Origin of the sequence: Absicoccus porci (assembly GCF_003725415.1) — a bacterium.
GTDB classification, from domain to species: Bacteria; Bacillota_I; Bacilli_A; order Erysipelotrichales; family Erysipelotrichaceae; genus Absicoccus; species Absicoccus porci.
The window spans coordinates 840,116-897,786 of sequence record NZ_RJQC01000001.1; the positions used below are offsets into that span (position 1 = coordinate 840,116).

Sequence of the window (57,671 nt, forward strand, 5' to 3'; positions counted from 1 at the left end):
TTTAAATAAACCTATTACTTTACCTTCACATGTATATTGATCATAACCAATGAATGTGCTTGGTTTTGTGAATGCCATCAAAGCTTCATGTTGTTCACCAAAGGATTCCTTAGTGTTACGAGCATTACGTGCACGTTCTTTTTGTTTATTCATTTCTACGTCGAATTCTTCACGATCGACGGAAACATTGGATTCTTGCGCAATTTCTTGCGTCAATTCAAATGGGAATCCATAAGTATCATAGAGTTTAAATACGACTGTACCTGGTAAATGGCCATCACATTTTTGGATTTCTGCATCCAATAATGCTTGTCCGTTTTTCAACGTTTTCTTAAATGTCTTTTCCTCTACTTCAATCAATTTTTGATTGTAGGCTACATGTTCTTGTAGATAAGGATAGAAATCTTGCATGGTATCTGCAACGACAGGTACTAATTTATATAAGAATGGTTCGTCCAATCCTAATTTCAAACCATAACGAACGGCTCTTCGAAGAACACGGCGCAATACATATCCACGACCAGAATTAGAGAAATTAGCTCCATCGCTCATCGCAAAAGTAATGGTACGAATATGGTCGGCAATGACACGATAGGCCATTTTATATTCGCCTTCATATGGATATTTTGCTAATTTTTCAGTGGCATGAATAATTGGCAGGAACAAGTCAGTATCAAAGTTGGTTTCACCATCTTGAATCAATGCAACCAATCGTTCCAGTCCCATACCGGTATCAATATTCTTTTGTGGTAATTCTTTATAGTCTTTACGATCAATGGATGGATCACAATCAAATTGAGAGAATACAATATTCCAAACTTCTACATAGCGATCATTTTCCATCTCATCGAAGAACAATTTTTCACCCAATCCTTCTGGATCGTATTTTTCACCACGATCAAAGAAGATTTCGCTATCGGGTCCACCAGGTCCTTTACCAATTTCCCAGAAATTGTCCATGGTTCGTAACATATGACTTGGATCAACACCACATTCTTTGGTCCAAACGTTATAAGCATCATCATCGTACGTATATACAGTAATATATAAACGATCTTTATCAATGCCCATCCATTCTTCACTTGTTAGAAATTCCCATGCGAAATGAATGGCTTCGGTTTTAAAATAGTCACCAATGGAAAAATTTCCCAACATTTCAAAGAAAGTATGATGGCGAGCTGTTTTACCTACATTTTCAATATCATTGGTACGAATACTCTTCTGGGCATTTGCAATGCGGTTTGAAGCTGGTTTTTCACTTCCATCAAAGTATTTCTTTAAAGCAGCAACACCGGCATTGATCCATAATAGGGTTGGATCGTTGACTGGAATCAAACTTGCGCCGGGTTCGATCATATGACCATGTTGTTTAAAATAATCCAAAAACATTTGTCTAACTTGGTTGCCTGTTAATTGTTTCATCTTTTCCTCCATTAAAAAACGTTCCTATTTCTAGGAACGTAAATTACGCGGTACCATCCTAGTTCATCTATGTTTGATAGATGCCCTTGATTATTCGTTAACGCCGAAATACGTTTATCTCCAAAATAGCTTCCAATCAAATCCTGTGTAAGGTTTGCACCAACCACCTTATCTCTTATTCCATAAATACGATTGTACTTGTTTTTATCACCGATAAATCAAATGAATAGTATCACGAACGAATCAAAAATTCAATAGACTATTGGATTGGATCCAACGCTAAAATACGTTTCAGCCATTCTGCTACTTTTTGAATATTTGTATGTGCAAATTGCTCATTAAAATCTTTTTCAGCCCATTCCAATGTGAAACCAATCATGGTATCTGTTAAGGCTGTTAAAAAGAAAATGCGATCATCTTGAGGTACATTCATTTCATCAAAAATAGGGGTAAAATAGTTTTCAAACGATACCCAATAGATTTCATGCATATAACGATATAAATCATGTGTACTTAATGAATTAAAAATATGGCGTCCTGCTAATTTCCATTTTTCCACTTGTTGGAGGATATCTTCTAACATCTCCTGCCAATTGTTCAGATTGATGTTTTGTAGATTGGTTTGATCAATCAAATATTGAAAGGTTTGACCCAAAAGATCATAGATATCTTCAAAATGATAATAGAAAGTATTGCGATTGATTCCACATCGAGTCACAATATCTTTCACGGTAATTTTCGTAAACTCTTTTTCCTCTAACAATTCAATTAATGAATGCATGATCGCAATTTTAGTGAAATCTGACATACGCGCTTCCCTCTGTCCATTATTTTAAATGATTCATTCTTAATATTCAAATGTTTACTTTTTCTGAATATATAAGTCAATATCAACCGATCCGGAGATGCCATCTACGGATCCTTTCTGTGTATACTGCCACATTGTGAATGCTTTTTTATACTTGAGCGTATCACTATAAGATGCTAACCATATATCGGAATTGATCTTCTTCACTTGAATGTCATTGGATAACCACGAAGTATTTCCGTATACCAATGTCTGATATCCTTTCTTTTTCAGTCGTGATATAAATGCATTCGCAATATTGGTTTTTTCACTCTTCGTTAGATTATCAATTCGACTGCTTTGACCTTCTAATCGTTCCATATCAAAGGCAACGGGCATATCGAGATCATAATCTGAAATCAAAGAAAGAACATAATCAGCCTCTTCTTTGGCTTCTGAAACAGTAATCGCACTGGAAAACCAGTAAACGCCTACTTTTAAACCCGCAGCTTTGGCTGCTTTGATATTAGAAACAAACGCACTGTCTTCATATAAAGCACCTTCACTTGCACCTCGATATCCACATCGAATCATCGCAAAAGAAATGTCACTTGTTTTCACAGCATCCCAATCAATGGAGCCTTGATGGCTGGAAACATCGATTCCTGTTTGTGTGGAATAATTGGAATCATTAAATGTCATCAAACCGTTTTTATAACCAAACGCATCTAAATCATAATAGGAATCACTTGTTTTCTTCGTTGTTGTAGACATGGAAAGAATAGCTAAAATCAATCCGATGACACATACGAAAATCATCATTAGAAGCATGAGCTGTCTTCGTTGTTTTTGTTGTCTCATGCATTTATTTTAACATGTTTTAGGAATTTGGTTCTATCGAATGTATAAACATGCATCGCATAGCATTCAAAACGGCAAGGATCATAACGCCTACATCCGCAAAAATAGCTAACCACATATTGGCAAGACCAAACGCACTTAGAATTAGGCATAGTACTTTAACACCAATCGCAAACCAAATATTTTCCTTTACAAGACGTAAACATTTTCGGGAAATATGAATAGCCGTCGCTAATTTTAATGGATCATCATCCATCAATACGACATCAGCCGCTTCAATAGCTGCATCACTTCCCATGGCACCCATAGCGACACCAATATCCGCACGAGATAAGACGGGTGCATCATTGATACCATCGCCTACAAAAGCCAAACGATCATTTTCTTTTGCTTTGTTTTGTAGTAAATTTTCTACTTTTTTGACTTTATCTTGTGGTAATAATTCACTATAGACATTCTGAATGCCTATTTCTTCTGCAACGCGTTGGGCCACTTTTTGTGAGTCACCCGTCAGCATCACAACATCGGTAATGCCATTTTTTCGTAATTCCGAAATTGCTTGTTTTGTATGCGGTTTGATCACATCGGAAATATGGATATGACCAGCATATACTCCATCAATTGCGATATGAATAATGGTTCCTGCATCTTTACAATCTTGCCAACAAATACCCATTGCATCCATCATTTTAGCGTTTCCAACACAAACAAGTTTGCCATTGACCATGGCTTGCATGCCTTGTCCAGCTATTTCCTTTGCATCCGAAATTACACAATCATCATCCTCATTTGGATAGGCTTTCTTTAAAGAATTCGCAATAGGATGAGTCGAATACCGTTCCACATGGGCAGCCATATGAAGCAATTCATCCGCAGAAATTTTTTCTGGATGGATATTTGTGACTTCAAATACACCTTTGGTCAATGTACCTGTTTTATCAAATACGACCGTCTTAATTTCTGATAAGATCTCTAAATAATTAGACCCTTTGACCAAAATGCCTTCATGACTAGCTGCACCGATTCCGGCAAAGAAACTCAATGGAATACTGATAACTAAAGCACATGGACAACTTATAACTAAAAAGGTCAAGGCACGATACAAGAAGGTTCCCCATTGGGCTTGTGTATGCATCAAACATTGAATAAGCGGCGGAATAAATGCTAATGCGATCGCGGAATATACAACAATTGGTGTATAAACACGAGCAAATTTTGTAATAAAATTTTCCGAATGTGATTTATGGGAACTCGCGTCTTCAATCAATTCCAGCACTTTCGCAACGGTTGAATCTTCAAATGCTTTCGTCGTGCAAATTTTTAAAACCCCATCCATATTGATACAACCACTAATGACTTCATCGCCTTGGTGTACCGAACGAGGTAAAGATTCACCTGTCAATGCAGCTGTATCCAAAGATGCTTTTCCATCCAAAACAACTCCATCAATGGGAATCTTTTCGCCTGTTTTCACAACTATGGTTGATCCAATTTCGACATCATCCGGATCCACTTGTTCTAAATGTCCATCTTGTTCTATATTGGCGTATTCGGGTGCAATATCCATTAGATCCGTAATATTTTTACGACTTTTGCCAACGGCATAGGATTGAAACCACTCTCCTATTTGATAAAACAACATAACCGCAATGGCTTCGGTATAGTCACCATTTTCACTAATGGCTAGAGCCATAGCACCTACGGTTGCGATTGCCATCAAAAGACACTCATCAAACGGTTGTCGATGGATAATCCCTTTGATAGCTTTCCATAAAATATCATATCCAATGAGCAGATAAGGAATCATGTACAGGACAAAACGTATCCATCCAGAAGCAGGTACAAAGTGCAGAAAAATCATCAATCCGGCGGAAACCAGGATACGAATTAAATTTTTCTTTTGTTTTTTGTTCATAGGAAGATCTCGCAATCGTCTTCCACACGTTTACAATTCTTTCGCACTTGTTCCATCACTGTTTTTGGTTCTACACCATCTTCAAATTCAACTTTCATTTTTAACATCATAAAGTTAACAGTCGCATCTTTTACACCTTCAGTAGCTTTGGCGGCTTGTTCCATTTTATTGGCACAATTGGCACAATCAACATCAATTTTGTAGCTTTTTTTCATAGTAATCATCCTTTCAACGATTTAACAATTGTTTAATTGTACTTTTATAATAGCACACCCTAGAATGAAGTCAACCATGATTAAACATTTATTTAATCTTTTTCTTGACGAAAATGATAAAATACAAACAAGGAGATTTTTATGACGAAAACATTGCCTCATCATCATCAGGAAAACGAACAAGAAATTATTGAACATATTCCAAGTCCAGAAACAATTAATACAGTTGCTGCTGCCATGAAACAATTAGGTGATCCCACGCGACTACGTATCTTTTGGTTTCTTTGTCATGCACAGGAATGTGTGATTAATATTGCCGCCGCTGTTGATATGTCCAGTCCAGCGGTTTCCCATCATTTACGTTTATTAAAAGATGCCGGTTTGATCACAAGTGAAAGGCATGGTAAAGAAATGTATTATAAAGCAGCCGATTCTGAACTTGTAGATACCTTACATCATGTCATCGAAAAAGTCGCAAAAGTATCTTGTCCATCCAATGGAGAAAAAAACCGGTAACGAGAATCGTGAATCTGCTCATTAAAAGGTTCGATGATTTTGAACGATTGTTCATTGCCATCGGCCTTTTTGGAATAATTTTGTTGTGAACAAATTTTTTATCAAGTTCTGGTGTATCCAGGAAATTTGCTACTTCAGAAGATGCAATCTTACTGTCGTCTAGATAATAACTTTTCAGGCTTTTTTCTTCAAATTGTCATTTGATTTCTGCCTTCACCCTTCCTTACAGAGGAAATTTCAACTTGATCATTTGGTGGAACAAACTCCATCACATCTCCTTTTCATGAAGTTGCTTTTTTCTTTGTTTTTTCATGTATAATGATATCAAATAGGACATACCAGTACGATATGTATTGATCCTAGTATCAATCCACAAAAAAAAGATTCATATGGCAAATGTTCCTTTCTAACATCTCAGAAAGTCGTGACAGTCTAATCGTCCATGTACCTATCGTCAGAAGAAACTGTTCCTTTCAATGAGCTGCAGCAAAGAAAGCCGAAAGAAATGACGCACATGCCTTCATCCAGACAATTGAAATACTGGAAGACAAAGGGTTAATTGTGAGCAGAGTAGATCAAAAGATTCCGTCCAAAGTCGAATACAGTCTCAGCAAAAAATTTAGGATTGTATGATCTTCACTGGAAATATAGGAAATGAGTACCTTCTCTTTAACTAGAAAATACAGAAACCTGCCTGCAGCAGAAGGTTAAGGTACGATAACAACAGACGAGTGTAGTAACTGGAAAACACGATTCGCTAATTTGTATACGTGAACATCTCAATCGTACTGAAGAAAGAGGCAAGTATGACAAAACACCTTTCACCGGATATCCGGGTACCAATCGATCCGGACAATCCCTCAATTGAACGACATGAAGATCTCTGTATCCGCTGTGGCAAATGCCGTGACGTGTGCAGAGATGAGATTTCAGTCCTGACCTATTATGATCTATCCAAGACCAACGATGTGCCAATCTGTGTCCATTGTGGACAATGCGCAAATGTCTGCCCTGTGAATTCAATTACCGAGAAGAGCGAAGTTGATACTCTGAAAGCGGCGATTGCTGATTCAGAAAAGCTTGTGATTGTCTCTACCTCACCATCTGTCCGTGTTTCCATCGGTGAGGGGTTCGGGGAGGATCCAGGCACATTTTCCGAAGGAAAGATGGTTGCCTTGCTTCGAGCCCTTGGCTTCGACATTGTACTGGACACAGACTTTGCAGCGGATATGACCATTGTCGAAGAAGCTTCGGAGCTGCTCTCACGTGTGACGAAGAAGAGTGCACCACTACCACAGTTCACATCGTGCTGCCCGGCCTGGGTAAAGTTTGTAGAAACCTACTATCCAGATCTTCTGCCAAACATTTCTTCAGCAAAGAGTCCGATTGGTATGCAAGGACCGACCATCAAGTCCTGGTATGCAAAGAAACAGGGTATCGATCCGAAAACAATCATGAACGTATGTCTGACCCCTTGCACAGCAAAGAAGTTTGAGATTCGCCGCGAGGAAATGAATAGTTCCGCTACTTATTGGAATGAACCCTCTCTCCGTGATATGGATCTCTGTATCACTACCAGAGAGCTCATTGCCTGGGCAAAGGATGCAGGTATTGATTATAAAGAACTGCCAGAATCGGATTTCGATTCCCTGATGTCTGAGAAGAGCGGTGCCGGTGTAATCTTCGGTGCAACTGGTGGAGTCATGGAAGCTGCTCTCAGGGCAGCGTATGAATACCTCAATAATAAACCAGCATCGAAGAACCTTCTCCAACTTTCTGCGGTCCGAGGATATGAGGGAATCCGTACAACTTCCGTGCAACTTACAGACTCGCTTGCTGTTCGTGTTGCGGTAATCTACGGAACAGCGAATGTACGGCTTTTCCTTGAAGAACAGAAACTTAGCGACTTTGATTTCATTGAAGTCATGACGTGCCCAGGTGGCTGCATCGGCGGTGGCGGTCAGCCGAAACACCTTGAAACGGCAGATGATGCGAGAAAAGAACGCATTCAGGGACTGTATGCAAAAGATGCAGCAATGGATGAGAAGGTAAGTACGAGAAACCAGGAACTGAAAGACTTGTACGAAACTTTCTATGGGAAGCCTCTTTCGAATCTTGCAGAAAAGCTCCTGCACACGTCCTATCACAACAGAGAAAATGACCTCGGAGAGAGTGCAGAGAAATACCGGAGGTTGAATGAACAGAAGAACTCGGAGAGCGACTATGTGGAAATCACGAAGCCGGGAGAAAAGAAGAGAAAATGGAAGTGCCGAATCTGCGGTTATGTCTATGAAGGAGAAGAACCACCGAAGGAGTGCCCAGTTTGCCATCAGGGCGCAGAAGTCTTTGATGAGGTGAAGACCTGGAAATGTAAGGTTTGCGGTTATGTCTGTGAAGGTGTGACACCGCCGGAAGAATGCCCGGTATGCCATCAGGGTTCTGAAGTCTTTGAGGAAATCTGAAACAATCTGATAGAAACTCCTTTAGAGAGTGTAAGCTAAACTGTGTAAGTTAGTTAGATGCATACGACTGACTAATGAACACAGTTTTTATTATACACTTATGACATGGCTAAAATAAAAAAGAAACTCTGCCGATATGCAGGATGCTCGCAAAGAAATCTTTGGTCCATTGTTTGAAAGTATGCTTCAGGGAGAAATGGATAATCATCTTGGTTATAAATCCAATTCAAAAGAACCCAAATCTACAAAAAACAGAAGAAACGGATCCAATCCTAAAACCTTGAAAACTTCGATAGGCGAAGTAAAGATCAATACCCCTAGAGATCGGGATGGTTCTTTTGAACCGGTAGTCATTCCGAAAAGAACGAAAGATGTCTCCGAGATTGAAGGAAAGGTATTGGCCATGTATGCACGCGGCATGTCACAGCGTGACATTTCTGCTACGATCGAAGACATCTACGGATTCAAGATATCCCATGAAATGATTTCAGATATAACGGATGCGGTCCTTCCTGAAGTAGAAGAATGGCGAAACAGGCCTCTTAAAAAGTGCTATCCATTCATATTCGTCGATTGTATGTATGTTTCCGTAAGAAATGAATATGAAGCCAAGGAAGAAGCTGTTTATACGATATTGGGCTATGATCTGGAAGGACATAAAAAAATCCTTGGTTTATGGATGGATGTCACAGAATCTAAGAACTATTGGATGCAGGTATTTGACGAAATCAAATCCCGAGGCGTTGAAGATATCTTCTTTATTTCCATGGATGGTGTATCCGGACTTGAATCCGGTGCCAAGGCCATCTTTCCAGTAGTCGTGGTACAGCGGTGCATCGTCCATCTGATTCGCAATTCCATCAGATACGTACCATCAAAGGATTATAAAAAATTCAGGGCCGATCTGAAGAAAGTTTATGGTGCTGTATCACTGAAAGCAGCACGAACAGCGTTTGAAAACTTCTGTGATAACTGGAACCAGTATCCCGGTGCCGTTGAAGTTTGGAAAAGAAACTTTGTCCATGTAGAACAGCTGTTTGATTATGAATCAGCAGTCAGAAAGGTGATGTATACGACAAATGCGATTGAATCCGTTAATTCATCATTTCGAAAAGTAACGAAAAAAGGATCGTTTCCAAATCATGAATTTGTATTCAAGCTTCTATATTTACGAGTTTACGAGCAAAGGAACTTCAAAAGAAATGGGATAAAGGCCATCTGAATAATTGGTCGATGGTATTGAATCAATTGTTGGTCAACGATCAGTTTAAACATCGTATCGAAAAGTACATTCAATACGAGAGTGTAATCTAAACTGTGTAAGTTAGTTAGATGCGTACGGCTAACTAATGAACACAGTTTTTATTATGCCTATCTCATGATATGGTTGAAGGAGAAAAAGGAAAATGAATGAAATGAGTAAAATTAAAAGAAATCCCGCCGCTGTCAAGATTGCCAATGAAATCCTTAAAGAATATGACTGTGATTCATTAACCGATATGCAGGATGCTCTCAAAGAAATCTTTGGTCCATTGTTTGAAGGCATGCTTCAGGGGGAAATGGACAATCATCTTGGTTATAAATCCAATTCAAAAGAGCCAAAATCTACAAAGAACAGAAGAAATGGTTCCAATCCCAAAACTTTAAAAACCACAATGGGAGAAGTAGAAATCAATGCGCCAAGAGACAGGAATGGATCCTTCGAACCAGTCATTGTTCCCAAACGATCAAAGGATGTTTCCGATATCGAAGGAAAGGTATTATCCATGTATGCACGTGGAATGTCACAACGTGATATCTCATCAACGATCGAGGATATTTATGGTTTTAAAGTATCACACGATATGATCTCGGATATAACCAATGCTATCCTTCCGGAAGTGGAAGAATGGCAGAACAGACCGCTCAAAAAATGTTACCCATTTGTTTTTGTCGACTGTATGTATGTTTCTGTCAGAAACGATTATGAAGCCAAAGAAGAAGCCGTTTATGTGATTCTTGGGTATGACCTGCAGGGACAAAAGGAAATTCTTGGTTTGTGGATGGATTCCACGGAATCAAAGAACTACTGGATGCAGGTATTTGATGAGATCAAGGCACGAGGAGTCGAAGATATCTTTTTCATTTCTATGGATGGCGTATCCGGTCTTGAATCGGGTGCCAAAGCTATTTTCCCCGGAGTTGTCGTACAAAGATGTATCGTTCATCTGATTCGGAACTCCATCCGATATGTACCAACCAAGGACTACAAAAAATTCACTGCCGATCTTAAAAAAGTATATGGAGCCTCTTCACTAAAAGCAGCTAAGACTGCGTTCGACACATTCTGCGACAACTGGAAACAATATCCTGGAGCGATCGAAGTATGGAAAAGGAATTTCCTTCATGTAGAACAGCTGTTTGATTATGGATCTGCTGTTCGAAAAGTCATGTATACGACAAATGCGATCGAATCGGTAAATTCCTCCTTTCGAAAAGTGACGAAAAAAGGGTCATTTCCAAATCATGAAGCTGTATTCAAGCTGCTCTATTTACGGGTGAAGGAACTACAGAAAAAATGGGACAAAGGACATTTGAATAATTGGTCGATGGTATTGAATCAATTGTTGGTCAACGATCAGTTTAAGGATCGTATCGAAAAGTACATTCAATACTGAATCTTGAAATGATATTTATTCCAATTTCCTTGTTTACAATGAGACTCCGCCCCTAAGAACCCGAAAAAACGGCCAGTCAAAAAAATCAATTTTCAGCTGGCCGTTTTAAGCATACCTTAGGGTCGATCATTATAAACAAGTTTTCTCGGCATAAAACATCATTTTAAAAACAAGATCGAGAACTTATCAAAATCGACTATAAAATATTAAATACACACTTTTCTTGACAAACCCTTCAATACTGAATCTTGAAATGATATTTATTCCAATTTCCTTGTTTACAATGAGCCTCCGCCCCTAAGAACCTGAAAAAACGGCCAGTCAAAAAAATCAATTTTCAGCTGGCCGTTTTAAGCGTACATTAGGGTCGCTCATTATAAACAAGTTTTCTCGGCATAAAACATCATTTCAAAACAAGATTTAGAACTTATTAAAATCGATCATAAAATATTAAATACACACTTTTCTTGACAACCCCCCCTCTCACACATCTAACTAACTTATATAGTTAAATTCCACTCTCATTTTCCTTTTATAAAATTGAAAAAGATTTATTGGATTTTCTGGCAGATGTCTTTTCCCTATTGATTGTCATGTTGATTAAAATTCTGTGGACAAACCATCAGTGGTTCCATAATGAGGTACATACTCTATAGTATATCCACTATAATCTGTTTCATCATTATCAAAATAAACGTCAAGTGTTACCTGTTTGCCTGGAGAAAGGTTATTCGATGAATAATCGCTATCTCCAGTGTCAATGATATTCCCGTTCTCATCTTTCACATTTACATCAAAGTTAAGCGACTTAAACGTTTTCTGTGTCTTATTAGTAAAAGTAATAAAATAACTATAATATGGGAATTCTGCATCGCCCTCATTCTTTGCAGTAAACTGAATAGATTTGATAGATTTCTCCAAGTCAGAATTAAGTTGATCTTCATCAGCTTGAGCACTCTGAGTTGTTTTCGCATCATCTAAAATGTCATCCAAATCATCTTGATATTTATCATCGACTTTTAATCCATAATCATCTACAAAAGATTTAATCAACACAGTACGTTTATTATATGCGTTTTCCCATTGTGTAGTGTATGTATAATAATCACTATTATAATAGGCAAGTGATTTTTTACTATCATTTAAAGCTTCTATATATTGTTTTGCTGCATCCTGTAGTTTTGAATCGTCGAAAGTTTTGTTTTTGAAGGAACCAATGCTATCTAGTTCTGCATCAATCCATTCTTTAGCAGCATCATCATCGTCAAGCTCTTCATTTTCATCACTATCGGTAATACTCCAACGTTTCTGAAGCCCTTTCTTCAATGCGCGCATAAATTGTCCATCTACAGAAAGTTCATATTTACATTTATCCAAATAGTCCTTGGAATCTTTATAATCTCCTAAAGATTTAAATGTACTTTCAGCCTCTTTAAATTCTTCGTTGTTATATTCTCTGACTGCTTTGTTATATGCTCTAAGATCTGTGGTTGCAAACAATGCAATAACAATGACAATACAAGCAGCAACTAAAACAATGATAATATTTCGTGTTAACTTTTTCTTGTTTTTCGGTTTCTCTGCTTTTTCAGACTGCTCTGGTAAAGGTGGTGTCACATTCTGTTCCTGTTCAGAAACGGAAGTTTCTGGATCACTTGTTTCTGATTTAATTTGTTCTGTATTCTTTTCTACGTCACTCATTTTAAATTCCCTCCCAGTAAAAAAATACTTTATATATATTAATTATAACTATATTTTAACAAATGACCAAATTGGACTATAAAGTTGCAGAACATTCCATATCAGTGATAATACATAATATCTTTTGAGTTGTTCTCATATTCATCCCTCTGTTATAAGGTATTTTGTACGCATAAAAGATGTTTATAATAGATAATATTGCATGAATAAATCAGAAAATTAATTGTTACCAAAGGAAGATGTGATTGAGAAAGATTGACTAAGGTAGGATAAAATATTTTCATTAGCTTTACGTATGATAAAATATATTAAATAAACCAAGTTATAATAATTAGGAGATTAACTATTAAAAATCAAGCAAAAAGACAAGAATTATAAAAAGACATGACAAAAAGACCTAACAAAAGGTCAATTTTAAAAAATGGTCTAATGGTCTATAAGAAAATGGCTACCTCATTTTCTTAGGGTCATAATCAGTATCGTTTTTTTCTAAAAAGAAAATGATACGAATCAGTTTTCTGGCCACATGGGTAAGAGCAACCCGATGATGTTTGCCTTCTTCCCGTTTTTTTACGATAGTACTCGTAAAAAATAGAATCATGGATAATGAGAGAGGGGGTGCGGACAAATTCTTGGACCGACGATGACAGGGAGAAAGAAAAATGTCGTTTACGGAGGAAGAGAAAAAGAAAGCACTTCAATTGTATGATGAAACTGGATCGATAGCTAAGGTAATTCATAAACTCGGATATCCAAGCAGACAAAATATGTATACTTGGATCAAGAATCGAGATATCGAAAAGAAACGCAAGAAATATGATGCTACAGATTCACCAGGGCACAGGCGTCATCCATCATTAGAAATAAAACTTGAAATACTTCACCGTTGCTTTGAAGAAGGAGAAGACATAAAATCAATATCAGAAGAATACGGATATTCAAGGACGAGTATTTATAGTTGGAGAAAGCTGTATTTATCTGGAGGTGCAGCGGCTATAATGAATAAAAAGAAAGATTTGCCAAGAGGAACTTTGATCGTTAATGAAGATGCTGATAAGGGTTCCGATAATAATATTGAACTGGCAGCTAAGATAAGAGATCTGGAGCTAGAAAACGATATATTAAAACAGACAATAGAAATATTAAAAAAAGATCAGGGCATCGATCTGTTAAGACTGAAAAACACAGAGAAGACAATGATAATCGATGCCCTAAGGAATAAATATGCATTGTCACTGCTTCTTGCAAAACTTCAGATATCCAAGAGCAGTTACTTTTATCAGCACAAGATACAACAATCACCTTATAAATATGAGGCAATAAAGATAAAAATTATTGAATTATTCAAAGAAAACAAGGGAAGATATGGTTATAGAAGGATTCATGCACTACTGAGAAAAGATAATATCATTGTATCTGAAAAAATAGTAAGACAAATCATGAAAGATAATAATCTAGTAGTAAAAGCCAGAAAACATAAGAAGTGAGAGTGTAATCTAAACTGTGTAAGTTAGTTAGATGCGTACGGCTAACTAATGAACACAGTTTTTATTATGCCTATCTCATGATATGGTTGAAGGAGAAAAAGGAAAATGAATGAAATGAGTAAAATTAAAAGAAATCCCGCCGCTGTCAAGATTGCCAATGAAATCCTTAAAGAATATGACTGTGATTCATTAGCCGATATGCAGGATGCTCTCAAAGAAATCTTTGGTCCATTGTTTGAAGGCATGCTTCAGGGGGAAATGGACAATCATCTTGGTTATAAATCCAATTCAAAAGAGCCAAAATCTACAAAGAACAGAAGAAATGGTTCCAATCCCAAAACTTTAAAAACCACAATGGGAGAAGTAGAAATCAATGCGCCAAGAGACAGGAATGGATCCTTCGAACCAGTCATTGTTCCCAAACGATCAAAGGATGTTTCCGATATCGAAGGAAAGGTATTATCCATGTATGCACGTGGAATGTCACAACGTGATATCTCATCAACGATCGAGGATATTTATGGTTTTAAAGTATCACACGATATGATCTCGGATATAACCAATGCTATCCTTCCCGAAGTGGAAGAATGGCAGAACAGACCGCTCAAAAAATGTTACCCATTTGTTTTTGTCGACTGTATGTATGTTTCTGTCAGAAACGATTATGAAGCCAAAGAAGAAGCTGTTTATGTGATTCTTGGGTATGACCTGCAGGGACAAAAGGAAATTCTTGGTTTGTGGATGGATTCCACGGAATCAAAGAACTACTGGATGCAGGTATTTGATGAGATCAAGGCACGAGGAGTCGAAGATATCTTTTTCATTTCTATGGATGGCGTATCCGGTCTTGAATCGGGTGCCAAAGCTATTTTCCCCGGAGTTGTCGTACAAAGATGTATCGTTCATCTGATTCGGAACTCCATCCGATATGTACCAACTAAGGACTACAAAAAATTCACATCCGATCTTAAAAAAGTATATGGAGCCTCTTCACTAAAAGCAGCTAAGACTGCGTTCGACACATTCTGCGACAACTGGAAACAATATCCTGGAGCGATCGAAGTATGGAAAAGGAATTTCCTTCATGTAGAACAGCTGTTTGATTATGGATCTGCTGTTCGAAAAGTTATGTATACGACAAATGCGATCGAATCGGTAAATTCCTCCTTTCGAAAAGTGACGAAAAAAGGGTCATTTCCAAATCATGAAGCCGTATTCAAGCTGCTCTATTTACGGGTGAAAGAACTACAGAAAAAATGGGAGAAAGGACATCTGAATAATTGGTCGATGGTATTGAATCAATTGTTGGTCAACGATCAGTTTAAGGATCGTATCGAAAAGTACATTCAATACTGAATCTTGAAATGATATATATTCCAATTTCCTTGTTTACAATGAGCCTCCGCCCCTAAGAACCTGAAAAAACGGCCAGTCAAAAAAATCAATTTTCAGCTGGCCGTTTTAAGCGTACATTAGGGTCGCTCATTATAAACAAGTTTTCTCGGCATAAAACATCATTTCAAAACAAGATTTAGAACTTATTAAAATCGATCATAAAATATTAAATACACACTTTTCTTGACAAACCCTAAGAAGTATGTATTTGTCAACTGAAAACTGACCAACTTCGCAATTGAAAACTGATCAACTACTCACTCTCGAATCGAAGATATTTCATCATATTTCAGGATGAATATCTTCGATTTTTTCTGAATACTTTAATAGCTATTGATTGGTGGTTGAACCATTTTTTGTATTCCAATTCTTTGTTGCCAGAGTTCTATAACTATCTCCAGACATGTCAATCAGGTAAGACATGTATGCCAGTCTGTCAATGATTGCTCCCGTTAATACCTGGTCTTTAAAAACTTCATTCCACCGATCAAATGTCAGATTGGATGTGATGATCATGGCTCCTTTTTCATTTCGGCTGGATAACAGATTGAACAATATCTCTCCTCGTTCTTGGTCGAATGTGCAGTACCCCAGCTCGTCCAGTATGACCAGGTCATAGCTTTCAAATTTTCTTTTGTACATCGTTATTTGATTTTGATTCATCGCTTCTTTCAGTTCTATCAATAGGGTCGGTATGCTTACAAACAATACTTTCTTGCCCTGCTGACATGCTTCTGTTCCCAATGCGATGCTCAGTGCTGTTTTGCCTGTTCCCGGATTGCCAATCAATATGATATTCTGCTTATTGTCGATGAATTCAAGCGTCTCCAGTTCGTGAATTTTTTGTCGGATCTCTATGCTGAGATGTTCTCTTTGATAATCCTGCAAGATCATCTGATAGGGAAACTTTGCCCGTCTTATCCTCGTTTTTATGCTGTTTCTGGTTCGGAGCTCCACTTCATTTTTTAACAGTTCTTCCAAAAAATCTTCAAAGCTCATGTCTTTTAATCGTGCCTCTTTGGCACATTCTTCATAATTGTTACGAATGAATGGAAGACGTAGTATATATGCTGATTCTTTAATGGACATATTGATTTCCTCCAATGAACATTTCACATAATTCGTTGATCTGTTCCATCGTCTTATCATCGACAGCCTGCTGTATCTTTGCCTCCTGTTGTCTGGGTTCAAGTGCTTCGAGCAATGTTTTCAGATCACTGTCGGAATATCTTCTAAGTATTTCTATAAATACTTTGGGTTTTTCTTTATAATATTTATTGAACATATTTTTTAGTTCAGGTTCGCTCTTCAATGCCAGAGAATTCGAGAGCGAACCAGGTTTTCGGGAAAACGTGTGTAGATAGTGCCGAATGTCTATGCGCGTTTTTCCTTTCCCGGCAATACGGGCATGCCGTGCAACGATCTCCTGCTTATACATGATGATCAGATCATTTGGATACAGCTTTGCGATCACCCATTTTTGACACAGATCCTCCGGAACGGAATAACAGTTATTGTCGATATGAACAAATGAATATTTATCCACTCTGTTTTTTGTGATACGGGCCGTCTCATATCTTGGCCGGTATGGTTTAAGATGTTTCTTTTCTTCTTCGATATTCGAATTCTTATTGATCTCAACCAGTTTTTCCTGCAGATAGTCACATGCATTCTCAAATGTATCAAACGCATATTTATAAGCGAATACTTTATTTCGTATCCATTTGACAGCACTTTCAACGGTCCCTTTTTCATTGCCGCTGAAACAGTTGGTCACATTGATGGTGAAATCATAATAGAGTGCCAGCTTTATAAGCTGTTCATTCAGTTGCTTTTCATTTTTTCCAATAAAACGGGCGACCACATTCTTCATATTGTCATAGACACCTTCCTTGAATGATCCACCAAGCATCTCGAAGAAACGTACATGTGAATCCAGGAAGACATCCATCTTCGAATTGCGATACAGATAGGCCCAGCGAAATCCGGATGCAGGACAGACCAGGACGGCCAGGTATCCTTTTATATTCCTGCCATCGATAATCAGTCTTACTTCGCCAAAATCGTATTCAAATCGGTCACAGTAATCATATTTCTGTTTAATAAAAGCTTCTTTTTTTTCATCTCTAATGACTCGCAGCCGTTTTCGTATCGTTGTTTCACCAATATCAAATCCCTGATTGATCAACAGCTGGTAGATCTGTCTGTCATTCAAGGCCTGTTTATGACCCGGTCCCAGTAGTCTGGTCTTGTTTTCTTCATCGGCAAGAATCTTGCGCAATTGAATATCCATTTCTTCAGAATACTTTCTAGCAGTCCGTTTTGATGAATCATAGGAAGGATCATCAATTAAAGTTTCAATAACTTTCCGTGTATCCACATTTGGATCCAGTTTCAGCAATTCATCCAAATTACTGCAATAGGATTTCCAGTACTTTCGAATCGTATTTCTGGAAACACCAAATGTTTTGGATATCCGGTTATCGCTCCACCCCTCTTTCTTTAACCGAATAATTTCATACTTTTGCATAATGGTTTTCATCTCCTTTTTTTGCCTCCTTTTGATTATAAAAACCATAAAGAAGCATAATAAAAAAACTGGTCAATTTTGAATTGCGATTTGTCCAAAAATTGATCAGTTTTAAATTACAATATACAAAGTATAGCTCCTATCAAGGAGAAATAAGTGAAGCGGCAGAGAATATTATCAATAGAGATTTTCATTCAGAAAAACCCAATGAAAGGGTGCTGACAGATATCACAGAATTCTCAATACCTGCAGGAAAAGTATATCTTTCACCAATAGTAGACTGTTTTGATGGAATGATACCAAGTTGGACCGTAAGTACCAACCCTAATGCAGATTTGGTCAATAGCATGTTGGATGATTATCATTCTAAGCTAAAAGAAGATGAGAAACCAATAGTTCATAGCGATCGGGGGTGTCATTACCGATGGCCTGGATGGATTAATAGAATGAATAAGTATGGATATACCAGAAGCATGTCTAAGAAAGGTTGCTCACCGGATAATTCGGCATGTGAAGGATTCTTTGGCAGGATGAAGAATGAGATGTTTTATGGCCGAAATTTTGTTGGTGTAACAATTGAAACGTTTGTAGAGATTATCAATGATTATATCATATGGTACAATACCAAAAGAATAAAGGCATCGTTGGGCTATTTGAGCCCTATGGAGTACAGGCAAAGTCTGGGACTAATTTGAAATAACAAGGTCCAAGAATTTGTCCGCACCCCCAACCCAAAAAGGCCGATGGCGATGAACAACAGTTCAAAACCATCGGTCCTTTTTTTGATGAGCTGATTAACGATTACTCGTTACAGCTCCTTTTTTAGTCTATGGTGCGGGTGACAGGACTCGAACCTGCACGCGTGAGCAATAGATCCTAAGTCTATCGTGTCTGCCAGTTTCACCACACCCGCATGCTTAGTTAGTATATACTATACAATTATAAAAATCAAGTAAGAAATAGGTCAATTGACCTATTTCTTATAAATCTTTGCAATCTTCAATACGACGTTTTACACCATTTAAAATCACATAACCTTGTTCTGGCTCATCATGTACAATATAACGATCCGGTTGTTCCTTATGATCATGTCCATATTCTTTTTCACAAGTAACATCTTGTTTTGGTTTATGTGGATGCTTGATTTGTTGTTTTACAATAATACAAATAATAACAATAAGGACAATGATTCCAGCAATCATGATTGTGTTCCCTCTTTCACGCCTTCAATCAAACCAACAAGATTTTGAATATCCGATGGAATAATGATTTTCGTTGCTTGTCCATCAGACATTTTCGCTAAGGTATCTAAACTTTTCAATTTAATGACTGCTTCATCTGCACCGGCTTCTCTAATTTTTTTGATGGATTCAGCCGTAGCTTCTTGCACTTTACGAATAGCTTCTGCTCGACCTTCTGCCTCTTTGATTTCTTTTTCTTTCTCCGCTTCAGCCCGTAAAATCATAGCTTGTTTTTCGGCTTCTGCATTTAATAATGCCGATTGATTATGACCTTCCGCTTCCAAGATCATGGATTGTTTTTCACCTTCAGCTGTTAAGATGGCTGCACGTTTTTCACGTTCGGCTTTCATTTGTTTTTCCATGGCTTCACGAATGGCTGTTGGTGGCTGGATGTTTTTTAATTCAACACGCGTTACTTTGATTCCCCAGGGATCAGTGGCTAAATCAATAATCTGCAACATCTGGGAATTGATAGCTTCGCGACTAGTCAATGTCGCATCCAATTCCATATCACCTATGATATTTCGCAATGTGGTTGCTGTTAAATTTTCCATAGCCATGATGGGATTTTCTACCCCATATGCATACAATTGAGGATTTGTGATTTTAAAATAAACAACACTATCGATTTGCATCGTCACATTATCTTTTGTGATTACTGGTTGTGGAGCAAAATCAGCTACTTGTTCTTTCAAAAGTACTTTTCGAGCCACTTGATCAATCAATGGAACTTTGATATGTGGTCCAGAATCCCATGTTGTATAGTAACGGCCCAATCGTTGCACAACATAAGAACTTCCTTGTGGTACGACTCGAATCATAAGCGTCATTAGGATAATCAAAATCACTAAAAGTGTAATAAATAACATATAATTCTCCTTTAAGTTCTACTTATATGATACCAAGATATTTGTAAAATGAATATCAAATGATGCTTTATTACTTATTAAAAAAACGCAGATTGCTCTGCGTTTAAAATCTTAGATTTAATGTAAAACAGAAGGCTTATGGAAAGATTCCAATTCATCTTGGATATATTGTTCCAATTTCTCTAAAAATTCATCAGTGATCTCAAAACCATCAATTTCAGTAGGTAATTGCAAATGATTTCGTACAAAATGAACCTGAGGAACCTCTGACATATTTTGGTCTCCCATTTCTTTATCGACTTCTTTTAATTTCTCAATAATTGGCCCAGCCAATTCTTTCATCAATTCATCCTCTGTCATACTCATATTATAATTTCTATCTCCTTTTCATGCAAGCTATACACATTAGGCCAATTGATAATCTTGTCTTTCTATAAATTCTTGTCTTTTCGATTCATTCCAATATTGTATGGGCTGATAATATCCGGCCATACGTGCCCAAACTTCCACTTTTTCATTACATACAGGACAAACCGAATTCGAACCAGGAATATACCCATCCTTGTTACAAATAGAATAAGTAGGTGAAATCGTAAAATAAGGAACCAGATAGTGATCAATCATTTGATGAACTAAATGCATGCAATCTTGCCAATGAACAATTCGTTCAGGAATATAAACATGAAAAGCTGCACCACCTGTAAATAACGGTAAGAATCGTTGTTGAATCGTTAAAGCCTCAAATACATCATCGGTATAATTCACTGGTAAATTAGCTGAATTTGTATAGTAACTCTTTGCGTTATCGGGCAACCATTCACGATCTTTCTGTACCAATTCATACGATACTCTTTCTCCTGGAGTTGCTTCCAAATTAAAAAAGGAATGGTATTTTTCTTGGTAAAGATATAATCGATTTTTCATATGGGTCAATACCTTTACTACAAAATCTTGTGCCTGTTCATTTCCTAAATCGGATTGAATCCAGTTTGCCATTTCACAAGCTTCATTCATACCAATAACACCAAAAGTACCAAAACAAGTATCAAAAGAGTTCAAATAATGTCGTGTATATGGATATAAACCTGCTTGTAAGAATTGATTGAGAATTTGTCTTTTGACATCTAACGTACGAGCAACCAAATCCATTAATTTATCCAATTTTTCAAAGAAATCTTGCTCATTTTTCGATTGATGTGTTAACCGTGGCATATTGATGGTGACCATACCAATAGACCCTTGATTTTCTCCATATCCAAAAAAACCACTTGGCTTTTCATACAATCGATGATAATCCGTCATCGTTTCTCGTTCATAACGAGAATGATGGGCAAAATACGGACTTCCATATTTAGCAGCTACTTCAAACAACAATGCATTTAAATCATCATCTTGCCAATCAAAATCTTCTTTTATATTAATGTTTGGGATTGGAAAAGGAAAACTGCGTCCCGATTGGTCAGCTTCCAATAAGGTTTTAAAGAAAGCTTTTTGAATCATTTTCATTTCCGCAAGACAGTCCCCATAAACAAAGTTTTGTTTGACCCCACCAATCAAGACTTTTTGATTCTTCAAGTCTTCTGGTACTGTCCAATCAAAAGAGATTGTAGAAAATGGTGCTTGTGAACCCCATCGAGCAGGTATATTGACCCCATAGATAAAGGTTTCTATACATTGCTGGATATTTTTTTCATCCAAATGATCCACTTTCACAAAGGGAGCTAAATATGTATCAAAACTCGGAATGCATTGGGCACCTGCCCATTCATTTTGCAAGATACCTAAAAAATTGATCAATTGATTACAGGCTGAAAATAAATGTTTTGGTGGCCGCGAATCAATTTTATGATCCAAACCACTTAAACCATGTTCTAATAATGGACGAATGGACCAACCACAACTATCTCCTGTCAACATATCCAAATCATGAATATAAATATCACCTTGTTCATGGGCTTGTACAATTTGTTCATCATATATGAAATGGGTCCAATAGTTTTTGGTAATGGCACCAGAATTGGAAAGGATCAATCCTCCAATGGAGTATGTCGACAATCGATCATCATTTGGTAATGTTTTGTCAACATGTAAATAAGCATCCATTATTTTCTTATGAACTTGTGATACTTTTTGGAATTCTCTCACATTTTCTCGTTGTTTTCGATAGAGGATATAAGCCTTCGCAACATCGGCATATCCTGTTACGGATAAAACATATTCCACACAATCTTGAATCTGTTCAACGGGAATCTTCCCATCTTTGATTTGTTCTGAAAATTCGCTTGTCACTCGTAAACTTAATAGTTCAATAATGGAATCATCTGTTTCTTTATTTAATGAGGCAAAAGCCTTTTGAATGGCTGCTTCGATTTTATGAATATCAAAAGCAACCACACTATTGTCACGTTTAATCACTTGGATCATTTAGCTTGTACCTCCACTTCTAGTTTTTGTTCTTGAAATAATTGGACAATTTTATCTATTTGAATCGGATTAAAATTATGTAGTTGTTTACTAACGGTTGGTAAACTTTCAATATCGGTATGAAGAACAATTTTTTTCATACCAGAAAGCCATTTGGCTAATGATTTTAACGAAGCCATGGTGTGATATTCTTGGTTTAGATATAACTCAATTTGGTAATCAATGAAATCTTTTCGAAGTATATTCAGGGTCTTTTCAATTGGTTGGATATCAAAATGTTCCATCCCAATGGATTTCGCATATTGGCCTGGACTATTTTTGATATCTAAACTCACAAAATCAATACATTTTTTTTGGATTAATGTTTCCAATCGATCTGGAAAGGATCCATTCGTTGTAACTTTTACGAAATAGCCCATGGATTTAATCAACGCAAGAAAATCAGATAAGCGTGGATCCATCATTGGTTCGCCACCTTCAATACAAACAGCCTCTAAAACATTCCTTCGATTCTCTAAGTATTCAATGATTTCTTGGCGCGATAATTCTTTCATACCCTCTTGGATAAAAATCAATTCAGGATATCGATCAAATGGACAACGAAAATTGCTTCCGGCAGTATATAAGACCGTACTTAATTTATGTGGATAGTGTGTTAATGAAACTTTCTGCCAATGAAAAAACGGCAATTGCGATGCAATAGACTCTGCATATTCTTTCGCATTATTTGCCATTCGATCATAAGATGGTAAAAACTGTCGAAAAGAAACATCATCAATTCCTTGCATTAAATGTTGCCACCAATCTCTTCGAATGGAATACACTTGTGCCATGGATTGTTTCGCAAAATCCGATGTGTATAACTCTTTATTTCGTTTATCTACTTTTGATGATCGAACACAAATAAATCCTTGCTGCTCTAAGTGTTTAACACTTTTTGATATGGTTCCTTTATCATAAACACCTATTTGGGAAATATCTCGCATAGAAATACCTTCATTTTCATAAATCATGATCAAGATGGGTATTTGTGCGTAGGTCAAATGTAAATCTTGTAAATTTCGATCATAATATTTTTGTGTACTGCGATACAATACACTGATATTCATTAATAAATTCGTTTGTTGATCCATAGTTGAATTCTACCATATAAAAAGATGGATATAACATACCCATCTTCAAAATCCTTATTTTTCTTTGGCATCAAAATGCTCATCACGAACAACAACATCGTGAGCTCCACCTTCAACAATACTTGTTTGTGAAACCAAAGTGATTTTTGCATTTTTCTGTAATTCTGGGATGGTTAAGCATCCACAGTTGCACATCGTATGACGAACTTTTGATAATGTGATTTGGACATTATCTTTCAATGAACCGGCATATGGAATATACGAATCTACACCTTCTACGAAAGCCATCTTCTTATCGCCACCCATATCATAACGTTGCCAGTTCCGGGCACGAGCAGAACCTTCGCCCCAATATTCTTTCATGTAATTGCCGTTGACAGTAACCAATTTGTTTGGTGCTTCATCAAAACGAGCAAAGTAACGACCTAACATCACAAAATCAGCACCAAATGCTAACGCTAAAGTAATGTGATAATCATAAACAATACCGCCATCACTACAAATTGGTACATAAATACCTGTTTCTTCAAAATATTTATCACGAGCTCGTGCTACATCTAATGTAGCCGTTGCCTGTCCTCGTCCAATTCCTTTTTGTTCACGAGTGATACAGATGGAACCACCACCAATACCAATTTTCACAAAATCAGCACCAGCTTCAGCTAAGAAGCGGAATCCTTCTTCATCGACAACATTACCGGCTCCGACTTTGACTGAATCTCCATAGTGATCACGAATCCATTTGATCGTATTAGCTTGCCATGCACTAAATCCCTCACTAGAATCAATACACAATACATCAGCTCCTGCTTCTACTAAGGCTGGTACACGCTGCTCATAATCACGTGTATTGATACCAGCTCCTACAATGTATCTTTTTTTGTCATCCAATAGTTCTAATGGATGATCTTTATGACTTTCATAATCTTTTCTAAATACGAACGCAACTAATTTCTGGTCTTTATCGACGATAGGCAATTGATTTAATTTATGATCCCAAATGATATCGTTGGCTTCTGATAAAGAAATATCTTCATCACCAACAATTAATTTATCAAATGGAGTCATAAAATTCTTCACTTTTTCTGAAGGATCCATCCGACTAATTCGATAATCACGGCTGGTTACAATACCAAGTAATTTGCCATTGGCTTCACCATTCTCCGTAACTGCCATCGTAGCATGTCCTGTTTCTTTTTTTAATGCTAAAACATCAGCCAATGTATCTTCTGGTGAAACATTGGAATCAGAACCTACAAATCCAGCTTTCGTTGCTTTTACACGACGAACCATAGCCGCTTGGGATTCTATTGTTTGAGATCCATAAATAAAACTAATGCCACCTTCTTGTGCTAAGGCACAAGCTAATTTTTCACCACTGACAGCTTGCATAATAGCTGAAACCATAGGAATATTCATTGAAATGGCTGGCTCTTCGCCTTTTTTAAATTTAACCAATGGGGTCTTTAAACTTACACGATCCGGTGTACAATTCTCACCCGTGTATCCTGGTACTAATAAATATTCATTAAAAGTTCTTGATGGTTCTTCAAAAAATTTTGCCATATTTCTCTCCTTTGTATTGAAATGATTATATGCAATTTTATTTTGCTTTGCAAATTTTATTGGTATTCTCCAACAACAACGGCATAAGGAGCAATCGTTATCTCTCTTGTCACATTTTTATTATCGTTTCCATTGTCAAACAAAATCTGTACATCATCTGAGACAACATAATGATAAGTCTTTCCGGTTGGATTGAAAAAAGAGATACAACTATCTTCTTTATCATTACATTCATAAATGAGAACATCATCTTCAATCGTTTGGAAACGAGTATTTTCACGTGTTTTCTCTACTGTTGACAAACGGAAACAAGGATGATCTTTACGAATTTGAATCAATGTTTTGGTTTGATTGACAACATCCTGAAACAAATTACGACGATCATAATCGATTTTATTATAATTATCCGATCGATTATAGGAGTTACCAAGTCCTTGTTTGGTTCGGCAGAATTCCTGTCCTGAATGAATAAATGGTACACCTTGCGATAATAATACCATGGCAGTAGCTAATACTTGTCGTTTTTTACGGATTTCTTTATTTTCATCACTGCAACAAATTTGATTTTTATCCCATAAAGTATGATTATCATGACATTCCACATAATTAATGACTTTTTCAGGGGAATCATATGTATTTCCTGAAGCACTCATACGATCCATCATGGAATAAATCATAGATGTATCCCCACTTGAAAATCCTTTTTGTGTCAATTGTCCATCCGAACCTCGTACAACATTACGAAAACTATCTGAAAAATGACCAATATGCGGCATTTTATGCTGGTTTTTTTGCGTGGCACGAAGATCTTCTGAAACAAAGCTTGGCATATTCCAACCTTCTCCATAGATCATAAAATCGGGTTTGATTTTCTTACACACAGATGCAATCTCATTCATGACGTTGATATCTAAAATTCCCATCAAATCGAAACGGAAACCATCCACATCAAACCATTCCACGATACGTCGACAGGTTTCAACTAGATATTCGCGAGCCATGGGTGCTTGTGAATCATAATCATTGCCACAAAAAGAACCATTTGAAAAAGCTCCTTCTCGATTCATTAAAAAGTAATAATTCGGAACCAGATTTTCTAAAGAAAATGTTTCTTTATCATACACATGATTAAAAACTAAATCCAAGTTGACACGAATACCAGCTTTATGGCAATTTGCCACTAATTGTGCAAAAGCTTTCACTCGGCTCGTAGCATCTATGGGATTGATGTCATAGCTACCCTCTAAACAACGAAATTGCACGGGGTCGTATCCCCAGTTATAAAAGATATTTGGATATACTTCATCGACGGAACCAAAATCAAAGACAGGCATCAATTGAACATGTGTGATGCCTAAGGAACGCAAATAACTAAATCCCGTACATTTTTCTTTCGTAGTCTCGTTTTCTTGCGTAAATCCCTGAAACTTTTTTGGATAACTGACTCCAATATCGGGCATAGAAGTCATATCTCGAATACTCGCTTCATATACGATCGCATCACAATTATTGTGTAACGGAGGCATTTTCACTTTTTCTGGAAGATCCAAAAGACTCATATCCATCACTACCGAATATTTCGAGTTGGGTCCGCTAAAACTCGTATAAGGATCCACAATTTTTCGCCAACTTCCATTGACACGAACCAAAAAGTAATAGGGATCACTTAAACAATTTTTATGAACACTGACTTCATACAGTCCCTTGGCATTTCGTTTCATCGAATAGACTTCTTCGTTTCCATCATGATTTAAAAACAATAAGATGGAATAAGCCGTTGGTGACCATAATTTAAAAGTAGAACACGTTGGTGTATAGTGTAAACCTAAGTCTTTTCCACGATATGTATAAGTATCATTAAATTTTACTGTTTTTACGATGTGTCCATATTTTACTATTGCTGTACGGCAATGTTCATCATAAATAGTATATTCCTCACCCATTTGAATCGAAGAAGCATTTAAAGATAAATCATAATGGACGTAGCCATTATAGAGTTCTGAACGATAGCGTATGGTTAATGGAATGATTCGATCATGTGTATCTTTCAAATGAAAAATAGAACTATTTCCATTATAAAAATTTTTTGACATAAATACGTTGATACAGTCAAAGTCATCAAAGTAAGCCTCAAAATTGGTTCGCATTCGCATAAAATTTGCCTCTTTTCCTTATTTTATTCTATCACTAATATTAAATCTATTCTATAATTCTATGCATTATCCAAAGCTACATAGTGCGCATAGGTCTTTCTATTTTGAAGCAATTGTTGATGGGTACCCGTCTCTGTTATCTTACCATTTTCAATCACCAAAATAAGATCTGCATTTTTAATGGTTGATAATCGATGAGCAATCACTAATGTGGTTCGATTTTTGGATAAATGATCTAAACTTTCCTGAATATAATGTTCGCTCTCATTATCTAAAGCACTGGTTGCTTCGTCTAGAATTAATATGGGAGGGTTTTTCAAAAAAATACGTGTAATCGAAATTCTTTGTTTTTGCCCACCCGATAATCGTGTCCCTCTTTGACCTACATATGTATAATAACCTTTTGGTAAAGAACAAATAAATGAATGAATATGTGCTTTTTTTGCAGCTTCTATCATCTCTTCTTCGGTTGCTTTTGGATTTCCATATAGAATGTTCTCACGAATGGTACCTGCAAACAAATATACATCTTGTTGCACAATACCAATGGCTTGTCGTAACGATTTTAATTGGACATCTTTAATATTTTGTTGTCCGATTTCGATTTTTCCCTTCGTGACATCATAAAACCGTGGAATCAAAGAACAAATCGTTGTCTTGCCCCCACCGCTCGGACCAACTAACGCAATCGATTTTCCATGTGGGATAGTAAAATGAATATCTTTTAGCACTTGGTTTTCTGCTTCATAATGAAATGAAACATGATTGAATTGTATATCCGCATATGGGTTTTCTAAAGGTAATGCATTCTTTTGGTCAAAAATCTCGGGTTGAATCTGTAAAATTTCATAAAAACGACGAAATCCAGAAAACCCTTTTTATAACATTTCGGTAAGCTCGACTAATATCTGTATAAGACTTACAAATATGCCGATATAAATGGCATAGATAGCTAAATCTTATGGTTGCATTTCTCTTTGTGCTATAAAATACCCACCCATGATCATAGTGACTACATACATTAGACCAATAAAGAATGTGATCATACTCTGAAAAGATCCCATCGCATGGTAATTATCTTTTTTTGAAAGTAGAAAAGCTTCGTTCCCTTTCTCAAATTTGTCTCTTTCTATTGCTTCATTTGTAAAAGCTTGTACAATACGGATTCCGCCTAAACTATCCTCTAAGGTTTCATTAATAGAACCAATTTTTCTACGGTTATCTAGGAAAGTTTCTTGCATATGTTGATTTTGATGATAAGAAACAATCAACATCACAATGACAATGATAAGTAGTATGAGTGCCAATTTCCATTGCATCATAAATAAGAAAATAAATGATCCAACAATTTTAATTAATGATATGAACAGATTTTCAGGTCCATGATGTGCTATTTCTGAAATATCAAATAAATCACTGACCAATCGGCTTATCATATTTCCTGTATTATGTTGATCATAAAATGAAAAGGAAAGACGTTCATATTGATCAAATAGATCTTTACGCATATCTCTTTCCATTTGCGCTCCCATTATATGCCCTTGGCAACTGACATAATAAAAACATAAAGATTGAATAATATAACCAATTAAAAAAGAATAGCCAAAAAAGGTAAAGTGTGAAGAATCATCTCTTTAGATTGTGTAAATAAAGTATTTGTTAATTGACGTAAGATTTGTGGAAAGGCTAAATCAACAAGACTAATGATGGCTGCACAAAATAAGTCAAAGAAAAAAACTTTCTTATAGGGTTGGTAGTAATAAATAATCGAAGAATTGACATAAAACCTTCACAAATAAAAAAAAGGACCCGGCAGCGTGCTATGTTCGCAGGGGCAGGCCCAACTATCTTCGCCGCGGGAGTGCTTAACTTCTGTGTTCGGGATGTCAACAGGTGTATCCACTCCGCTATCGCTACCGGATCCTTTGAGAGATGCTCTCTCAAAATCGAACAACGCTTCCGACTCTTCTCAGATCAAGTCCTCGACCGATTAGTACCAGTCAACTCCGTACATCGCTGTACTTCCATCCCTGGCCTATCTACCTTATCGTCTTTAAGGGGTCTTACTTCTTGGGAGATCTCATCTTGGAGTAGGCTTCGTGCTTAGATGCTTTCAGCGCTTATCCTTTCCCTGCTTAGCTACCCGGCTGTGCTCCTGGCGGAACAACCGGTGCACCAGCGGCAGGTCCATCCCGGTCCTCTCGTACTGAGGACAGCTCTCCTCAGATCTCCAACGCCCACAACAGATAGGGACCGAACTGTCTCACGACGTTCTGAACCCAGCTCGCGTACCGCTTTAATGGGCGGACAGCCCAACCCTTGGAACCGAATCCAGCTCCAGGATGCGATGAGCCGACATCGAGGTGCCAAACCTCGCCGTCGATGTGAACTCTTGGGCGAGATCAGCCTGTTATCCCCAGGGTAGCTTTTATCCGTTGAGCGACGGCCCTTCCATTCGGCACCGCCGGATCACTAATCCCGACTTTCGTCCCTGTTCGACCTGTTTGTCTCACAGTCAAGCACGCTTCTGCATTTGCACTCGACGATTGGTTTCCATCCAATCTGAGCGTACCTTTGGGCGCCTCCGTTACTCTTTGGGAGGCGACCGCCCCAGTCAAACTGCCTGCCTGACACGGTCCCCGGTCCCGCTCAGGGACCTGGGTTAGAACTCCGATCGCACAAGAGTGGTATCCCACCGGCGACTCCTCGTATTCTGGCGAACACGTCTCTCTGTCTCCCACCTATCCTGTACGTCTACGACCAAAGTTCAATATCAAGCTGCAGTAAAGCTCCATGGGGTCTTTCCGTCTAGTTGCGGGTAACCTGCATTTTCACAGGTACTAAGATTTCACCGAGTCTGCTGCCGAGACAGCGCCCAAATCGTTACACCTTTCGTGCGGGTCAGAACTTACCTGACAAGGAATTTCGCTACCTTAGGACCGTTATAGTTACGGCCGCCGTTCACTGGGGCTTCAACTCACTGCTTCCTCTTTCGATTCACAGATCCTCTTAACCTTCCAGCACCGGGCAGGTGTCACCCTCTATACTTCGCCTTGCGGCTTCGCAGAGAGCTGTGTTTTAGTTAAACAGTCGCTTGGGCCTCTTCACTGCGGCTCTTTCGAGCACTCCTTCTCGCTAACTTACGGAGTCATTTTGCCGAGTTCCTTGGCAACAGTTCTCTCGCTCACCTCGGGATACTCTCCCTGCCCACCTGTGTCGGTTTTGGTACGGGCCGGACATACATTGCTAGAAGCTTTTCCTGGAAGCCGGTCCGCATGTCTTCGCTACTCGATCGCTCTTTCGCTTCCCTGTCACGTCTTCACGTTCCGATGACCGGATTTGCCTGGTCATCCGCTACCTCGCTTCGCCCTCAATCCGTTAAGAGGGTCATGCTTCCCGTCTCCGTCACTCCTTCGCTCTACATCCGGGTGCAGGAATATCTGCCTGCTTTCCATCCGCTACGCCTTTCGGCCTCGCGTTAGGTCCCGACTTACCCAGGGCGGACGAACCTTCCCCTGGAATCCTTGGGCTTTCGGTGTGAAGGATTCTCACCTTCATCTCGCTACTCACACCGGCATTCTCGCTTCCATGCGGTCCACCGCTCCTCTCGGTACGGCTTCTTCCTGCATGCAACGCTCCCCTACCACATCTTTACGATATCCGCAGTTTCGGTATCCGGCTTAGCCCCGGTACATTTTCGGCGCAGGGTCACTCGACTAGTGAGCTGTTACGCACTCTTTCAAGGATGGCTGCTTCTGAGCCAACCTCCTAGTTGTCTGTGCATCCCCACTTCCTTTTCCACTTGGCCGGAATTTTGGGACCTTAACTGGCGATCTGGGCTGTTTCCCTCTTGACCATGGACTTTATCACTCACGGTCTGACTGCCGTGCATCCTGTTCGGCATTCGGAGTTTGATTGAGTTCAGTACCCCGGGATGGGGCCATCACTCATTCAGTGCTCTACCTCCGATCAGGTTCTTCACGACGCTAGCCCTAAAGCTATTTCGGGGAGAACCAGCTATCTCCGGGTTCGATTGGAATTTCTCCCCTAGCCACAAGTCATCCGCCAGCTTTTCAACGATGGTCGGTTCGGTCCTCCATTCAGTTTCACCTGAACTTCAACCTGCTCATGGCTAGATCACCCGGTTTCGGGTCTGCGATGTTCTACTTCCGCCCTATTCAGACTCGCTTTCGCTGCGGCTCCGCGTTTTCCCGCTTAACCTCGCATCTCATCGCAACTCGCCGGTTCATTCTACAAAAGGCACGCCATCACCCTTCAACGGGCTCTGACTTCTTGTAGGCATACGGTTTCAGGTTCTCTTTCACTCCGCTCCCGCGGTTCTTTTCACCTTTCCCTCACGGTACTGGTCCACTATCGCTCACTCAACTATATTTAGCCTTGGCGGATGGTCCCGCCTGCTTCCGACAAGATTCCTCGTGTCTCGCCGTACTCAGGATCCTGCCCGCTTCCTTTCGCATGTCGTCTACGGGGCTTGCACCCTCTTCGGCCGCGCTTCCAATCGCGTTCCACTATGCTCCATTCGTCTTTGGCAGTCCTTCAACCCCGTCCCTCGGGACGGTTTGGGCTGGTCCCCTTTCGCTCGCCGCTACTCAGGGAATCATTCTTATTTTCTTCTCCTGCGGGTACTTAGATGTTTCAGTTCCCCGCGTACCTCTCATATCCCTATGGATTCAGAATATGATGACCGATCTTCTATCGGCCGGGTTCCCCCATTCGGATATCGATGGATCTTCGCTCCCTAACAGCTCCCCGTCGCTTTTCGCAGTTTGGCACGTCCTTCTTCAGTATTGAGTGGCCAGGCATTCGCCGTACGCCCTTCCTTGCTTGATCTTGGTTCTCTTCGTGTTTTCTTCGAGATTCTTCAGAACTGTTCTACTACTGTTTATGAAATCTTCTTCACTAAACGTTATAGACCTTCTGTTGTCTTCTTCGTTGTTCGATTTTCAAAGATCATCTCTGAGAAATCTTCCGATCTCTCAAAACTGATCAGGAATCCTTTTCGCACATCTCTCTGTACACTTGCTTTCTCCTTAGAAAGGAGGTGATCCATCCCCACGTTCCCGTAGGGATACCTTGTTACGACTTAACCCCAGTCATCGGTCCTACCTTCGACGGCTCACTCCCTAAGGTTATGCCACCGGCTTCGGGTATTACTGACTCCCATGGTTTGACGGGCGGTGTGTACAAGGCCCGAGAACGTATTCACCGCGACATGCTGATTCGCGATTACTAGCGATTCCAACTTCATGGAGTCGGGTTGCAGACTCCAATCCGAACTGGGACGGACTTTTCGGGATTCGCTCCAGGTCGCCCTGTCGCTGCCCTCTGTATCCGCCATTGTAGTACGTGTGTGGCCCAGGCCATAAGGGGCATGATGATTTGACGTCATCCCCACCTTCCTCCGGTTTGTCACCGGCAGTCTGATATGAGTCCCTAACTTGATACTGGTAACATATCACAAGGGTTGCGCTCGTTGCGGGACTTAACCCAACATCTCACGACACGAGCTGACGACAACCATGCACCACCTGTCTCCCTGATAGCCTCCGATACATCTCTGCATCTTTGCAGGGGATGTCAAGGCCTGGTAAGGTTCTTCGCGTTGCTTCGAATTAAACCACATACTCCACCGCTTGTGCGGGCCCCCGTCAATTCCTTTGAGTTTCACACTTGCGTGCATACTCCCCAGGCGGAGAACTTATTGCGTTGACTGCGGCACTGAGTTATTCCCCCAACACCTAGTTCTCATCGTTTACGGCGTGGACTACTAGGGTATCTAATCCTATTTGCTCCCCACGCTTTCGTACTTCAGCGTCAGTTGCAGACCAGGCGACCGCCTTCGCCACCGGTGTTCTTCCATATATCTACGCATTTTACCGCTACACATGGAGTTCCATCGCCCTCTTCTGCACTCCAGCCGGACAGTTTCCAGTGCAGTGCTGCAGTTGAGCTGCAGCCTTTCACACCAGACTTATCTGGCCGCCTACGTACCCTTTACGCCCAATCATTCCGGATAACGCTCGCCACCTACGTATTACCGCGGCTGCTGGCACGTAGTTAGCCGTGACTTTCTGGCGAGATACCATCAAACCGGAAGCATTCCCTCTTCCTGTCCTTTTTCTCTCGCAACAGAGCTTTACAATCCGAAGACCGTCTTCACTCACGCGGCATTGCTCGTTCAGGGTTCCCCCCATTGACGAAAATTCCCTACTGCTGCCTCCCGTAGGAGTTTGGGCCGTGTCTCAGTCCCAATGTGGCCGTTCGCCCTCTCAGGTCGGCTATGCATCGTCGCCTTGGTGGGCCGTTACCTCACCAACTGGCTAATGCACCGCAGGTCCATCCATGTCCAGGGCCGTGGCCCCTTTAACATATCGAAGATGCCTTCCATATGCCTATCCGGTTTTAGCAGTCGTTTCCAACCGTTGTCCCGGGTACATGGGCAGGTTACCTACGTGTTACTCACCCGTTCGCCACTGATCCGGAAGATGCAAGCACCTTCCTTCTCCGTTCGACTTGCATGTATTAGGCATGCCGCCAGCGTTCATCCTGAGCCAGGATCAAACTCTTCATTTGATTTAGCTCTACGATGTCTCTGACATCTTTTTTTCCTTTTCGAAATTGACGTGTTTCTTGGTTTCCTGTTCAGTTTTCAAAAATCGTCNCAAACTCTTCATTTGATTTAGCTCTACGATGTCTCTGACATCTTTTTTTCCTTTTCGAAATTGACGTGTTTCTTGGTTTCCTGTTCAGTTTTCAAAAATCGTCGCTCTCTCAAGCGCTTTTTAATTTAATCATATTTCTTCCCTTTTGACAAGTACTTTTTTAAAAAAAATTCCAATTTTATGATAATATGTTTTTATGAACAAAATTTTATTACAGCAATGTCAATCCATCATTGACCCCACATTACCACCTATTAGCAACATTTCAAATTTATTAGCCGTTATTTTTTATACATACGATATCAACTGGGTGGGTATTTATGACTATACCGATAAACATTCCTCATTAACCCTTGGTCCATTCCAAGGAAAAGTTGCCTGTACACGCATACCTTATGGTCATGGTGTCGTCGGTACATGTGCGAAAGAAAAGCATGTGCTATGCGTAGATGATGTTCATACATTTACCGGCCATATCGCTTGTGATTCCAATACCAATTCTGAACTAGTTATTCCCTTAATTCATGACGATCAACTACTTGGCGTTTTAGATCTTGATTCTCTTCATCTTTCGTATTTCTCCAAAGAGATACAGTCAACAATGGAAAGGGTTGCCGTTTATTTCACAGATGAATTATCTAGATGTAAACACGTATAAGCAACATCATCAAACATATATCGATGAATGGAACAAGCTTCTAAACATTTCGCTTGTTCTTTTTTTTCTAAAGAAAGACTCATAAATGTTTCAAATACCGGAGGATCACTCATTCCGACTTTGGCTCTTTGAACCATCCACGTTCCTATATTCTGCTTTTTTGCGATTGCGTAGGGTAGTACACTTTTCGTTTCGTCGTATCCAATCAAAACATTCATTGCGTTTTCATTTTGCATAGGCCAAAGCGCTTGATTAAAAGAAACAGGAAAATCCGGCTTTGCTTCTAAGCGAGATTCGTCATAATTTCCCCAATACGCAAAACTATAGCTGGGATGTTTAGAACGTCGTACTTTGGGATTGCGTAAAAATTGAATTCCAAATGCATCGCAACCCGTTAATCGGCGACGATAACCCGGTTCTTCTTTGCGTAGTGGTTTCCATTTTTCATAATCAATTCCATCTAAGCAGCTAGGATCTAAACTTGAAGTATCAAAAGTCGGAACGATGATACATCCAGAATTTGTCACTACTTCCATTAGGGATTCAATACAGGTTTGTGCTTGACCTAAAATACTATGGATGGCATTCATATTCACTTGTAAACATACAATTGAACCTTTTTGAATGCCTATTTGATGATAAATATCGATCATATTTTTCTTCGTTTGCATGAGAATATCTTAACATAGAAAAGACACGTATAAAATCATACGTGTCCATTGATTATTTTCTAAGTTGTGCTCCATAATCCTTTTCTAACATATCAAGGATCTTATTGAATAATTCATTGATGTCTTCATCTTTCAATGTTTCTTTATTGGATTGGAACAGGATAGAGAATGCGACCGATTTCAAATTCTTTGGCATTGGCGTACCTTGATAGACATCGAATACTTCTACATTTTGAATGATATTTTCTTTGTTTAAACGACCATTTCTTTGAATAGCTGTTACAATATCACCAACGGGAATATTTCGTTCAATGACGCAAGCCACATCACGAGTCACACTTTGATATTTACTAATTGGTGTAAATTTAATTTTTGACTTTTTTACATCAATGATGGCATCCAAATCCAATTCTGCCATAACAACATCATCACATTTTGTATCTTTGCCATATTGCGGATGAATTTGACCAATATATCCAACCATTTCTTTATCGATCCATACTTCACAAGAACGATATGGATGGAAATGCGTCACATCGGAATGATTTTCTTTATATTGAATTCGTTGTGCAGCAACGCCCACATGATCCAAAAGTTCTTCTACCAATCCCTTGGCTGTATAGAAATCAGCTGGAATTGAAAAACCATCCCATCGTGTTTCTTGCAGATTTCCTGATAAAACAAAGGCTAAGTGTTTTTTGTATGTATCTAGATTTTCTACATCACTTAATTCAAAAACATTTACATTTGTGATTGAATGAGCCTTATTATATGCTACGACATCCAATAAACTAGGCAAGACACTCGTACGAATCCAATGTCGTTCTTCACTGATTGGTAAAGCCAATTCTGTTGCTTCTCCAACTGGTAAAATGGCATTGTCTTTCTTTTCCGTTGAAATCAAAGTATAGGTAATGGCTTCTTGTAGGCCACGTTGTGTCATCATGGTACGAACATATCGAATCATTTGTTGTTTTGGATTGAGTTTACCTTCTGTCATTTCCAACATTGGCAATGTACTTGGTAAACGATCATAACCTAAGATACGAATGATTTCTTCGCTCAAGTCGGCTATACCTTCCATGTCGGTACGTGAACTTGGAATCGAACAAACAAAGGTATCGTTTACTTTTTTTGGTTCAAAATGTAAACGACGGAAAACATCAAAAACTTCCTCTTCGTCAAAATCTGTACCTAAACGATTGTTGATTTGATCCAATGTACAAGTCAAAGTTTTTGGCTCATACCCATTGTTTCCATATACAACAGTTTCTTCAATATCTTTGGCATCCGCATATTCAATCAACAATTGTACAGCACGATCCAATGCCTTTTGACTAGCTAATGGTTCGATTCCTTTTTGGTAACGAATGGATGCTTCTGTGTTTAAATTCAAACGACGAGCTGTATTTCGAATTGAAACATGATCAAATTGTGCACATTCAATGATCAAGCCTTTGGTATCATCTTCAATTTTGGAATCATCGCCACCCATGATGCCAGCAATACCAATTGGCTTTCCTTGATTGGTGATTACGATATCTTCAGGTTGTAGATGATAAGTGATACCATCCAATGCGGTATAGTCTTCATCAAATCCATCAGCTACTGTAATTTCTTGATCATGAATAGCATCTTTATTGTAAAAGTGCATTGGCTGTCCTGTTTCTAACATAACAATGTTTGAAATATCGACAACATTATTGATACTATGGACACCACTTGCACGTAATAAATCTTTCATCCATTGAGGACTTTCTTTAATTGTGATTGAACCAATCACTTTGCCTAAAAAAGATGGACATTTTGCAGTCAAACTATCGACTTTTAATTGGGTAGTTGTTCCTTGATCGGCAACATGATCAAATTCAGGAATTTGAACAGGTCGATCTAAAATAGCTCCGATTTCCAAAGCCATATTAAAAGCAGCTTGGCAATCATTTCTATTTGGTGTTAAGCCAATATCCAAAATCACATCATCCAATCCTAAATATTTTAGTGGATCCGAATTTCCTACGGGTGCATCGGCTGGCAATACTTCAATGCCATTGATTTGTTTTTCACTTAAACTATGTTTGTCTACACCTAATTCTGTTAAAGAACAAATCATACCATTACTTTTTTGTCCACGAATGACACCGGCTTTAATTTCACCATCTGGTAGTTGTGCACCAACACGTGCTACGATGACTTTTTGTCCCGCAGCTACATTGGGAGCTCCACAGACAATATCTAAAACTGCATCACCCACATTCACTGTAGTGCAGTTTAGATGATCACTATCTGGATGTGGTTCACAAGTTAAAACTTCACCAATCACTAAGTTAGTTCCTTGGCTCATAGGATACATGGCTTCTACTTCGAAACCAGCTCTCGTTACTTTATCTGCAATTTCTTCCATAGAAAGGTCAGATATATCCATGTATTGTTCTAGCCATTTTCTACTTATTAACATATTTCATATCCTCCCCATCTTATTCAAAACGATCAAACAAATCACTGAAGCGTTGATCATTTGTATAGAAATGACGAATATCGTCAATACCATATTTCAACATTGCAATTCGTTCAATACCAACACCAAAGGCAAAACCAGAACATTCATTTGGATCATAACCAGCCATTTTTAATACGTTTGGATGCACTTCTCCAGCACCTAAAATCTCGATCCATCCAGTTCCTTTACATGTTGGACATCCTTTTCCATTACAAATGTGGCAACTAACATCAACTTCTACGCTAGGTTCTGTAAATGGGAAAAAGCTTGGACGAAAACGAATCTGACGATCTTGACCAAACATTTTTCTTGCCAAGAATTCCAATGTTCCTTTTAAATCAGACAAGGTGACATGTTTACCAACAACTAAACCTTCCATTTGCATGAATTGATGAGAATGTGTCGCATCATCATCATCACGACGATATACTTTTCCTGGACATACAACTTTAATAGGTAAATTTGGTGCGTTTTGTTCTAGAACAGCCATTTGGATTGCGGTCGTATGCGTACGTAATAAGTCCTTTTCATTGATATACAAAGAATCTTGCATCGCACGAGCTGGATGATCCTTAGGGATATTCGCCCGTTCAAAACAATATTCATCATCTGTGATATCGGGTCCTTCAATCACTTGATAGCCTAAACCAATGAATAAATCTTCCAATTGTTCAGTTACTAAAGTCAATGGATGAAGATTCGCTGATTGAGTACGACGACCTGATAAAGTGATATCAATTTTTTCTTTTTCAATCTTGTGATTCATTTCCAAGACGGTTAATTCATTACGTTTCTCTTCGATTCGCTGATTTAGATCTTTCTTCAATTCATTGACTTTTTTTCCAAAGGCAGGCTTTTCTGCTCTAGGAAGATCTTTCATGTTTTTCATCAATGCTTGTACAGGACCTTTTTTTCCTAAATAATACACACGTAGATCATTTAAATCTTTTAAATCTTTCGCTTCAAGAATTTTCTTTTTTGCTTCTTGATGCAAATCATCAAAATTCATCATATTCAGTTCCTTTCTAAAATAAAAAAAAGACGTTACAGGAACGAATTTACTTCGCGGTACCATCCTGTTTCGTCTTTTACGCACTTAATTACCATGATAACCGTATGAAACGGAGAAGGTTTTAACTTCTACTCCAAGGTGAATTCGTTGCCAACTCATGATCAAAACTCACAGCCAAGGTTTCGACTCTCTTTCATGGTAGAGACAATTACTACTCCTTTTCATCGTTTTAACGTATAAAATTATACAAAATTTTAAACAACCTTTCAATAAAATGCTAAAATTATTTTATGCAGATCATTACTTCAACACAAAATAAACGGATCAAAGAACGAGCAAAATTACTGAAAAAGAAAGATCGCGATAAAACTGGATATTTCTTGGTCGAAGGAAGTCACATGATCCAGGAAGCTTTACAAGCACAAGTTCTGGATGAATTGTATGTGGCAGAAGGTTCTACCCTATCCATTGACTTTCCGCAAATCGTTTGTACCCAACCGGTCATAAATCGATTAAGCCATCAACAATCGGATGCAAAATATATTGGAGTTTGTCATAAAGTAAATCATACAAAAAAGGACATCAAACGTGTTCTTTTATTAGATGATGTGCAAGATCCTGGTAATGTAGGTACAATATTTCGTACGGCCTATAGTTTTGGATATGATAAAATATTTCTTTCTAAGCATTGTGCAGATGTGTATAATCCAAAGACCATTCAATCAACACAAGGTAGTTTGTTTCATTTAGATTTTGCGTATGTCGATCTGATGGAAACAATCAAAAATTTACAGAAACAAAACATACGGATATTTGGTTCAGCACTTCATAAAGATTCACAAAACTTACAAGATATTGTCGTTCCTGAAACTTTCGGAATCGTCTTAGGTCATGAAGGTCATGGCATTTGTGATGACATTTTAAATCTCTGTGATCAATTGGTTCATATTGAAATGGAGCAATTTGAAAGTTTAAATGTTGCCGTAGCAGCTGCGATTCTTTGTTATGAGATGCGATACAATAAATAAGGCACTTTACAGTGCCTTATTTATTAATTGGTTTTTTATTGGTTCGACCTAAAATATAATCCACGCTTAGATCATAATAGTTTGCCAAACGAATGAGTTGTTCTAATGGAATCGAACGCTCCCCACTTTCATAACGTGCATACGTTCGCGAGCTCACATGTAAAAGCTGAGCGATATCTGCTTGCGTTAAATCGTGGTCTTCTCTCAGATCCCGTAATCGTTTGAGTTTCATACTGACCACCCTCATTTATTATCTGATGCACAACATCATTCTCTTCCTAATATTATTTTAGCATACTTTTATTTAATTTTAGGATAGTGGCATAATTGTTTAATATAATGTAATAAGTGGTCATATTTTGTAAAAAAAATCGAATAGGCTTTGCCTAATCGATTTCATGAATATAAATATTATTGACACGATCGGGACCAACTGATACCATCGAAATTCGCACGCCCACAAAATCTTCAATAAAGGCTAAATAGTCTTTTGCAGCTTGTGGCAATTCTTCATATTTGCTCATCTTGGAGATATCTTCTGTCCAACCTTTAAATTCCTTATAAACTGATTTTGCTTTAGCAACATCTGCCTGATCACTTGGGATATAATCATAGACTTTACCATCTATTTCATAACCAACACACGCTTTAATTGTATCCAAACCAGTCAAAACATCAATTTTAGTGATAACGATATCCGTTAACCCATTCATCATATTTGCGTGTTTTACAACTAACAGATCCAACCAGCCACAACGTCTAGGTCTTCCTGTAGTCGCACCATATTCAAATCCGTGCTCACGAATCCAATCGCCTTGTTCATCTAATAATTCCGTTACAAATGGACCTTCACCTACACGGGTAGAGTAAGCCTTAACGACACCAACCACTGTTTTAATTTTGCTTGGAGCTACTCCAGCACCGGTTGTAACACCACCTGCTGTTGGACTTGAAGAAGTTACAAATGGGTAGGTTCCATAATTAATATCAAGCATAGCTGCTTGCGCACCTTCAAACAATACACGTTTATTTTCATCAATGGCTGCATTGACCATATGGGTAGTTTCTTTAATTCTTGGTACGATCAAATCATGAATTTTTTCAAAAGATGCAACCATCTCCTCATAATCCATAGGATCCGCACCATATACCTTTGTAAAGAGCTTGTTTTTAAAGGTCAAGCATTCTTTTAGACGTTCTTTAAACGTTTCAAAATTGATAAATTCGTGGAAGCGAATGCCAGTACGCGCATATTTATCGGCACAACAAGGTCCAATACCGCGTTGTGTCGTACCAATGCGATTACCGCTTGCTTCTTCTTCTAATTTATCTTGATACTTATGATATGGCATTAACATCTGGGCGCGATCACTAATAATAATATGATCCGTTGATAAACCAGATGCTTCTAATGTTTTCATTTCTTCTAATAATACAAAAGGGTTACAGACAACGCCGGGTCCAATAATACAGATAGCATCTTCATGCAGAACACCACTTGGTAATAAATGCAAAACATGTTTTTTTCCATTGACTACCACTGTGTGACCAGCATTATCACCACCTTGGAAACGAACGATCATATCCGCTTTTTCAGCTAATACATCGACGATTTTCCCCTTTCCTTCATCTCCCCATTGTGTACCTACTACGACTTGGCTCTTCATAGAATAGCCTCCTTTTTTCTGACAAATAAAAGTATACGGTATAAATTTGTTCTGTCAACCAAATCAAGATTTACTTTCTAATTCAAAAGAATACTTTTCTTCATAATGATGGAGCATGTCGCGATATTCACTTTTATTCTGTTCTTCATACTTATGTAAAAAACGATGTACATTAAAATCTTGTTCGGCTTCTTTAATAACATCCAACGCTAAAGAAGCACAATGCTCACTCATTCGTAACATACAATTTAATAAATCATATAATTCATATCCTTTGGATTGGTCACATTCGCCACCTTTGATTCGTAATACATGTTGTTTTTTGGCTTCATTACAATCTAAAGTAATCAATTCACGTAATGGAAACACCTTCTTGATAGATTCATCGTCATTATTCAAAAAGCTATCTACGGTAATATCAACGATTTCTCTTGTTGCCTCCATGATGACGGTCATTTCATCCGTAGCTCGTGAAGAAAAAGTTCTTTTTGTATTATGTAAATGACGAACAACTTGAGCAAAATCCAAGGCATAATCAGAAATTTTTTCAAAATCACTAATGGCTTGTAGCGATTTGTTGATTATTTTGCTTTGTTCTAAATTCACACCAGCCGACATGAGCTTCACTAAATAATTTCCTAATTTATCTTCGTATTTATTTAATGTCGATTCCAATTCAACCGTACGTGTATAATTATGTTCATCGTAATGATCCATTAACGAAAGTGCACGCTTTACATTTTTTCTTGTGTCATTGGCCATATCTGACATAACGATCATACTTTGTTCGTAAGCAACATCAGGATTGGATAAAAACCGTTCTTCCAATAAATCAAAATTAGCACGACTTTCTTTTTCTTCATCTGTAATTGGAACAAATTTATAAATCAAGTATTCAATTCCTTTCACAAATGGGAGCATGATCGTCATAACAACGATTCGATAAATCGTGTTTAGTGCAGCAATCGAGAAAGGATTCATGACAACATCATTCAATCCAAAATGAACAAAGGCATCAACGGGATAATAAATGCATCCTAAAATCATACCGATCGTACATACAAGTAAATAAACCAAAGATGTACGATGTCCATTTCGATTTGCTCCAATGGCAGCCAATAAAATAGGTGTTGAAGCACCAATTCCCATGCCTAAGATCATTGGATAAGCTGCTTGAAAGGAAATAGCGCCGGTAACACTTAAAGCTTGCAGAACTCCGACAGAAGCGGATACACTTTGTAGAACAGCAGCGAAAGCAATACCAAATAGAATACCAATGACTGGATTTGTCAAAGAGGTCATCATAGAAATGAAAACCGGATTGGTTTTTAATGGCGTAACAGCACTCGACATCATTGACATACCTGTCATAAGAACCGCAAACCCTAACATGATTGTTCCTAAATGCACCAAAGTATCGCGTTTTGCGAACATATGTAATAGAATACCAACGATAGCGACCATAGCTGCAATCGTTGTACTCGAAATCAAAGCGGCAATACCATTTCCTGCATCAATATAGGACAAACATACCACCCATCCAGTAATAGCTGTACCAATATTTGCTCCTAAGATGACTCCAATGGCTTGTGAGACCTTCATCATTCCTGAATTCACAAAGCCAACAACCATTACTGTAGTAGCTGATGAAGATTGAATCACACAAGTGACTCCTGTACCTAATAAAAAGCCTTTCCAAGGAGAATTTGTCAAGCGATATAGAATCAACTCCAATTGATTACCAGCAACTTTTTTCAGGCCATCTCCCATTTCACCCATTCCATAAAGAAACAAGGCCACACCGCATAAAAGGCTTAGAATCATCGTTACATTTTCCATAACTATCTCCCACATTTTAATATTATTTACATTGATTTGATTTATACTTTACATTTAGAATAGCATATTTTCCTAAATACCGAATAAAAAAATCAGGATATGAAAAATAAGCAGTTTCTATTTGCACTCATTGATGTTCTATGATAGAATAAACAAGTACTTAGGGGTATAGTTCAATGGTAGAACAGCGGTCTCCAAAACCGTTGATGTGGGTTCAACTCCTGCTACCCCTGCCATTCACGAATAAAGGAGCTGTAACGAGTAATCATTAATTAGCTCATAAAAAAAGACCGATGGTTTTGAACTGTTGTTCATCGCCATCGGCCTTTTTGGTATAATTTTGTTGTGTCAAAATACCTTCTAACGCAATTCAACCGTCATTTTAATTCCCTTTGCGTTTTGTTTACGAAGATTCTATCCCTGATGATGCTATTTCCAGAACCGTGAAAGAGGTCGTAGAAAGGATCAATCCATTAAAATATTTCGATCTTTCTCATCGAAATTCGCATGGGTATGACAGTGTGAATATGCTCCAATGTGTTCTTCTCGCTTTTGGCTATGTCTCTTTGCGAAAGCTTGCTTCTCTTTGCCGCTATGACATCCGTTTTCAATTTATCATGGATGGTCAGACACCTTCCCATATGGCTTTTCATCGTTTCATCCATGATGACCTCAAGATGCCCATCGAAGAGATCTTCTATGATCTGAACCGCTATTTTGAAAAGAACGATACCATCGATGCGGACATTCTTTATATTGATGGCACCAAGTTCGAAGCCAATGCGAACAAGATGACCTTCGTATGGATGAAGGCCACAAAAAAATTCCGGGAAAAACGATGGATCCGGATCATGGACCGTCTGGAGAGCCTCAATCGATACTGTAAAAAAGAAGAACTGCCTTACCGCTTCTCCATCCTCAAGGAATTTTCCTTTGAATATCTGGCAGAGATAACCGATACCCTGGACAGGATCATGAGATCGAAGCATATCGAAGAGCAGCATAGCAGAGGACATGCGAAACATCCTTTGCAGCGCTATAAGGAAGGATTTGCAGAAGACGCAGAAAAGATACTGAAATATTCCATTTACTATAAGCTGGCAAAAGGACGGAACAGTTTTTCGAAGACCGATCCGGATGCCACCTTCATGCATATGAAATACGACTATTATAATCATACCAATGTATTCAAGCCCGGATACAATGTACAGATGGGCAGCAGCAACGGCTACATCCGCCATATCTATGTATCCGGTGATGCCAATGACCGGAATACATACATTCCTTTTATGGAAGGATATCACAGAGCCTATGGATGCTTTCCCAGAAAGACGCCGGCCGATGCCAGATATGAGCAAGTAGTTTTAATGCGCTCAAAAATTAGCATTTTTTCATTATCGTATAAAAAGCAGAGCGTGGCAGACTGACAAAAATAAAAGAAGGAGCTTCCGCTCCTGGGTTTGTCAAGAAAAGTGTCTAATTAAATTTTAGATTTGTTTTTTTTGTTCATGTCTATTTGAAATGGGAATTTTCAATTCAAATATCCTGATTTATTTGAATATATGCTTAAAAGGCTAGCTGAAATATTTATTTTCTGACTAGCCTTTTTGATTGCCGATTTCAAGATTGACATTTTATTTTGATTTTTAATATTTGATGTATTTAGTGATCCTGTCTTTAAAATTGTCATTGACAAGCAATTGATTGAGAACCAATGACCAGCCATTTAGATGGCCTTTACCCCATTTCTTTTGAAGTTCCTTTGCTCGTAAATATAGAAACTTGAATACAGATTCATGATTTGGAAATGACCCTTTTTTCGTCACTTTTCGAAAGGAGGAATTTACCGATTCGATCGCATTTGTCGTATACATGACTTTTCGAACAGCAGATCCATAATCAAACAGCTGTTCTACATGGACAAAGTTTCTTTTCCAAACTTCTACGGCACCGGGATACTGGTTCCAGTTATCACAGAATTTTTCAAACGCTGTTCGTGCTGCTTTCAGTGATACAGCACCATAAACTTTCTTCAGATCAGCCGTGAATTTTTTATAATCCTTTGATGGTACGTATCTGATGGAATTGCGAATCAGATGGACGATGCACCGCTGTACCACGACTCCTGGAAAGATGGCCTTGGCACCGGATTCAAGTCCGGATACACCATCCATGGAAATAAAGAAGATATCTTCAACGCCTCGGGATTTGATTTCGTCAAATACCTGCATCCAATAGTTCTTAGATTCTGTGGCATCCATCCATAAACCAAGGATTTCTTTATGTCCTTCCAGATCATAGCCCAATATCGTATAAACAGCTTCTTCCTTGGCTTCATATTCACTTCTTACGGAAACATACATACAATCGACGAATATGAATGGATAGCACTTTTTAAGAGGCCTGTTTCGCCATTCTTCTACTTCAGGAAGGACCGCATCCGTTATATCTGAAATCATTTCATGGGATACTTTGAATCCGTAGATGTCTTCGATCGTAGCAGAAATGTCACGCTGTGACATGCCGCGTGCATACATGGCCAACACCTTTCCTTCAATCTCGGAGACATCTTTCGTTCTTTTCGGAATGACTACCGGTTCAAAAGAACCATCCCGATCTCTAGGGGTATTGATCTTTACTTCGCCCATCGAAGTTTTCAATGTTTTAGGATTGGATCCGTTTCTTCTGTTTTTTGTAGATTTGGGTTCTTTTGAATTGGATTTATAACCAAGATGATTATCCATTTCTCCCTGAAGCATACTTTCAAACAATGGACCAAAGATTTCTTTGCGAGCATCCTGCATATCGGCAGAGTTTCTTTTTATTTTAGCTNAAGATGATTATCCATTTCTCCCTGAAGCATACTTTCAAACAATGGACCAAAGATTTCTTTGCGAGCATCCTGCATATCGGCAGAGTTTCTTTTTATTTTAGCTATGTCATAAGTGTATAATAAAAACTGTGTTCATTAGTCAGTCGTATGCATCTAACTAACTTACACAGTTTAGCTTACACTCTCGCTCCTAGATAAATTTAAAAATTCACCTATTCGTTACAGCTCCTTTTTTATATGCGTTTTTTAATCAGAACACCACCCAATGCAGCTAAAGCTGTCATCATTTCTGACATAAACAAATCCATTTCAACACCCGTGTCTACAGTTGTATTCTTTGTCGATGTTTTTATTTTTGAAATAGTTGGTGGTTGTTCAATTGTTGGGGTTTTCTTTACTTCATAATTTGGTACAGATAATTCTATTTTTGGTGGTGTGACTACTCCCTTTTTAAAAGATAATTCAATTTCTTCTGGTTGAATCGCAATCATGGAGTCTTCGCCAAAGATACCTGCAACAATGGATGAATTATTTCCAGATGTAGAATGACTACCAATAAACGTACGCTTTGCAGTTTGGCTCCAAGTCCATCGAACACTATTTGAGTCCAAGATATTACCCGATGACTGTGAAACATCTCCACTACCTGCTGAATAACCCGCACTACTCTGCGTCACATTTTTTCCTTTTTCTACATTTTTTGCACCTTCAACACCGCCTAAATTGGAAATCAATTGATCATTATCAATATCATTAAAAGTAAATGTCGCTACTTCACCCGTTGTTTCAACCTTGTAATCATACGATCGAACAAAATCCAAGATACGACCAGAACCAGACCAGCCACCACTTGTATTTCCGCCTTCGCCAGTATTGCCACCACTTCCTGTTCCAGAATACGTAGCAAATACACCCCAAGCAATGGCTCCATTATTTTTTCCCCAAATTGCAACATAAGTACCCGTATTACTTGGTGCCTTGATATTGCTGAAAGTTAATCGAACATCGCCATTGGATGTATTACGGATCAATACAGATCCACTGCCATTGATTTTAAAAATATTATTAAATTGGGCATCGGTATTCTGATTCAAAGCATTCGACTGGATGGCATAGCGTGCTGCATCTTTTAATGATCCACTTGCAAAATCAACAACATTTTCATTACCGGTCATCTTTTGAGCCGTCTCAGCCACAACCGTTGTGTTATTGGTCCACTGAATACCGCTTTTCTTTGCGGATTCACCCGATTCATAATCTGCTAATGCTTGACGATAGGCTTCCAATTGTTGTCGTAAATTAGCAGTTAAATGATCTTGATCAGCAATCGCTTGTGAAATAGCCGACGAATACGCCAATTGATTCTGATGAATCGCATCACGCAAAGCTTGACCTGTTAATCCTTCTAGACTTACATATTCTGGTGTATAGTCCTTATCTGGAAGATCCGAAATCACAATTTTTGCTTGTAGATTTGCCGCTTTATTTTTGTTTTGTTCAATTAAGCTCAAAGCATCCTTACGCACCGTTTCCATTTTACTTGTTGATTCCTGCAATGCTTCTTGATCCGCATGAATGATATCCATCGCTTCTTTAGCCTCATTTACACTAAGGGATGCATCATTTAATTCTTTTAACATGGCATTTGTTTTTTCTGTCGCATTTTGATCATTGATAGTTACCTTTTCGGTATCGCTTTGATTGACAACCACATCACTCTTTTTCGCTGCATCGACCTCTTCTGCCAGCTTTTCCTGTGCATCATTGATTGTGGATACAGCCTGCTCTTGTGTAACCATATCTACCGATGCAGGTATTTCTGCATCCTGTGTCTTTGTGGTTTCTGTGGTATCACTCGATACTTTTTCTGTTTCTTCTACAGGTATAGGAGCCTGATCCACTTCATCGGCTTGAATCACCGCATTGGTTCCAAGTCCAATCACTGTAAAAGCACCTGCCATAGCTAATAATTTTACATTCGATGCTCGACTCTCTTTTCTTTTTTGTTGTGTATACATTTCCTTTTCTCTCTTTCTATCTTACTTTTGATCCAGTTAAAAGTAAGTAGAAGTCCGCACATTCGATCGTTTCATTTTTTCCCTCCTCTATATTCAAATACGTGCTTTTTTTTTAAATGACAAAAAAACGTATAGGTTCATTGCCCTATACGATAAAAACGACCATTTTTTATATACACATCTAAATTAGCAGATTGAGAATGAGCACAAACCATATTTACATTATATTTGTCACTCTTCTCATAAAATTTTATGGCTTCTTCTTTTGTCAGACCACCTTGTATTTTTCTTTGTATCAATCTTTGCTTCAATACTTTTAGGTCTTCATGAAGCAAAACACTGGTATCACATAAAGGATACAATTGATTCCATGGCTCTTGATCCAATAATAAATAATTTCCTTCAATAATAATGATATCTTTGGTCACATGAATCTGATCTTTGATCACGTCATGTATCGTACGATCATAAATGGGCCAAAGAACATCTTGGCTTTTCATTTGGCTGATTTTTTCAAACAGTCCATCGACATCAAATGTTTCAGGTCCCCCTTTAATGGATTTTAAAAGAAGAGATTTGCCCTTTCGTTGTGTGGTATGTGTTTCTAAATAATGATTGGAATAATGAAAGCCATCCATTCCCAAACCTTGTACACGATTGGATAATTGTTCCAATAAAAGTAACAATGTAGATTTTCCAGCTCCTGGTGGTGCCGCTAAAAATACAATGGTTCTGCCATTTTTTGCTTCTAAACTTTGTATCCATGGCTTCCATAGATTATCAATATCTTTTTGATCATATTGCACTTGAACAGGCAAACCATTGACTACCCAATCAAATTGTATGATTGCCACTTTGATTCCTCCATATCTTATTTCTATAAGAAAAGGGCATATCAAAAGAGATATACCCTATGTTGATTAATTTGAAGAAGTTTGAATAAATGGTTGAATGGCCTGTGCTAAATTATGAATATTGCGGGTTTGAATCAAAACCTTACCATTGCCATGAAATTCATTAACTAATCCTTCACCCGTTGTAAATCCGAATGTACCGCTCGCAATGCGAATATCATAATCTAAAGAAGCATCCCAAGCAACAACATGTTCATTATCAATCGTTATCGGATGATCTGAACGAACTTCTAAAGCCAAGAGATCACCAAAGGCATTGACCATGACATCTCCAGTGCCTTCTGTTGCCATGATAAAGAACCCACCGGTTCCACCTAATAAAGCTTTACCGACCGTTTGTTTTTTCATCACATAGGAAACACTATCATCACAACAAAGAAAAGCACCTGTGTTTAAACAATATTGATGCATGGAATCCACTTTTAAACACTGTATTTTTCCTGGTGCTGAAGGAGCTACACCAATAAAAGCATCATTCGTTAAGCCTTTAGCATGTGTCATAAATAGGCTTTCACCACTTGTCAGGCTACGTCCCATGGCACTGATCAAACCGCCAACACCCTTCTTTTTGGAATTCATCTTACCACTCAATTCAACATTTGAAAGATAGGCCATGGCCCCTCGTTCAATTTTAACAACTTCATTTTTATCCAAATGGATATGAACCAATGGACAATCGGAATCGCCTTGTATTTGATATTTCATAGTATCCTCCACTGCCTGTCTTCATTATCATTATATCATGCAACTGTTTTCATCTGCATTATACTTTTTCTTTTTCATAGGAGCGATTATAATAGAAACGGAGGGATTTTTAATGAATCTAGATACAATACAAAAACAAGTAGAACAGGCTGTTGATGAAGTTTGTGATGCCGCACATCTACATGAAGGTCAGCTTTTTGTCGTTGGTTGCTCTTCTTCTGAAGTCTTAGGCGAAATGATTGGCACTCACACAAATGTGGATGTTGCCAAAGTCATTTATGAAGGTATCGTTCATGTATTAGAGCCAAGAAAAATTGATCTAGCCGTACAATGTTGTGAACATTTAAATCGTGCTTTAGTTGTCAATGAATCTGTTATGAAAAAGTATAATTTAGAACAGGTCAATGCCATTCCTCAACCTAATCATGCAGGTGGTGCTTTGGGAACGGTAGCCTATGAAGAAATGAAAGATGCCGTTGTTGTTGAGGATATCCATGCCCAAGCCGATGCAGGAATCGATATTGGTAGTACTCTAATTGGTATGCACATTCATCCTGTTGTTGTTCCTTTACGTATTTCTTTCGATACCATTGGACAAGCTCGTTTAACTTGTGCACGACGTCGTCCTAAATATGTTGGTGGTGCTCGTGCCATTTATGATCAAAATTTAATGTAGAAAATTTCCTCATCTAAACAAAAAATTCACTTTGCATTGATATTCTATCAATCGAGGTGATTTTTTTATGCCAAATTTTATTTACTATGATTATATGAAAAGTCGCGTTTGTCTTGTGAAAGAAGATCAAACTACTTATGAAACAGATACAAATATCAAAAAATATCTGGATCGAATTTGTTTAGAGAATGGATCTACGCTAAAAGGCCGTATGGAAGCCTATAAATATAATATGTCACGTTTTCGTCGTATTCCTATTCTTGTCAATCAACATTTACTGTATTTCCCCGTTTCTACCGTTGAACATATGGAAGATACCTATGTAAATATGTACGCTATTTCGCATATTGAATATCAAGAAAAAATGTGCACGATCCATTTCTTAGATCATACACATCTGAATTGTAAGAATCCCAAACAAATTGAAAAAACCTACTTTTATTCACGCCAATATGCATTGCATTTTTAGCAACCATCACATCCTGCACAATGTGAATCTTTCATAGAATTCTCATAACGTAATGTATTCAAAGCAAATGCTTCAATTTGTACTAATGCATCTTCTGGAAGATGATCTACACCAATAATTGTACATGCTGGATAGGGGGCTTCAAAAAACTGTTTATACACATCCAAGAACGTAGCACGATCTTCTAAATGTTTTAAGTAGATTGTTGTTTTTACAATGTGACGCATTTCCAAATCCATCAAAGAAAGTTGTCCATCCAATTTTTCACAAGCAGTTCGAGCTTGTTGCTCGATTGTTTGACCCTGTCCAATTTGTCCACTCACAAAAACAAAATCTCCCAAACTTACAATATTTGAAATACATTCATCTTGTATATTTTTTCCATGTAGAAATACATTCATAAAGATATCCTCCACGATTATTATACGGATTCTGATTCGTCTTCCAAAGTATTATGCACTAAAATCTTTCGAGGCTTGCTGCCATTGGCAGGACCAATGATGCCTTCTTTTTCTAAAGAATCCATCAAACGAGCAGCACGAGAATATCCCACGGAAAAACGTCGTTGAATCAAGGATGTACTTGCGCGATTCGATTGAATCACGAATTTTTTTACATCTTCATACATGGGATCGGATGAAACGGCTTGTACTTGTCCTCCTTGTGAAGCAATATCTTTGAGTTGAATAAAAGCGTCATCATATTGTGGTTTCCCTTGCGATTTTACGTATTCTGCAATACGATTGACTTCTTCATCCGTAATAAATACACCTTGGATACGATGACAAGTTGTTTCCCCATTCGGTTTATATAACATATCTCCATAGCCTAACAATCGTTCGGCTCCGACTTGATCAATGATGGTTCGAGAATCGACAGCTTGTGAAACCGCAAACGCAATACGACTTGGAATATTGGCTTTGATCACACCTGTAATAACATCGACACTCGGTCTTTGCGTAGCCACAACCAAATGGATACCAGCAGCACGAGCCAATTGGGTAATGCGTTGAATGCTTGCTTCGACTTCTTTAGCAGCCACTAACATTAAATCAGCCAATTCGTCAATAATTACGACAATGCTTGGCATAGGTTGTAGATGTTCTTCTGGATGAGCAGCCACCATTTTATTATAGGCAGTAATATTACGAACACCTGTCTGACCAAATACATCATACCGATGATCCATCATATTGACGATAACTTTTAACGCTTTATTGGCCATATCGCCATCGGTGATCACCGGTGCTAATAAATGTGGTACATCTTGATAAGGGGTAAATTCTACTTTTTTGGGATCAATCAGTACTAACTTAACTTCATCTGGTCGAGTTCGCATCAATAAAGAACAGATAATGGAATTAACACAAACTGATTTTCCTGATCCAGTCGCTCCGGCAATCAATAAGTGTGGCATTCGATTCAATTGTCCATACACATTGGTTCCCATCAAATCTTTTCCTAAACAAAATAACAATTTTTTATCTGCATATTTGGCAGGAATACCACGCATCAAATCTTTCATTTGTACACTGGTTTTTTCCACATTTGGAATTTCAATGCCCACAGCATTCTTTCCTGGAATTGGTGCTTCGATACGAATATCCGTAGCTGCTAATCCCATTTTAATATCGTATTGAAGATTCGAAATCTTGTTTACACGTACACCTAATTCGGGTTTGATTTCAAACTTAGTTACGCTTGGACCAATATGAATCTGTACTAATTCCGCGCCAACACCAAATTCGTTTAGTATTTCAATCAATTTCTTACCTTGTTCCTTGGCAGTAGCGGCATTCACATTATTTTTAGATTTCTTTTCAATGGGATTCAAAACACTTAACGATGGAAGTTTGTAGTCTTTGTATACATCTTCTCCGAAATGGAAGGTTGTCCTTGACTGTTCCACGGGTTTTGTTTCGATAACCGGTTTTATATTTGCGGAATCAATCGGTTCAGGAATGGAGACAGGTTTTGAAACTTCTTTTTTCGAATCTGCATCGATAAAGAGTGATTCCGGTTCATCGGGTTCTTCATCCTCCCATGTATCATCGATGATTGGCTTATTAACTGGTTTTCTTTTCTTTTTCGTTTGTTTCTCTTTTTTGGGTTCATTCACCAACTGAACGATAGAATCATAACCAAATAAGAGAATGCTCATCAATAAGAATAAAATCGCAAATATATAAGAACCAACCACATCAAACATCGATCCCAATACACCAAACAATAGTGTTCCAATCAGTCCGCCTTGCGTAATGACTTCTCCACTTAAAATGGGAATTAGATGTCTGAACACAAATTGAATTCCAAACCAATAGTTGCGACCTAAATCAGAGAATTCTTGAATCGATACAAATAACAGCCCTGCCATCAAGAATAAACACGTTGCGACCCAATATCTTGGTTTGATTCGTTCAAATGAAAAACGAATTAGATGCAATAGGCAGACAATCACAACAAGAACCAACACAGGTATTGTAAAAATGCCCACAAAAAGAGCAACCAAACGATAAAGGAAGCCACCTACTATACCGACTTGGATCATAGCCAAAATGGCCATGGTCGCAATGAAAAGCAGAAGACACATTCGAAGTGCATTCGATTGTGTCTTTTTTGTTGATCTATTTTTTTTCGTGGTTTTTTTTCTTGTTCTTTTTTTTCGCTTGGCATTTGCCATCGAATCACCACCTTTTTATTTTTTACTATTGATTTCCATGATCACAGGAAGGATCATAGGCCGTTTCTTCGTTTGCTTTAAAAGATATTTTGTGACTTTATCACGAATATGGCCTCGTGTTTCCATGTTGTCATATTTCTTCTTTTCAACATCCGCGGTAATGGTGTCTTCCATAATCTTGGCAACATCTTTGGTGATATACTCCGCATCACGCAAATAAATCAATCCACGCGTTTGTACATCAGGGCCATTGATGATCTTCTTTGTTTTGGCATCAATACCAACCGCTAAGATTATGACTCCATCGGTTGATAAAATTTCTCGATCTTTTAATACGACACCAGCCATATCCCAATCTTTATTTCCATCAATTGGTGTTTCTTGTAGTTCCATTTCCATTCGGCAGGAAACCAATCGGCCATTTTCAAATTGAGCTACTTGTCCATTATCTAAAATCAAAATATTATTAGGATTATATCCCATATCCATGGCTAATTGGGCATTGGCATACAATAGACGATATTGCCCTTTTACAGGGATATAGTATTTTGGTCGCAATAAAAATAACATCATTTTCAGATCTTCGATGGAAGGATGCATAGAAACTGTATGACTTGTTAATATTTCCATTTCGCCGCCTTCTTTATAAAGATCATTTTCCATCGAACTGAAAACACGTTCAGCTCCCGGAACGATTGGACTAGCTATACATAGGATGTCATCTTCGTGAAATTCAAATGGTTTGACTTCATTATTAATGATATTATTGATTGTTCGAAAAAGAATCGGTCCTTGTTGAGCGATGATCACCACAATATCTTTTAAATCATTATTGAAATGTTTTTTATCAATGATTAGTTCTTCCGGCACTTCATAACCAATCGCTTTTAAGTTTTCCATCATTTCTTGTTGTTCTTCGGTAAAGAACAACATTTTACGATGATACTTAATACAAGTTTTAATAACTTCTTGCATGCGATAAATACTTTGTAGATAGACACTTACAAATACCCGACGATGATCATTTTGTTCCAGTATTTGTGAAAAATAAGGTGCCAATCGATGATTTGGTGAAGTATGGCCTGGACGATCCGCTCCTTTGCTTTCTTGTAGTAGTACAAATACACCTTCTGTACCTAATTTAGATAAAGCCGATAAACTACCACGATAATTATCCGACAAATCATCGTAATCCTCGATAAACTCACCAGAATATACAATATATCCCTGATTGGTTAGGATAGCTACCCCAAAAGTTCCTGGATAGGCATGGGTAATTGGGAAAAATACAACTTTTCTTCCGCCAATTTTACGAATATCGTGTCGCTTGACGGTATGAATATGAGCCCCTTTTACTTTCATCTGTCGATTCTTTTTTTGAATTTGTCGAGCTGCCAATGGACAAGTATAGACATGGGATGGCACTTCTGCCAACAAATATGGCAGCGCACTAACAACATCATCGTGTCCATGCGTAATAAATACACCTACAACACGATCTTTGTGTTCAATTAAATAGGAAATATCTTGAATTACATATTCAATTCCTAATGATTCTTTTGGATCCGGAAATTTGATGCCTGCTTCTATGACGTAGATATCGCCATCAATTTCGATACACATCATATTTTTTCCATCTTCATCTTGTCCACCCAGCATGAAGATCCGAATCGTTTCTTTCTTTGCATTTGGCTTATGAGTAGGCATAAACCCTCCTTACTTACTTATTTGTTTTTATTATAGCACAATGCTTTTCCATCCATAGAGAAGGTTTTTGCTCTTTCGATATAAACATCGACAAAATCACCAGCTTTGATGTTTTCACCTGTAAAATTGATTATTTTGTTTTCAGGCGAATAACCAGTAAATGTAGAAGGATCTTTTTTGCTTGGACCGTCCACTAAGACTTTCACAACTTTTCCTTCATATTGTTTATTCTTTTCCAAAGCATATTTATTCCACGTTTGATTCAGGATAGCTAATCGTTTGGATTTTTCTTCCATGGGAATGGTATCTTCCATTTTCGCAGCTGGTGTTCCTTCTCTTGGTGAATAAATAAAGGTAAAACAATTATCAAATTTACAATAATTGACCATATCTAATGTATGTTGAAATTGTTCATCGGTCTCATTTGGAAAACCAACGATAATATCCGTACTGATGGCTACACCAGGGATACGATTCTTGATTTTATCAAATAAGGTTTTATACGATTCAGCGGTATAACGTCGACCCATTTTTTTCAACACATCCGTATCACCCGATTGCATTGGCAAATGTACAAATGGCATAATATTGTCATATTTAGCTATCGCATCAATCATGGCATCTGAAAAGTCCCAAGGATGACTGGTCATAAAACGAATACGCGGTATTTCTGTTTCAGCAACTTTTGCGAGTAGTGTCGCAAAATCATAATCTGCAGATAAATCTTTACCATATGCATTCACATTTTGTCCCAACAAAGTGATTTCTTTATATCCATCATTTTTCAGTTCGTTAACTTCTTTTAAGATTTCATCCATCGTCCGTGATCGTTCTTTTCCTCGTGTATAAGGGACGATACAATAGGTACAAAATTTATCACATCCATACATGATATTGACCCATGCTTTATTATTTCCAAAGCGATGAACAGGTAAGTTTTCATACACTTCTCCTTCTTTGGAATAGATTTGGATCAAACGTTCATGTTGATACATCACTTTATAAAGCATGTTTGGTAAATCTTGAATATTATGTGTACCAAACATCAAACGAACTTGTGGATATTTGTCGATAATGGTATGAACCAATTTTTCCTCTTGAGCCATGCATCCACAAACACCAATCACAAGATCTTTATTTTCACGATATACTCGTTTTAAATTGCCAACTTGCCCCAAAACTTTTTCTTCCGCATTTTGACGAACCGCACAAGTATTGATCAATACTACATCGGCTTTTTCTGGTGATTCACTTGGCTCAAAATTCATCGCATCAAGAATACCAGCCAGTGTTTCACTGTCTCGCTGATTAGCTTGGCAACCAAAAGTAGAAATATAATACTTTTTCCCTTTGCCGATATATCGAACATAGTCTTCTAATTCAAAATGATTTATATAAGGTACGGCCTTTTTGGTTCGTTTTTGTGCAGCTTTTAAATCGGGTAAGATCCAATCAGATTTTATTTTCATATGTCATTCCTTTCATGCAAAAAAAAGAAGGAGCCAAGCTGTTTGGCCTGACTCCTAATGGATACGAATTCTTATTGAGTAATTGCACTAACTGGGCAAGTTCCTACACAAGATCCACAATCGATGCAAGTTCCTGCATCACATTGAGATTTTCCTTCATCATCCATTGAAAGTGCTCCAACTGGGCATCCTCCCACGCAAGCACCACAACCGATGCAAGTATCCTTATCAATAGTTACAGCCATAATTATGTCCTCCTTTAAAATTTCCTCTAAAAACAGTATAGAACAAATAGAAAAGGATTCAAGTTAAAACGGTAAGTTACAACTAATTAAATTAGTTAATTTTATTTAGCAATTTCTTGTGCGCGAACTTCACGAATAATATTTACTTTGATTTGTCCTGGATATGTCAATTCTTCCTCAATTTGGTCTTTAATATCTCGTGATAATTTAATACATGTCAAATCATCCACTTCTTCTGGATTGACCATTACACGAATCTCTCGACCAGCTTGAATTGCATAGGCAGCCTTAACGCCTTCATGTTCTTTCGCAATTTTCTCTAAGTTCTCTAAACGTTCAATATAGGCTTGTGCGCTTTCTTTACGTGCACCTGGACGAGCTGCACTGATTGTATCAGCCGCGATAACCAAATGACTTGTCAAATATTTAGGTTCCACATCTCCATGATGGGATTGAATCGCATTTAATACGATATCTTTTTCACCATGCTTCTTACAGAACTTATATCCTAATTCAACATGAGAGCCATCATGTTCTTCCACATTCAAAGCTTTACCAATATCATG

The 57,671-nt window shown here is 38.1% G+C and carries 43 protein-coding genes, 2 tRNA genes, 3 rRNA genes, 2 pseudogenes and 2 other annotated features (2 of these 52 running past the window's edge); of the genes and pseudogenes, 13 read left to right on the plus strand and 37 right to left on the minus strand.

Annotated features, from left to right (window positions below; genetic code table 11):
• The 5 genes from alaS to EDX97_RS04235 all read right to left on the minus strand — a co-directional run.
• A protein-coding gene (alaS, locus tag EDX97_RS04215; RefSeq protein ID WP_128519929.1) for an alanine--tRNA ligase crosses the window boundary here: on the minus strand, window positions 1–1,422 show its 5' portion. Its footprint begins 1,206 nt before the window's first position; the window shows 1,422 of its 2,628 coding nt (coding positions 1–1,422); the start codon lies at window positions 1,420–1,422; the stop codon falls past the left edge of the window.
• 29 nt (window positions 1,423–1,451) lie between these two features.
• Window positions 1,452–1,642, minus strand: a binding site (T-box leader).
• 39 nt (window positions 1,643–1,681) lie between these two features.
• A complete protein-coding gene (locus EDX97_RS04220; RefSeq protein ID WP_128519930.1) occupies window positions 1,682–2,230 on the minus strand; it encodes a TetR/AcrR family transcriptional regulator in 549 nt (182 codons plus the stop codon).
• A gap of 54 nt (window positions 2,231–2,284) precedes the next feature.
• Window positions 2,285–3,070, minus strand: a complete 786-nt coding sequence (locus EDX97_RS04225) for a glycoside hydrolase family 25 protein (protein WP_128519931.1) — start codon at window positions 3,068–3,070, stop codon at window positions 2,285–2,287.
• A 19-nt stretch (window positions 3,071–3,089) separates the two neighbouring features.
• Window positions 3,090–4,985, minus strand: a complete 1,896-nt coding sequence (locus EDX97_RS04230) for a heavy metal translocating P-type ATPase (protein WP_128519932.1) — start codon at window positions 4,983–4,985, stop codon at window positions 3,090–3,092.
• Complete coding sequence (locus EDX97_RS04235) at window positions 4,982–5,200, minus strand: cation transporter (RefSeq protein WP_128519933.1); 219 nt, start codon at window positions 5,198–5,200, stop codon at window positions 4,982–4,984. Before EDX97_RS04235 ends, EDX97_RS04230 begins: the two co-directional genes overlap by 4 nt.
• Window positions 5,201–5,341: 141 nt before the next feature.
• Here EDX97_RS04235 and EDX97_RS04240 point away from each other — a divergent pair, with 141 nt between their 5' ends.
• The 4 genes and pseudogenes from EDX97_RS04240 to EDX97_RS04255 all read left to right on the plus strand — a co-directional run bounded on the left by EDX97_RS04240 (window position 5,342) and on the right by EDX97_RS04255 (window position 10,835).
• The gene (locus tag EDX97_RS04240; protein WP_128519934.1) at window positions 5,342–5,716 is read left to right on the plus strand and encodes an ArsR/SmtB family transcription factor; all 375 of its coding nucleotides are present in this window, start codon (window positions 5,342–5,344) and stop codon (window positions 5,714–5,716) included.
• A gap of 806 nt (window positions 5,717–6,522) precedes the next feature.
• Window positions 6,523–8,178, plus strand: a complete 1,656-nt coding sequence (locus EDX97_RS04245; protein WP_128519935.1) for a [FeFe] hydrogenase, group A — start codon at window positions 6,523–6,525, stop codon at window positions 8,176–8,178.
• 133 nt (window positions 8,179–8,311) lie between these two features.
• Window positions 8,312–9,492 (plus strand): annotated as a pseudogene (locus EDX97_RS04250) (IS256 family transposase); the annotation flags it as partial.
• Window positions 9,493–9,593: 101 nt separating this feature from the next.
• Window positions 9,594–10,835 carry an IS256 family transposase gene (locus EDX97_RS04255; RefSeq protein WP_420884685.1) on the plus strand — a complete coding sequence of 414 codons (1,242 nt, stop codon included), beginning with the start codon at window positions 9,594–9,596 and terminating at the stop codon, window positions 10,833–10,835.
• 600 nt (window positions 10,836–11,435) lie between these two features.
• Here the strand turns inward: EDX97_RS04255 and EDX97_RS04260 are convergent.
• Window positions 11,436–12,536, minus strand: a complete 1,101-nt coding sequence (locus tag EDX97_RS04260) for a hypothetical protein (RefSeq protein ID WP_128519937.1) — start codon at window positions 12,534–12,536, stop codon at window positions 11,436–11,438.
• A 662-nt stretch (window positions 12,537–13,198) separates the two neighbouring features.
• Here EDX97_RS04260 and EDX97_RS04265 point away from each other — a divergent pair.
• Window positions 13,199–14,023 carry an IS3 family transposase gene (locus EDX97_RS04265; protein ID WP_128519938.1) on the plus strand — a complete coding sequence of 275 codons (825 nt, stop codon included), beginning with the start codon at window positions 13,199–13,201 and terminating at the stop codon, window positions 14,021–14,023.
• A 114-nt stretch (window positions 14,024–14,137) separates the two neighbouring features.
• Complete coding sequence (locus EDX97_RS04270) at window positions 14,138–15,379, plus strand: IS256 family transposase (protein ID WP_413568637.1); 1,242 nt, start codon at window positions 14,138–14,140, stop codon at window positions 15,377–15,379.
• Between the two features lie 369 nt (window positions 15,380–15,748).
• On the opposite strand, the gene istB is transcribed toward EDX97_RS04270, so the two are convergent.
• Window positions 15,749–16,507: an IS21-like element helper ATPase IstB gene (istB, locus tag EDX97_RS04275; protein ID WP_128519353.1), complete on the minus strand. Its 759-nt coding sequence runs from the start codon at window positions 16,505–16,507 to the stop codon at window positions 15,749–15,751.
• Window positions 16,497–17,960 (minus strand): Mu transposase domain-containing protein, encoded by a 1,464-nt coding sequence (locus EDX97_RS04280; RefSeq protein ID WP_183164213.1) that lies wholly within the window; start codon window positions 17,958–17,960, stop codon window positions 16,497–16,499. The genes istB and EDX97_RS04280 overlap by 11 nt, the downstream gene beginning before the upstream one ends.
• Before the next feature lie 116 nt (window positions 17,961–18,076).
• Here EDX97_RS04280 and EDX97_RS04285 point away from each other — a divergent pair.
• Window positions 18,077–18,643: pseudogene (locus EDX97_RS04285) on the plus strand (IS3 family transposase); the annotation flags it as partial.
• Window positions 18,644–18,778: 135 nt separating this feature from the next.
• On the opposite strand, the gene EDX97_RS04290 reads toward EDX97_RS04285, so the two are convergent.
• The 13 genes from EDX97_RS04290 to EDX97_RS04345 all read right to left on the minus strand — a co-directional run bounded on the left by EDX97_RS04290 (window position 18,779) and on the right by EDX97_RS04345 (window position 33,928).
• Window positions 18,779–18,861: transfer RNA gene (locus EDX97_RS04290), tRNA-Leu, on the minus strand.
• Between the two features lie 67 nt (window positions 18,862–18,928).
• The gene (locus EDX97_RS04295) at window positions 18,929–19,150 is read right to left on the minus strand and encodes a hypothetical protein (RefSeq protein ID WP_128519941.1); all 222 of its coding nucleotides are present in this window, start codon (window positions 19,148–19,150) and stop codon (window positions 18,929–18,931) included.
• Window positions 19,147–20,058, minus strand: a complete 912-nt coding sequence (locus EDX97_RS04300) for an SPFH domain-containing protein (protein ID WP_128519942.1) — start codon at window positions 20,056–20,058, stop codon at window positions 19,147–19,149. The genes EDX97_RS04295 and EDX97_RS04300 overlap by 4 nt, the downstream gene beginning before the upstream one ends.
• Window positions 20,059–20,175: 117 nt before the next feature.
• Window positions 20,176–20,424 carry a hypothetical protein gene (locus EDX97_RS04305; protein ID WP_148039801.1) on the minus strand — a complete coding sequence of 83 codons (249 nt, stop codon included), beginning with the start codon at window positions 20,422–20,424 and terminating at the stop codon, window positions 20,176–20,178.
• Between the two features lie 39 nt (window positions 20,425–20,463).
• Window positions 20,464–22,482 (minus strand): ribonucleoside triphosphate reductase, encoded by a 2,019-nt coding sequence (locus tag EDX97_RS04310; RefSeq protein ID WP_128519944.1) that lies wholly within the window; start codon window positions 22,480–22,482, stop codon window positions 20,464–20,466.
• Window positions 22,479–23,615: an anaerobic ribonucleoside-triphosphate reductase activating protein gene (locus EDX97_RS04315; RefSeq protein ID WP_128519945.1), complete on the minus strand. Its 1,137-nt coding sequence runs from the start codon at window positions 23,613–23,615 to the stop codon at window positions 22,479–22,481. The genes EDX97_RS04310 and EDX97_RS04315 overlap by 4 nt, the downstream gene beginning before the upstream one ends.
• A gap of 54 nt (window positions 23,616–23,669) precedes the next feature.
• Window positions 23,670–25,181, minus strand: a complete 1,512-nt coding sequence (locus EDX97_RS04320; protein WP_128519946.1) for an IMP dehydrogenase — start codon at window positions 25,179–25,181, stop codon at window positions 23,670–23,672.
• A gap of 56 nt (window positions 25,182–25,237) precedes the next feature.
• A complete protein-coding gene (gene pulA, locus EDX97_RS04325; RefSeq protein ID WP_245977990.1) occupies window positions 25,238–27,334 on the minus strand; it encodes a type I pullulanase in 2,097 nt (698 codons plus the stop codon).
• A gap of 59 nt (window positions 27,335–27,393) precedes the next feature.
• Window positions 27,394–28,065, minus strand: coding sequence for an ABC transporter ATP-binding protein (locus EDX97_RS12145; RefSeq protein ID WP_338076161.1), 672 nt, complete (start codon window positions 28,063–28,065; stop codon window positions 27,394–27,396).
• A gap of 228 nt (window positions 28,066–28,293) precedes the next feature.
• Complete coding sequence (locus tag EDX97_RS12150) at window positions 28,294–28,923, minus strand: ABC transporter ATP-binding protein (protein WP_338076162.1); 630 nt, start codon at window positions 28,921–28,923, stop codon at window positions 28,294–28,296.
• A gap of 218 nt (window positions 28,924–29,141) precedes the next feature.
• Window positions 29,142–29,255: ribosomal RNA gene (rrf, locus tag EDX97_RS04335) — 5S ribosomal RNA — on the minus strand.
• Between the two features lie 49 nt (window positions 29,256–29,304).
• Window positions 29,305–32,185 (minus strand): 23S ribosomal RNA (locus EDX97_RS04340).
• 204 nt (window positions 32,186–32,389) lie between these two features.
• Window positions 32,390–33,928, minus strand: a 16S ribosomal RNA gene (locus EDX97_RS04345).
• Together the 16S, 23S and 5S rRNA genes form the textbook arrangement of a ribosomal RNA operon.
• 285 nt (window positions 33,929–34,213) lie before the next feature.
• On the opposite strand from EDX97_RS04345, the gene EDX97_RS04350 reads away from it, so the two are divergent.
• Window positions 34,214–34,675: a GAF domain-containing protein gene (locus EDX97_RS04350; RefSeq protein ID WP_128519947.1), complete on the plus strand. Its 462-nt coding sequence runs from the start codon at window positions 34,214–34,216 to the stop codon at window positions 34,673–34,675.
• On the opposite strand, the gene EDX97_RS04355 is transcribed toward EDX97_RS04350, so the two are convergent.
• From EDX97_RS04355 to pheS, 3 genes are read right to left on the minus strand one after another with little or no spacing between them, the layout of a single operon-like run.
• Window positions 34,636–35,346, minus strand: coding sequence for an AAC(3) family N-acetyltransferase (locus EDX97_RS04355; RefSeq protein ID WP_128519948.1), 711 nt, complete (start codon window positions 35,344–35,346; stop codon window positions 34,636–34,638). The two genes, EDX97_RS04350 and EDX97_RS04355, sit on opposite strands and share 40 nt — an antisense overlap.
• Before the next feature lie 52 nt (window positions 35,347–35,398).
• Window positions 35,399–37,801: a phenylalanine--tRNA ligase subunit beta gene (gene pheT / locus EDX97_RS04360; protein WP_128519949.1), complete on the minus strand. Its 2,403-nt coding sequence runs from the start codon at window positions 37,799–37,801 to the stop codon at window positions 35,399–35,401.
• Between the two features lie 19 nt (window positions 37,802–37,820).
• Window positions 37,821–38,855: a phenylalanine--tRNA ligase subunit alpha gene (pheS, locus tag EDX97_RS04365; RefSeq protein WP_128519950.1), complete on the minus strand. Its 1,035-nt coding sequence runs from the start codon at window positions 38,853–38,855 to the stop codon at window positions 37,821–37,823.
• Window positions 38,856–38,888: 33 nt separating this feature from the next.
• Window positions 38,889–39,089, minus strand: a binding site (T-box leader).
• A gap of 56 nt (window positions 39,090–39,145) precedes the next feature.
• Between pheS and EDX97_RS04370 the strand changes: the two genes are divergently transcribed.
• Complete coding sequence (locus tag EDX97_RS04370; protein WP_128519951.1) at window positions 39,146–39,883, plus strand: TrmH family RNA methyltransferase; 738 nt, start codon at window positions 39,146–39,148, stop codon at window positions 39,881–39,883.
• 16 nt (window positions 39,884–39,899) lie between these two features.
• Here EDX97_RS04370 and EDX97_RS04375 read toward each other — a convergent pair whose 3' ends face one another.
• The 3 genes from EDX97_RS04375 to EDX97_RS04385 form a co-directional block, all read right to left on the minus strand.
• Window positions 39,900–40,115, minus strand: coding sequence for a helix-turn-helix domain-containing protein (locus tag EDX97_RS04375; protein ID WP_128519952.1), 216 nt, complete (start codon window positions 40,113–40,115; stop codon window positions 39,900–39,902).
• Between the two features lie 154 nt (window positions 40,116–40,269).
• Complete coding sequence (locus EDX97_RS04380) at window positions 40,270–41,550, minus strand: adenylosuccinate synthase (protein ID WP_128519953.1); 1,281 nt, start codon at window positions 41,548–41,550, stop codon at window positions 40,270–40,272.
• A gap of 63 nt (window positions 41,551–41,613) precedes the next feature.
• Window positions 41,614–43,389: a Na/Pi cotransporter family protein gene (locus EDX97_RS04385; RefSeq protein ID WP_128519954.1), complete on the minus strand. Its 1,776-nt coding sequence runs from the start codon at window positions 43,387–43,389 to the stop codon at window positions 41,614–41,616.
• Window positions 43,390–43,551: 162 nt separating this feature from the next.
• Between EDX97_RS04385 and EDX97_RS04390 the strand changes: the two genes are divergently transcribed.
• Window positions 43,552–43,625: transfer RNA gene (locus EDX97_RS04390), tRNA-Trp, on the plus strand.
• Between the two features lie 156 nt (window positions 43,626–43,781).
• The gene (locus tag EDX97_RS04395) at window positions 43,782–44,816 is read left to right on the plus strand and encodes a transposase (protein ID WP_183164263.1); all 1,035 of its coding nucleotides are present in this window, start codon (window positions 43,782–43,784) and stop codon (window positions 44,814–44,816) included.
• 219 nt (window positions 44,817–45,035) lie between these two features.
• Here EDX97_RS04395 and EDX97_RS04400 read toward each other — a convergent pair whose 3' ends face one another.
• From EDX97_RS04400 to EDX97_RS04415, 4 genes are all read right to left on the minus strand, one after another.
• Complete coding sequence (locus tag EDX97_RS04400; RefSeq protein WP_420884686.1) at window positions 45,036–46,193, minus strand: IS256 family transposase; 1,158 nt, start codon at window positions 46,191–46,193, stop codon at window positions 45,036–45,038.
• A gap of 262 nt (window positions 46,194–46,455) precedes the next feature.
• On the minus strand, window positions 46,456–48,240 hold the full coding sequence (locus EDX97_RS04405) for a GumC domain-containing protein (RefSeq protein WP_128519957.1): 1,785 nt from the start codon (window positions 48,238–48,240) through the stop codon (window positions 46,456–46,458).
• Between the two features lie 137 nt (window positions 48,241–48,377).
• Window positions 48,378–49,094, minus strand: coding sequence for a nucleoside/nucleotide kinase family protein (locus tag EDX97_RS04410; RefSeq protein ID WP_183164264.1), 717 nt, complete (start codon window positions 49,092–49,094; stop codon window positions 48,378–48,380).
• A gap of 66 nt (window positions 49,095–49,160) precedes the next feature.
• Window positions 49,161–49,859 carry a TIGR00266 family protein gene (locus EDX97_RS04415; protein WP_128519959.1) on the minus strand — a complete coding sequence of 233 codons (699 nt, stop codon included), beginning with the start codon at window positions 49,857–49,859 and terminating at the stop codon, window positions 49,161–49,163.
• 112 nt (window positions 49,860–49,971) lie between these two features.
• On the opposite strand from EDX97_RS04415, the gene EDX97_RS04420 reads away from it, so the two are divergent.
• Window positions 49,972–50,535 carry a TIGR01440 family protein gene (locus EDX97_RS04420; protein ID WP_128519960.1) on the plus strand — a complete coding sequence of 188 codons (564 nt, stop codon included), beginning with the start codon at window positions 49,972–49,974 and terminating at the stop codon, window positions 50,533–50,535.
• Window positions 50,536–50,602: 67 nt separating this feature from the next.
• Window positions 50,603–51,004: a competence protein ComK gene (locus EDX97_RS04425; protein ID WP_128519961.1), complete on the plus strand. Its 402-nt coding sequence runs from the start codon at window positions 50,603–50,605 to the stop codon at window positions 51,002–51,004.
• Here EDX97_RS04425 and EDX97_RS04430 read toward each other — a convergent pair.
• The 6 genes from EDX97_RS04430 to rny form a co-directional block, all read right to left on the minus strand.
• Window positions 51,001–51,405, minus strand: coding sequence for a RidA family protein (locus tag EDX97_RS04430; protein WP_128519962.1), 405 nt, complete (start codon window positions 51,403–51,405; stop codon window positions 51,001–51,003). The two genes, EDX97_RS04425 and EDX97_RS04430, sit on opposite strands and share 4 nt — an antisense overlap.
• A gap of 20 nt (window positions 51,406–51,425) precedes the next feature.
• The gene (locus EDX97_RS04435) at window positions 51,426–53,684 is read right to left on the minus strand and encodes a DNA translocase FtsK (RefSeq protein ID WP_128519963.1); all 2,259 of its coding nucleotides are present in this window, start codon (window positions 53,682–53,684) and stop codon (window positions 51,426–51,428) included.
• A 15-nt stretch (window positions 53,685–53,699) separates the two neighbouring features.
• Window positions 53,700–55,391 carry a ribonuclease J gene (locus tag EDX97_RS04440; protein WP_128519964.1) on the minus strand — a complete coding sequence of 564 codons (1,692 nt, stop codon included), beginning with the start codon at window positions 55,389–55,391 and terminating at the stop codon, window positions 53,700–53,702.
• A 17-nt stretch (window positions 55,392–55,408) separates the two neighbouring features.
• On the minus strand, window positions 55,409–56,860 hold the full coding sequence (gene miaB, locus EDX97_RS04445) for a tRNA (N6-isopentenyl adenosine(37)-C2)-methylthiotransferase MiaB (RefSeq protein ID WP_128519965.1): 1,452 nt from the start codon (window positions 56,858–56,860) through the stop codon (window positions 55,409–55,411).
• 71 nt (window positions 56,861–56,931) lie between these two features.
• Window positions 56,932–57,105, minus strand: coding sequence for a 4Fe-4S binding protein (locus tag EDX97_RS04450; protein WP_128519966.1), 174 nt, complete (start codon window positions 57,103–57,105; stop codon window positions 56,932–56,934).
• 101 nt (window positions 57,106–57,206) lie between these two features.
• Window positions 57,207–57,671, minus strand: partial view of a ribonuclease Y gene (gene rny / locus EDX97_RS04455; RefSeq protein WP_128519967.1) — the 3' portion only. Its footprint extends 1,092 nt past the window's final position; only the last 465 of its 1,557 coding nucleotides appear in the window; the start codon falls outside the window, past its right edge — the gene reads right to left on this strand; its stop codon occupies window positions 57,207–57,209.

What these genes read in the sequence shown, in the direction of transcription:
- EDX97_RS04405 (WP_128519957.1), bottom strand. Translation starts at nt 48,240, where the DNA reads ATGTATACACAACAAAAAAGAAAAGAGAGTCGAGCATCGAATGTAAAA.
- EDX97_RS04245 (WP_128519935.1), top strand. Translation starts at nt 6,523, where the DNA reads ATGACAAAACACCTTTCACCGGATATCCGGGTACCAATCGATCCGGAC.
- EDX97_RS04380 (WP_128519953.1), bottom strand. Translation starts at nt 41,550, where the DNA reads ATGAAGAGCCAAGTCGTAGTAGGTACACAATGGGGAGATGAAGGAAAG.
- EDX97_RS04255 (WP_420884685.1), top strand. Translation starts at nt 9,594, where the DNA reads ATGAGTAAAATTAAAAGAAATCCCGCCGCTGTCAAGATTGCCAATGAA.
- EDX97_RS04240 (WP_128519934.1), top strand. Translation starts at nt 5,342, where the DNA reads ATGACGAAAACATTGCCTCATCATCATCAGGAAAACGAACAAGAAATT.
- EDX97_RS04435 (WP_128519963.1), bottom strand. Translation starts at nt 53,684, where the DNA reads ATGGCAAATGCCAAGCGAAAAAAAAGAACAAGAAAAAAAACCACGAAA.
- EDX97_RS04355 (WP_128519948.1), bottom strand. Translation starts at nt 35,346, where the DNA reads ATGCAAACGAAGAAAAATATGATCGATATTTATCATCAAATAGGCATT.
- EDX97_RS04450 (WP_128519966.1), bottom strand. Translation starts at nt 57,105, where the DNA reads ATGGCTGTAACTATTGATAAGGATACTTGCATCGGTTGTGGTGCTTGC.
- EDX97_RS04430 (WP_128519962.1), bottom strand. Translation starts at nt 51,405, where the DNA reads ATGAATGTATTTCTACATGGAAAAAATATACAAGATGAATGTATTTCA.
- EDX97_RS04320 (WP_128519946.1), bottom strand. Translation starts at nt 25,181, where the DNA reads ATGGCAAAATTTTTTGAAGAACCATCAAGAACTTTTAATGAATATTTA.
- EDX97_RS04235 (WP_128519933.1), bottom strand. Translation starts at nt 5,200, where the DNA reads ATGAAAAAAAGCTACAAAATTGATGTTGATTGTGCCAATTGTGCCAAT.
- pulA (WP_245977990.1), bottom strand. Translation starts at nt 27,334, where the DNA reads ATGCGAATGCGAACCAATTTTGAGGCTTACTTTGATGACTTTGACTGT.
- pheS (WP_128519950.1), bottom strand. Translation starts at nt 38,855, where the DNA reads ATGATGAATTTTGATGATTTGCATCAAGAAGCAAAAAAGAAAATTCTT.
- EDX97_RS04220 (WP_128519930.1), bottom strand. Translation starts at nt 2,230, where the DNA reads ATGTCAGATTTCACTAAAATTGCGATCATGCATTCATTAATTGAATTG.
- EDX97_RS04350 (WP_128519947.1), top strand. Translation starts at nt 34,214, where the DNA reads ATGAACAAAATTTTATTACAGCAATGTCAATCCATCATTGACCCCACA.
- EDX97_RS04370 (WP_128519951.1), top strand. Translation starts at nt 39,146, where the DNA reads ATGCAGATCATTACTTCAACACAAAATAAACGGATCAAAGAACGAGCA.
- EDX97_RS04375 (WP_128519952.1), bottom strand. Translation starts at nt 40,115, where the DNA reads ATGAAACTCAAACGATTACGGGATCTGAGAGAAGACCACGATTTAACG.
- EDX97_RS04300 (WP_128519942.1), bottom strand. Translation starts at nt 20,058, where the DNA reads ATGTTATTTATTACACTTTTAGTGATTTTGATTATCCTAATGACGCTT.
- EDX97_RS04225 (WP_128519931.1), bottom strand. Translation starts at nt 3,070, where the DNA reads ATGAGACAACAAAAACAACGAAGACAGCTCATGCTTCTAATGATGATT.
- EDX97_RS04230 (WP_128519932.1), bottom strand. Translation starts at nt 4,985, where the DNA reads ATGAACAAAAAACAAAAGAAAAATTTAATTCGTATCCTGGTTTCCGCC.
- EDX97_RS04265 (WP_128519938.1), top strand. Translation starts at nt 13,199, where the DNA reads ATGTCGTTTACGGAGGAAGAGAAAAAGAAAGCACTTCAATTGTATGAT.
- EDX97_RS04280 (WP_183164213.1), bottom strand. Translation starts at nt 17,960, where the DNA reads ATGAAAACCATTATGCAAAAGTATGAAATTATTCGGTTAAAGAAAGAG.
- EDX97_RS04415 (WP_128519959.1), bottom strand. Translation starts at nt 49,859, where the DNA reads ATGAAATATCAAATACAAGGCGATTCCGATTGTCCATTGGTTCATATC.
- istB (WP_128519353.1), bottom strand. Translation starts at nt 16,507, where the DNA reads ATGTCCATTAAAGAATCAGCATATATACTACGTCTTCCATTCATTCGT.
- EDX97_RS04315 (WP_128519945.1), bottom strand. Translation starts at nt 23,615, where the DNA reads ATGGATCAACAAACGAATTTATTAATGAATATCAGTGTATTGTATCGC.
- pheT (WP_128519949.1), bottom strand. Translation starts at nt 37,801, where the DNA reads ATGTTAATAAGTAGAAAATGGCTAGAACAATACATGGATATATCTGAC.
- EDX97_RS04270 (WP_413568637.1), top strand. Translation starts at nt 14,138, where the DNA reads ATGAGTAAAATTAAAAGAAATCCCGCCGCTGTCAAGATTGCCAATGAA.
- EDX97_RS04295 (WP_128519941.1), bottom strand. Translation starts at nt 19,150, where the DNA reads ATGATTGCTGGAATCATTGTCCTTATTGTTATTATTTGTATTATTGTA.
- EDX97_RS04260 (WP_128519937.1), bottom strand. Translation starts at nt 12,536, where the DNA reads ATGAGTGACGTAGAAAAGAATACAGAACAAATTAAATCAGAAACAAGT.
- EDX97_RS04440 (WP_128519964.1), bottom strand. Translation starts at nt 55,391, where the DNA reads ATGCCTACTCATAAGCCAAATGCAAAGAAAGAAACGATTCGGATCTTC.
- EDX97_RS04310 (WP_128519944.1), bottom strand. Translation starts at nt 22,482, where the DNA reads ATGATCCAAGTGATTAAACGTGACAATAGTGTGGTTGCTTTTGATATT.
- EDX97_RS04400 (WP_420884686.1), bottom strand. Translation starts at nt 46,193, where the DNA reads ATGCAGGATGCTCGCAAAGAAATCTTTGGTCCATTGTTTGAAAGTATG.
- EDX97_RS04305 (WP_148039801.1), bottom strand. Translation starts at nt 20,424, where the DNA reads ATGAGTATGACAGAGGATGAATTGATGAAAGAATTGGCTGGGCCAATT.
- EDX97_RS04385 (WP_128519954.1), bottom strand. Translation starts at nt 43,389, where the DNA reads ATGGAAAATGTAACGATGATTCTAAGCCTTTTATGCGGTGTGGCCTTG.
- EDX97_RS04425 (WP_128519961.1), top strand. Translation starts at nt 50,603, where the DNA reads ATGCCAAATTTTATTTACTATGATTATATGAAAAGTCGCGTTTGTCTT.
- EDX97_RS04420 (WP_128519960.1), top strand. Translation starts at nt 49,972, where the DNA reads ATGAATCTAGATACAATACAAAAACAAGTAGAACAGGCTGTTGATGAA.
- miaB (WP_128519965.1), bottom strand. Translation starts at nt 56,860, where the DNA reads ATGAAAATAAAATCTGATTGGATCTTACCCGATTTAAAAGCTGCACAA.